This is a genomic window from Millisia brevis NBRC 105863, assembly GCF_001552615.1.
Lineage (GTDB): Bacteria > Actinomycetota > Actinomycetes > Mycobacteriales > Mycobacteriaceae > Millisia > Millisia brevis.
The window spans coordinates 1-55,791 of sequence record NZ_BCRN01000002.1 but is presented as its reverse complement, the minus strand read 5'-3'; the positions used below and the strand labels follow the sequence as shown (position 1 = coordinate 55,791).

Annotated in this window: 58 protein-coding genes and 1 pseudogene (1 of these 59 only partly in view); 34 read left to right on the top strand and 25 right to left on the bottom strand. The window is 68.4% G+C overall.

Translation table 11 applies throughout. The annotated features are described in order from the left end of the window. The 3 genes from MB1_RS03055 to MB1_RS25495 form a co-directional block, all read left to right on the top strand. Window positions 1-441 carry the 3' portion of an SDR family NAD(P)-dependent oxidoreductase gene (locus tag MB1_RS03055; protein ID WP_281189742.1) on the top strand. Its footprint begins 342 nt before the window's first position, so 441 of the gene's 783 nt are visible here — the last part of the coding sequence; its start codon lies beyond the left edge, outside the window; the stop codon is at window positions 439-441. Window positions 442-458: 17 nt separating this feature from the next. Further along, window positions 459-902 carry a tautomerase family protein gene (locus tag MB1_RS03050; protein ID WP_066903593.1) on the top strand — a complete coding sequence of 148 codons (444 nt, stop codon included), beginning with the start codon at window positions 459-461 and terminating at the stop codon, window positions 900-902. 225 nt (window positions 903-1,127) lie between these two features. Then, a complete protein-coding gene (locus MB1_RS25495) occupies window positions 1,128-2,078 on the top strand; it encodes a hypothetical protein (protein ID WP_157083879.1) in 951 nt (316 codons plus the stop codon). Window positions 2,079-2,306: 228 nt separating this feature from the next. Here MB1_RS25495 and MB1_RS03045 read toward each other — a convergent pair whose 3' ends face one another. Both MB1_RS03045 and MB1_RS03040 read right to left on the bottom strand, forming a co-directional pair. Further along, window positions 2,307-3,443, bottom strand: a complete 1,137-nt coding sequence (locus tag MB1_RS03045; protein WP_084350744.1) for an NADH:ubiquinone reductase (Na(+)-transporting) subunit F — start codon at window positions 3,441-3,443, stop codon at window positions 2,307-2,309. Window position 3,444: 1 nt separating this feature from the next. Beyond that, the gene (locus MB1_RS03040; protein ID WP_066904133.1) at window positions 3,445-4,659 is read right to left on the bottom strand and encodes a cytochrome P450; all 1,215 of its coding nucleotides are present in this window, start codon (window positions 4,657-4,659) and stop codon (window positions 3,445-3,447) included. A gap of 130 nt (window positions 4,660-4,789) precedes the next feature. Between MB1_RS03040 and MB1_RS03035 the strand changes: the two genes are divergently transcribed. Then, entirely contained in the window at window positions 4,790-5,812 is a 1,023-nt protein-coding gene (locus MB1_RS03035; RefSeq protein ID WP_066903591.1) for an AraC family transcriptional regulator, read from the top strand. 23 nt (window positions 5,813-5,835) lie between these two features. Here the strand turns inward: MB1_RS03035 and MB1_RS03030 are convergent, their stop codons facing one another. Genes MB1_RS03030 through MB1_RS03020 form a run of 3 tightly spaced genes read right to left on the bottom strand, consistent with a single transcriptional unit; the run spans window position 5,836 to window position 7,717 of the window. Next, window positions 5,836-6,054: a tautomerase family protein gene (locus MB1_RS03030; protein ID WP_066903589.1), complete on the bottom strand. Its 219-nt coding sequence runs from the start codon at window positions 6,052-6,054 to the stop codon at window positions 5,836-5,838. A gap of 5 nt (window positions 6,055-6,059) precedes the next feature. After that, window positions 6,060-6,914, bottom strand: a complete 855-nt coding sequence (locus MB1_RS03025; protein ID WP_084350742.1) for a 2-keto-4-pentenoate hydratase — start codon at window positions 6,912-6,914, stop codon at window positions 6,060-6,062. After that, window positions 6,911-7,717 carry a 2-keto-4-pentenoate hydratase gene (locus MB1_RS03020; protein WP_066903587.1) on the bottom strand — a complete coding sequence of 269 codons (807 nt, stop codon included), beginning with the start codon at window positions 7,715-7,717 and terminating at the stop codon, window positions 6,911-6,913. Before MB1_RS03020 ends, MB1_RS03025 begins: the two co-directional genes overlap by 4 nt. An 89-nt stretch (window positions 7,718-7,806) precedes the next feature. Between MB1_RS03020 and MB1_RS03015 the strand changes: the two genes are divergently transcribed. Next, complete coding sequence (locus tag MB1_RS03015; RefSeq protein WP_084350740.1) at window positions 7,807-8,595, top strand: IclR family transcriptional regulator; 789 nt, start codon at window positions 7,807-7,809, stop codon at window positions 8,593-8,595. A 2-nt stretch (window positions 8,596-8,597) separates the two neighbouring features. Here the strand turns inward: MB1_RS03015 and MB1_RS03010 are convergent, their stop codons facing one another. The 3 genes from MB1_RS03010 to MB1_RS03000 form a co-directional block, all read right to left on the bottom strand. Continuing rightward, on the bottom strand, window positions 8,598-9,404 hold the full coding sequence (locus MB1_RS03010) for an IclR family transcriptional regulator (protein WP_066904127.1): 807 nt from the start codon (window positions 9,402-9,404) through the stop codon (window positions 8,598-8,600). Window positions 9,405-9,537: 133 nt separating this feature from the next. Further along, window positions 9,538-10,020: an NADH-dependent flavin reductase gene (gene nphA, locus MB1_RS03005; protein ID WP_066904126.1), complete on the bottom strand. Its 483-nt coding sequence runs from the start codon at window positions 10,018-10,020 to the stop codon at window positions 9,538-9,540. Window positions 10,021-10,221: 201 nt separating this feature from the next. Then, the gene (locus tag MB1_RS03000; protein ID WP_066903585.1) at window positions 10,222-11,787 is read right to left on the bottom strand and encodes a 4-hydroxyphenylacetate 3-hydroxylase family protein; all 1,566 of its coding nucleotides are present in this window, start codon (window positions 11,785-11,787) and stop codon (window positions 10,222-10,224) included. Between the two features lie 177 nt (window positions 11,788-11,964). Between MB1_RS03000 and MB1_RS02995 the strand changes: the two genes are divergently transcribed. The 3 genes from MB1_RS02995 to MB1_RS02985 all read left to right on the top strand — a co-directional run bounded on the left by MB1_RS02995 (window position 11,965) and on the right by MB1_RS02985 (window position 15,462). Further along, window positions 11,965-13,017 (top strand): AraC family transcriptional regulator, encoded by a 1,053-nt coding sequence (locus MB1_RS02995; RefSeq protein ID WP_066903583.1) that lies wholly within the window; start codon window positions 11,965-11,967, stop codon window positions 13,015-13,017. Between the two features lie 88 nt (window positions 13,018-13,105). After that, complete coding sequence (locus tag MB1_RS02990; RefSeq protein ID WP_066903582.1) at window positions 13,106-14,470, top strand: GDSL-type esterase/lipase family protein; 1,365 nt, start codon at window positions 13,106-13,108, stop codon at window positions 14,468-14,470. A 176-nt stretch (window positions 14,471-14,646) separates the two neighbouring features. Further along, on the top strand, window positions 14,647-15,462 hold the full coding sequence (locus MB1_RS02985) for a hypothetical protein (protein ID WP_066903580.1): 816 nt from the start codon (window positions 14,647-14,649) through the stop codon (window positions 15,460-15,462). A gap of 11 nt (window positions 15,463-15,473) precedes the next feature. On the opposite strand, the gene MB1_RS02980 is transcribed toward MB1_RS02985, so the two are convergent. From MB1_RS02980 to MB1_RS02945, 8 genes are all read right to left on the bottom strand, one after another. Then, window positions 15,474-16,070: a response regulator gene (locus MB1_RS02980; RefSeq protein ID WP_245650006.1), complete on the bottom strand. Its 597-nt coding sequence runs from the start codon at window positions 16,068-16,070 to the stop codon at window positions 15,474-15,476. Window positions 16,071-16,128: 58 nt separating this feature from the next. Continuing rightward, complete coding sequence (locus MB1_RS02975; protein WP_066903578.1) at window positions 16,129-17,295, bottom strand: sensor histidine kinase; 1,167 nt, start codon at window positions 17,293-17,295, stop codon at window positions 16,129-16,131. Between the two features lie 57 nt (window positions 17,296-17,352). Next, window positions 17,353-18,141: an ABC transporter permease gene (locus MB1_RS02970; RefSeq protein ID WP_066903576.1), complete on the bottom strand. Its 789-nt coding sequence runs from the start codon at window positions 18,139-18,141 to the stop codon at window positions 17,353-17,355. Beyond that, window positions 18,138-19,094, bottom strand: coding sequence for an ABC transporter ATP-binding protein (locus tag MB1_RS02965; RefSeq protein WP_084350873.1), 957 nt, complete (start codon window positions 19,092-19,094; stop codon window positions 18,138-18,140). Before MB1_RS02965 ends, MB1_RS02970 begins: the two co-directional genes overlap by 4 nt. A 164-nt stretch (window positions 19,095-19,258) precedes the next feature. Then, entirely contained in the window at window positions 19,259-20,365 is a 1,107-nt protein-coding gene (locus tag MB1_RS02960; protein ID WP_084350737.1) for a quinone-dependent dihydroorotate dehydrogenase, read from the bottom strand. A 3-nt stretch (window positions 20,366-20,368) separates the two neighbouring features. Further along, window positions 20,369-20,638 (bottom strand): DUF5703 family protein, encoded by a 270-nt coding sequence (locus MB1_RS02955; protein ID WP_066903574.1) that lies wholly within the window; start codon window positions 20,636-20,638, stop codon window positions 20,369-20,371. 5 nt (window positions 20,639-20,643) lie between these two features. Continuing rightward, complete coding sequence (locus MB1_RS02950) at window positions 20,644-21,636, bottom strand: YncE family protein (protein ID WP_066903572.1); 993 nt, start codon at window positions 21,634-21,636, stop codon at window positions 20,644-20,646. 136 nt (window positions 21,637-21,772) lie between these two features. Continuing rightward, window positions 21,773-22,708 carry an aldo/keto reductase gene (locus MB1_RS02945; RefSeq protein ID WP_066904118.1) on the bottom strand — a complete coding sequence of 312 codons (936 nt, stop codon included), beginning with the start codon at window positions 22,706-22,708 and terminating at the stop codon, window positions 21,773-21,775. 190 nt (window positions 22,709-22,898) lie between these two features. On the opposite strand from MB1_RS02945, the gene MB1_RS02940 reads away from it, so the two are divergent. From MB1_RS02940 to mshC, 5 genes are all read left to right on the top strand, one after another. Further along, window positions 22,899-23,744 carry an undecaprenyl-diphosphate phosphatase gene (locus MB1_RS02940; protein ID WP_174531930.1) on the top strand — a complete coding sequence of 282 codons (846 nt, stop codon included), beginning with the start codon at window positions 22,899-22,901 and terminating at the stop codon, window positions 23,742-23,744. 92 nt (window positions 23,745-23,836) lie between these two features. Next, window positions 23,837-24,583 (top strand): MSMEG_4193 family putative phosphomutase, encoded by a 747-nt coding sequence (locus MB1_RS02935; protein ID WP_066903570.1) that lies wholly within the window; start codon window positions 23,837-23,839, stop codon window positions 24,581-24,583. Window positions 24,584-24,656: 73 nt separating this feature from the next. Further along, complete coding sequence (locus MB1_RS02930; RefSeq protein WP_066903567.1) at window positions 24,657-25,271, top strand: DUF3090 domain-containing protein; 615 nt, start codon at window positions 24,657-24,659, stop codon at window positions 25,269-25,271. Then, window positions 25,243-26,157 (top strand): SCO1664 family protein, encoded by a 915-nt coding sequence (locus MB1_RS02925; RefSeq protein WP_084350735.1) that lies wholly within the window; start codon window positions 25,243-25,245, stop codon window positions 26,155-26,157. The genes MB1_RS02930 and MB1_RS02925 overlap by 29 nt, the downstream gene beginning before the upstream one ends. A gap of 17 nt (window positions 26,158-26,174) precedes the next feature. Then, entirely contained in the window at window positions 26,175-27,449 is a 1,275-nt protein-coding gene (gene mshC / locus MB1_RS02920) for a cysteine--1-D-myo-inosityl 2-amino-2-deoxy-alpha-D-glucopyranoside ligase (protein ID WP_066904112.1), read from the top strand. A gap of 99 nt (window positions 27,450-27,548) precedes the next feature. On the opposite strand, the gene MB1_RS02915 is transcribed toward mshC, so the two are convergent. Together MB1_RS02915 and MB1_RS26445 are read right to left on the bottom strand one after the other, a co-directional pair. Then, window positions 27,549-28,022 carry a hypothetical protein gene (locus tag MB1_RS02915; RefSeq protein ID WP_066903565.1) on the bottom strand — a complete coding sequence of 158 codons (474 nt, stop codon included), beginning with the start codon at window positions 28,020-28,022 and terminating at the stop codon, window positions 27,549-27,551. A 322-nt stretch (window positions 28,023-28,344) separates the two neighbouring features. Next, window positions 28,345-28,428, bottom strand: a pseudogene (locus tag MB1_RS26445) (organic hydroperoxide resistance protein); the annotation flags it as partial. 179 nt (window positions 28,429-28,607) lie between these two features. Between MB1_RS26445 and MB1_RS02910 the strand changes: the two are divergent. The 7 genes from MB1_RS02910 to MB1_RS02880 all read left to right on the top strand — a co-directional run bounded on the left by MB1_RS02910 (window position 28,608) and on the right by MB1_RS02880 (window position 36,104). Then, window positions 28,608-29,240, top strand: coding sequence for a TnsA-like heteromeric transposase endonuclease subunit (locus MB1_RS02910; RefSeq protein WP_206037694.1), 633 nt, complete (start codon window positions 28,608-28,610; stop codon window positions 29,238-29,240). Continuing rightward, the gene (locus MB1_RS02905; RefSeq protein ID WP_172506154.1) at window positions 29,237-31,291 is read left to right on the top strand and encodes a TnsB C-terminal domain-containing protein; all 2,055 of its coding nucleotides are present in this window, start codon (window positions 29,237-29,239) and stop codon (window positions 31,289-31,291) included. Before MB1_RS02910 ends, MB1_RS02905 begins: the two co-directional genes overlap by 4 nt. Then, window positions 31,288-32,352 (top strand): ATP-binding protein, encoded by a 1,065-nt coding sequence (locus MB1_RS02900; protein WP_059384188.1) that lies wholly within the window; start codon window positions 31,288-31,290, stop codon window positions 32,350-32,352. Before MB1_RS02905 ends, MB1_RS02900 begins: the two co-directional genes overlap by 4 nt. Before the next feature lie 46 nt (window positions 32,353-32,398). Further along, window positions 32,399-33,265, top strand: coding sequence for a TniQ family protein (locus MB1_RS24835; RefSeq protein WP_072738915.1), 867 nt, complete (start codon window positions 32,399-32,401; stop codon window positions 33,263-33,265). Window positions 33,266-33,413: 148 nt separating this feature from the next. After that, entirely contained in the window at window positions 33,414-33,785 is a 372-nt protein-coding gene (locus MB1_RS02890; protein WP_054720048.1) for an ArsR/SmtB family transcription factor, read from the top strand. Further along, window positions 33,782-35,746 (top strand): heavy metal translocating P-type ATPase, encoded by a 1,965-nt coding sequence (locus MB1_RS02885; protein WP_066903561.1) that lies wholly within the window; start codon window positions 33,782-33,784, stop codon window positions 35,744-35,746. The genes MB1_RS02890 and MB1_RS02885 overlap by 4 nt, the downstream gene beginning before the upstream one ends. A gap of 10 nt (window positions 35,747-35,756) precedes the next feature. Then, window positions 35,757-36,104: a DUF3703 domain-containing protein gene (locus MB1_RS02880; protein ID WP_054720545.1), complete on the top strand. Its 348-nt coding sequence runs from the start codon at window positions 35,757-35,759 to the stop codon at window positions 36,102-36,104. 70 nt (window positions 36,105-36,174) lie between these two features. Here MB1_RS02880 and arsA read toward each other — a convergent pair whose 3' ends face one another. The 3 genes from arsA to MB1_RS02865 are packed head-to-tail and all read right to left on the bottom strand — an operon-like array spanning window position 36,175 to window position 38,902. Beyond that, window positions 36,175-37,971, bottom strand: coding sequence for an arsenical pump-driving ATPase (arsA, locus tag MB1_RS02875; RefSeq protein WP_066903559.1), 1,797 nt, complete (start codon window positions 37,969-37,971; stop codon window positions 36,175-36,177). Between the two features lie 57 nt (window positions 37,972-38,028). Next, a complete protein-coding gene (gene arsD, locus MB1_RS02870; RefSeq protein ID WP_064063745.1) occupies window positions 38,029-38,421 on the bottom strand; it encodes an arsenite efflux transporter metallochaperone ArsD in 393 nt (130 codons plus the stop codon). Window positions 38,422-38,479: 58 nt separating this feature from the next. Next, window positions 38,480-38,902 (bottom strand): arsenate-mycothiol transferase ArsC, encoded by a 423-nt coding sequence (locus tag MB1_RS02865; protein WP_066903557.1) that lies wholly within the window; start codon window positions 38,900-38,902, stop codon window positions 38,480-38,482. Between the two features lie 63 nt (window positions 38,903-38,965). On the opposite strand from MB1_RS02865, the gene MB1_RS02860 reads away from it, so the two are divergent. From MB1_RS02860 to MB1_RS02845, 4 genes are read left to right on the top strand one after another with little or no spacing between them, the layout of a single operon-like run. Continuing rightward, window positions 38,966-39,379, top strand: coding sequence for an ArsR/SmtB family transcription factor (locus tag MB1_RS02860; RefSeq protein ID WP_064063743.1), 414 nt, complete (start codon window positions 38,966-38,968; stop codon window positions 39,377-39,379). Between the two features lie 32 nt (window positions 39,380-39,411). Next, window positions 39,412-40,452, top strand: a complete 1,041-nt coding sequence (gene arsB / locus MB1_RS02855; protein ID WP_064063801.1) for an ACR3 family arsenite efflux transporter — start codon at window positions 39,412-39,414, stop codon at window positions 40,450-40,452. A 25-nt stretch (window positions 40,453-40,477) separates the two neighbouring features. After that, window positions 40,478-41,128 carry an arsenate reductase/protein-tyrosine-phosphatase family protein gene (locus MB1_RS02850; protein ID WP_066904110.1) on the top strand — a complete coding sequence of 217 codons (651 nt, stop codon included), beginning with the start codon at window positions 40,478-40,480 and terminating at the stop codon, window positions 41,126-41,128. 27 nt (window positions 41,129-41,155) lie between these two features. Then, window positions 41,156-41,590 (top strand): arsenate reductase ArsC, encoded by a 435-nt coding sequence (locus MB1_RS02845; RefSeq protein WP_066903555.1) that lies wholly within the window; start codon window positions 41,156-41,158, stop codon window positions 41,588-41,590. 132 nt (window positions 41,591-41,722) lie between these two features. On the opposite strand, the gene MB1_RS02840 is transcribed toward MB1_RS02845, so the two are convergent. Next, window positions 41,723-42,880 (bottom strand): sensor histidine kinase, encoded by a 1,158-nt coding sequence (locus tag MB1_RS02840; protein WP_084350733.1) that lies wholly within the window; start codon window positions 42,878-42,880, stop codon window positions 41,723-41,725. Beyond that, complete coding sequence (locus MB1_RS02835; protein ID WP_174531929.1) at window positions 42,877-43,653, bottom strand: winged helix-turn-helix domain-containing protein; 777 nt, start codon at window positions 43,651-43,653, stop codon at window positions 42,877-42,879. The genes MB1_RS02840 and MB1_RS02835 overlap by 4 nt, the downstream gene beginning before the upstream one ends. A gap of 135 nt (window positions 43,654-43,788) precedes the next feature. Between MB1_RS02835 and MB1_RS02830 the strand changes: the two genes are divergently transcribed. The 5 genes from MB1_RS02830 (at window position 43,789) to MB1_RS02810 (ending at window position 49,460) form a co-directional block, all read left to right on the top strand. Continuing rightward, window positions 43,789-44,076 carry an SHOCT domain-containing protein gene (locus tag MB1_RS02830; protein WP_066903553.1) on the top strand — a complete coding sequence of 96 codons (288 nt, stop codon included), beginning with the start codon at window positions 43,789-43,791 and terminating at the stop codon, window positions 44,074-44,076. After that, window positions 44,069-45,586 carry a multicopper oxidase family protein gene (locus MB1_RS02825; protein ID WP_066903551.1) on the top strand — a complete coding sequence of 506 codons (1,518 nt, stop codon included), beginning with the start codon at window positions 44,069-44,071 and terminating at the stop codon, window positions 45,584-45,586. Before MB1_RS02830 ends, MB1_RS02825 begins: the two co-directional genes overlap by 8 nt. Window positions 45,587-45,672: 86 nt before the next feature. Further along, complete coding sequence (locus tag MB1_RS02820) at window positions 45,673-46,320, top strand: DUF305 domain-containing protein (RefSeq protein ID WP_066903549.1); 648 nt, start codon at window positions 45,673-45,675, stop codon at window positions 46,318-46,320. Between the two features lie 52 nt (window positions 46,321-46,372). Next, the gene (locus MB1_RS02815; RefSeq protein WP_084350731.1) at window positions 46,373-48,571 is read left to right on the top strand and encodes a copper-translocating P-type ATPase; all 2,199 of its coding nucleotides are present in this window, start codon (window positions 46,373-46,375) and stop codon (window positions 48,569-48,571) included. Between the two features lie 40 nt (window positions 48,572-48,611). Further along, complete coding sequence (locus tag MB1_RS02810; RefSeq protein ID WP_066903545.1) at window positions 48,612-49,460, top strand: F510_1955 family glycosylhydrolase; 849 nt, start codon at window positions 48,612-48,614, stop codon at window positions 49,458-49,460. A gap of 71 nt (window positions 49,461-49,531) precedes the next feature. Here the strand turns inward: MB1_RS02810 and MB1_RS02805 are convergent, their stop codons facing one another. Together MB1_RS02805 and MB1_RS02800 are read right to left on the bottom strand one after the other, a co-directional pair. Continuing rightward, complete coding sequence (locus MB1_RS02805) at window positions 49,532-49,843, bottom strand: DF family (seleno)protein (RefSeq protein WP_059384779.1); 312 nt, start codon at window positions 49,841-49,843, stop codon at window positions 49,532-49,534. A 17-nt stretch (window positions 49,844-49,860) separates the two neighbouring features. Continuing rightward, complete coding sequence (locus MB1_RS02800; RefSeq protein ID WP_066903543.1) at window positions 49,861-50,748, bottom strand: helix-turn-helix domain-containing GNAT family N-acetyltransferase; 888 nt, start codon at window positions 50,746-50,748, stop codon at window positions 49,861-49,863. Window positions 50,749-50,848: 100 nt separating this feature from the next. Between MB1_RS02800 and MB1_RS02795 the strand changes: the two genes are divergently transcribed. The 5 genes from MB1_RS02795 to MB1_RS02775 all read left to right on the top strand — a co-directional run bounded on the left by MB1_RS02795 (window position 50,849) and on the right by MB1_RS02775 (window position 55,702). Continuing rightward, window positions 50,849-52,195 carry an FAD-dependent oxidoreductase gene (locus tag MB1_RS02795; protein ID WP_066903541.1) on the top strand — a complete coding sequence of 449 codons (1,347 nt, stop codon included), beginning with the start codon at window positions 50,849-50,851 and terminating at the stop codon, window positions 52,193-52,195. 5 nt (window positions 52,196-52,200) lie between these two features. After that, on the top strand, window positions 52,201-53,436 hold the full coding sequence (locus MB1_RS02790; RefSeq protein WP_066903539.1) for an MFS transporter: 1,236 nt from the start codon (window positions 52,201-52,203) through the stop codon (window positions 53,434-53,436). Continuing rightward, window positions 53,433-54,509, top strand: coding sequence for a flavin-containing monooxygenase (locus MB1_RS02785; RefSeq protein WP_059384776.1), 1,077 nt, complete (start codon window positions 53,433-53,435; stop codon window positions 54,507-54,509). Before MB1_RS02790 ends, MB1_RS02785 begins: the two co-directional genes overlap by 4 nt. 170 nt (window positions 54,510-54,679) lie before the next feature. Further along, window positions 54,680-54,919 carry a hypothetical protein gene (locus MB1_RS02780; protein WP_226435577.1) on the top strand — a complete coding sequence of 80 codons (240 nt, stop codon included), beginning with the start codon at window positions 54,680-54,682 and terminating at the stop codon, window positions 54,917-54,919. A gap of 243 nt (window positions 54,920-55,162) precedes the next feature. Beyond that, the gene (locus MB1_RS02775; RefSeq protein WP_066904104.1) at window positions 55,163-55,702 is read left to right on the top strand and encodes a DinB family protein; all 540 of its coding nucleotides are present in this window, start codon (window positions 55,163-55,165) and stop codon (window positions 55,700-55,702) included. Window positions 55,703-55,791 lie beyond the last annotated feature (89 nt).

Here is a 55,791-nt window from a genome sequence, read left to right as displayed (position 1 = left end):
AAGGTGGCCGGGCCGGTTCGGCTGCTGCGCGCGGTGCGGGAGCACCTGGTGGACGGATCGCGGTTCGTCGCGATCGCCGGTTCGCTCGGGCTCGAACCGGGGCCCCTGGACGCCGGGCCGGGCACTGCCAACGCCGCGCTGCTCAATCTGATGCACCAGATCTCCGCGCTGTACGGGCCGAAGGGGGTCGCCGCGATCACGGTGGCGCCCGGTCCGATCGATACCCCGCGGCTGCGGGAGTTCGCCCGGGTGCAGTCCGCGGAGACCGGCACGCCGATCGAGCAGATCTGGAAGGGATTCGTCGACAAGACCAGCCTCGGCCGCCTGCCCACCCTGCCCGAGATCGCCTGGCTGATCGAGACATTGCTCGCCCCGGAGGCGGCGATCCTGCACGGCGGCGTCATCAACGCCGATACCGGCACCCGGCATGCCGTGCACTGACCCGAAAGGACAACCCCGTGCCCGTCGCCCAGTTCCACCTGCCGAGCGCGGCCTTCGACCCGGAGCGGCGGCGTGAACTGCTGGTCCGGGCGAGCGCCGGATACGCCCGCATCCTCGACTCGCCGATCGAACGCGTCCGGGTCCTGTTGGTCGACTACCCGCCCGCGGACATCGCCGTGGGCGGGGTGGTCGGGTCCGAGCCCGGACCGGAGACGGCCGCCCCGTACTTCACCGCCGTCGTGCTCGCCGGTCGGCCCGCACAGCAACGAGCGGAACTGTTGGGGCACTTCACCGATCTGCTGGTCGAGATCCTCGGGGTGGACCGCTCCGGGGTGCGCGGTCGGATCATCGAGGTCGAGCCGGACAACTGGGGGATCGCCGGTACGCCGGCGGCGCGGGTGCGCTCCGAGGAGATTGCCCGCCGCGCCGTGAAAAACGCTCCGGCTCAACTTGGCAGGTAGTCCATCAGCTTTCACCACTCTTCATTGGTGGCTTTGGACCAGGTGTTGCCTCATGAAGGAGCTGCGGTTTCGGTGTGCCGAGGTACTGGTACTTGCCGACGTTCAGCCCTCGTCTGCCGTCCAAGTTCAGGACCGCCCAAGCTCGATACGCGATGATCGCGTGTACGCGGTAGCAACCAAACTCACGCAATCTGCAATGTCGGTGGTGGTCGGTATGGTTCCACCATGAACGAATCGGAGGCGATGTATGCTCTTGCTGCTATTTTTGCTCCTGCGCTGGGCCGCGTGAACGAGCGGGCAGCGAGAGGGTACGCGCTGAAGCCCTGGGCTCTAAAGCCCCATCGACCCGATCCGGGGACCTCAATGGCCCAAGACGATGCGGATGGATATGACGAAAAGATTCCAGAGGGCTTGTCGGGTACCGTGCTATACCCCATCATGAACGCGATTGATGCAATAGCTTCTACAAGCGCGCTGGTTTCGCAAGCCCGTGCAGAGGCTCCATTCAATCATCATCCAGCTGCCTTTCTGTCGCTATGTAGGACGTCGATCGAATGCTCCGCACAAGCGATTTGGGTGATGAGTTCCGAGGATCGAGACGTTCGTAGAAGGAGGGCGGCTGGCTTGGCGAAGGTTGGTGTCGAACATGCGCGAGAATGGCATTCCTTGACACAGAGCGCATACGACAATGGCCTCATGGAGGTACCTGAAGAAGCCAGCGTGCAAAACCGACATCGACTTGACATGCATGAAGAGGAACTGAAGATATTGGAGACGCTTGGGCCAGCGAACGCTAGACAGTACTCGGATCTGGTTCGCAAAGCGGCTAATTGGATCGCGGAGAACCCACCGAGGCATGCGGAAGATGTAGGCCGCGTGCACTTTCAGACCGTTTCCAAACTGGGTTATAGAGTCTGCTCGAGTTTTACTCACGGCCACGCTTGGCCAATCCATCTACTAGGGAATCCCATGGAGTCTTTCGGGATGATGGCTGACTCAGTTAATCTGGCTCTCATCAATACAGAATGCGCTCTGGCGCTCTATGAAGCTCAGGCTACTGATCCGAATCTCGGGCGCGATAGACTTTACCCGCAAACATTACAAGTCACTATCGATGATTGGCGTGGTCGATTTTCGGCCTGCGAAGATAGCGGTACGCCACTATCTGCAACGTAGGTTGGATGTGGTCGCATTTCTGTAGCGGCCGTGCAGGTGCTCGCTGAGAATACTGTCGAGACCTTCTGTCCACCTTACCCGATATGGCCTAGCTATTTGGATCCTCACGCCTTGGGGAAGTTCCAGACCTCCCTGAGATGTCATCGTTTTGGCCGAGCGCCGGCGGCGCGGGCGGGTTCCGAGGAGATCGCCCGCCGCGCCGCCGGTCGGTGACCGCCGCTTTCGGGGCTACCCGGCTGCCTGCGGCGCCGGGGTGAACTCCTCCCGGCGAATCTGCCGTGGAGGCATCCGCCGCCGCTTGAGGGCCTTCTGCGCGGCCGCCACCATCGCCGGCGGCCCGCAGAGGTAGGCGCTCATCCCCTTGCAGGACGAGAAGTCCTCGACCACCACATCGGTCACCATCCCGGTCGCCCCGGACCACTCCTGCTCGCTGAGCGCGGGCCGATAGTGGAAGCGGCCATCGACTCGCTCGAGCTCCCGGAAGACCTCGACATCGTAGAGATCCTCCTCCCGGCGCCCACCGTGGTAGAGGAACACCTCGGGAACCAGGTTGTGGCTGAGGGCATGTCGCGCGATCGACACCAGCGGCGCCAGCCCGGTCCCGCCGCCGATCAGGATCGCCGGCTCGGGCTGGGGATGGACAAGGTGGAACTGGCCGAGCGGGCCGCGCAGCGCCACCCGGTCACCGACGGTCAGGCCGGCGAAGATCCATCCCTCGGTGGCCACGCCGCCCGGGGTTCGTTTCACATGAAACTCGAGCACCCCGGGCCCGTCGGGCGGATTGGCCATCGAATACTGGCGCGCCACCCCGTGGCCGGGGACGATCAGCTCGGCGTACTGACCGGCGTTGAACGCCATCGGCATATCCGGCTCGACCACCAGTCGGCGGATATCGCGGGCGATGTCCTCGAGCGCGATGACCGTGCCGGTGTAGTCCCGCAGGGGATGCCGAGGAACGCCGTCGTCCACGGCGCCCACCGGTTGGATCCGCACATCCTGTGTGGGGGTGGCCCGACAGGCCAACGCCAGGCCACCGCAGCGCTCGTCCGCCGTCAGCGTGTAGTCCGGCGAATCGCGATGGTCGACCGCGCCGCACAGCACCCGCACCTTGCAGGTCCCGCAGGTCCCCTGGGTGCACGAATGCGGGATCCACGCGGCCGCCCGCAGTGCGGCATCCAACATCGACTGGCCCGGTTCGACGGTCAACGAGGTGTCGGTGCCGTCGATGGTGAGGTGAAACCGGGCCCCGTCGGGCGGCTGAAACCCGGTCCGATCGGGCGCCTGGACCCCGACTCCGGCGGGCGGCCGGTCCCCGGGCCCATCGGGCGCCGCGGCCGGGATGGTCTCCGCGGATCGGTCGGACATCTCAGACCTCCCAGGTGGTGTGCAGTTCGGTGGGGCCGCGGAAGCCCCAGCCCCAGAAGCTGACCTCGCGCGAGGTGTCCCGCTCGATATTCGGCAGTACCTCGAGCAGTTCCTCGAGCGCGATGCGCACCACGCTGGTGGCGAAGTACGTTCCCGCGCAGGCGTGCATCCCGCCGCCGAAGGTCAGGTTGGGGATCACGGGGCGGTCGAGATCGAAGGCGGTCGGCGCGTCGTAGGCGTTCTCGTCGCGGTTCGCCGAGCCGTAGGACAGCATCACCGGCGATCCCGCGGGAATCGTGACGCCGCCGACGGTGACCTCCTGCTCGGCTACCTTCACCACCGCCGACCAGATCGGCGCCACCCACCGCATCCCCTCCGCCGCCGCGCGCGGGATCAGCGTCGGATCGTCGATGACCCGCTCGAGCTGATCGGGGCGGCTGAACAGGCCGGCGAGGGTGGTGCCCATCGCGTGGCCCGGCTCCTGCATAGCGCCGAGCAGGAAGACGTACAGGTTCGGGTAGATCTCCTCGCGGCTGCGGGTCTGTCCCTCGGGCATGCCGTCGTGCAGCCAATGGGAGATCGCCGACCGATCGGGATGCTCGATCCACCGGTCGATCTTCGGGTCGACGTGCGCGATGATCTGTGCTTTGGCCTCGTCACCGGGGATGAAGCCGTCCGGATTGGCGAACTCACCGGTGTCGTCGACCGCCGCATTGGTGAACGAGACGCTCAGCTTGTGGAACCAGTCGCGCAGCGTGTCGTGGCTGACATCGTCGAGCCCGAGCAGATCGCCCAGCGCGCGGACGCTGACCGGCTCGCAGTAGGCCGAGATGATCTCGGCCGCCCCGTCGTTCTCGAAGCCGGCGATCAGCTTGCGGGCGAAGGGGCGCACCAGATCGTCGACGTAGCGGTCGACCGCCGAGGGCTGCAGGTGCGGTTCGACCATGCCGCGCAGCTTCCGGTGGGCATCGCCATTGGCGCTCAGCAGCGCGCCGGGGCCGAAGGTGCGCCCGCCGGCGGCGGAGATCACCGCCGGCCAGCCCTCGGCCGCCCGGCTGATCTCGAGACAGAGCTCGCGGGTGGACACGATGTACATGCCCAGCGCGGGAACGAACGCGACCGGGGCCTCGGCGCGCAATCGTTCGTAGAAGGGGTGCGGGTCGCGTTCCAATTCCGCGATCGTGATTCCGCTGATCAATTCGTTGATATCGGACACGGCAGTCTCCCGTCCGGCGTGGATGATTCGCTCATGCGGCGGCACTTTCGAATGGGCTGAATCCGATTCCGAAAGAGTGGCTTACCACGCCTGTGATCTGGAACACTAGAAGGCGGAGGTGATCGGGGCCATGACTGTTGGTGCACCGATGGATGACTCCGAGTGCACAGCCCCCGCGGCAGCCCGAACCGCGAAACCCTCAGTGGCACTAAGCACTCGAGCATTGGAGTCCACGGAGAGCAGGACCGCGTGGGCCGGCGCGCTCGACGCGACCTATTGCGAGATGGATATCGATTGGGCGCAGGAACGCGAGCCGTTCCGCGCCGATATCGTCGCCCGCCAGGTCGGTGACCTGTCGGTCAGCGTGGTGCGTGCAGACCCGCACGCCGTGGTGCGCTCGCCGGCGACGATCAGCTCGGATCCGAGCGATGACTACCTGTTGTGCCTGATCACACGGGGTACGGCGACGATCAGTCAGGGGGAGGGGTCGATCACCGTCGACAAGGGTTCCTTCGGAATCGTCGATACCGCGCGGCCCTTCACGGTGGCCGGCATCACCGAATTCCATCAGGTGGTCGTACGGACACCGCGGGCGCATCTCGACGGTCGATTGTCCGCCGCTATGGTCGATGCCGTTCCCGGACGGCTGATTTCGGCGGACGGCGGGGCCGCGCGCATCGCGTCACGGCTGCTGGTGGATATCGCCGGGCGCGACGATTCCTATTCCGCGGGATCGTCGCTGACGATCGCGGCGGCCGTGGTCGATCTGGTCGTCGCCGCGGTCACCGACCAGGTGACGCCGCTGAGCGCGACCGAACGAGCGCACGTGGCCGACCTGGCGCTCGTGCAGCGTGCGATGCTCGATCGGCTGGCCGACCCGGAATATGCGATCGCGGATGTCGCAGCGCAGCTGGGGATGTCGGTGCGCTATGTGCACAAGTTGTTCGAGTCGACCGGGACGACGCCGCGCGCCTGGCTCTATCAGCGGCGTCTGGATCGGGCGGTCACGATGCTGCTGCAGACTCCGCGCAGCGTCGCGGAAATCGCTGTGCATCTGGGGTTTCGGGACGCGTCCCATTTCAGTCGGGTATTTCGGCGCCGCTTCACGGCGAGTCCGGCGCAGTTTCGCGCGGCGAACACCGGGACCGATTGACCGGCCCCGGTGTTCGTGGAGAATCAGTCGCTCCAGCTCTGCCTCGCCTCGGCGGCCTTCCGCTCCGCGATGGTCACATCGGCTGCCGACCAATGGGTTTCAGGCACCTCACGGACCACCACACGAATGTTCGCGATCGGTGAGCCGAGGGTGCGGTGGGCTGCGAGGGTCAGTTCGTGCAGCAGCTCACGGACTTGTTCCGGGGTGCGGCCCTCGGCGATGGTCGCTTCGATGAACGGCATGGCTCTCAGCCTCCCGAGACGGTGATCGATCCCAACGACGTGAAGTGTACGGCCACCCGTGAGCCGGGTGCCACGGCAATCGCATCGGTCATCCCGCCGGTCAGAACCGTCCATCCCGCCTCCAGACCGTGCCCGCGGGCACCGAGGGTATTGGCGGCGAAGGCGAGCGCCTCGGCGGGGTGGCCGAGCACCGCCGCCCCGGTGGCGCTGTCGACGATGTCGCCGTCGACCTCGAGCAGGCAGGCCTCGAGGGCGAGATCGAGATCCTCCACCCGTCGGCTGATCGGACCGGTGATGTAGACGCCGGAGGAGTTGTTGTCGGCCACCGCATCCGCGAGGGTGAACTTGAATCCGGAATAGCGGCTGTCGATGATCTCGATCGCCCCGTACACCCGATCGACCGCCGCCAGCGCGGACGCCGCGGTGACGCCGGGACCGCGCAATGGGCGCCCGAGGACGAACGCGATCTCCGGCTCCGCGCGCGGATGGATCAGCCGATTGCGGGGGACCGGCAGACCCGCGGGCAGCGCCATCGTGTCGGTCAGCCAGGCGACCGACGGCTCGTCGACGCCCATCTGCTGCTGCTTGGCCCGCGAGGTGAGTCCGAGCTTGACGCCGGTGACCACCTCGCCGCGCGCGCGGCGATCGGCCAGGGCGATGTCCTGCGCCAGGTAGGCCACGTCGAGCGTGAGGTCGGGCCACTCCTTCTGAATCGACGTCCGCGAGGTGCGGGTGCGTTCGGCGGTCAGCAGGATGTCGGCCACCCGGGCGGCCGACCACTGTTGGTTCGACGACTGTTGGTTCGACGACTGTTGGTTGGGCGTCTGCTCGTCGGAGGACGGGGTGGTGATGTCGGTCATTGCTGCTCCTGTCCCAGGACGGCCGTAACGCTGCCGAGCCCGGCGAATTCGGCGACGATCGTATTGCCGGCCACGATCGGATGGGCGCGGGTCATCGAACCGGGCAGCACGACGTGTCCGGGTTCGAGGGTCACCCCGAGTGGGCCGACCGTATTGGCCAGCCACACCAGGGCGTTGAGCGGCGAGCCGAGGACCGCGCCGCCGGCCCCGGTTGCGACCAGGTCCCCGTCGATGTAGAGGTTGCAGCCGCTGCGGCGCAGGTCGACGTCGCCGAGGCGGGTGGGGGTGCTACCGAGCACCACCCCGCCCGAGGAGGCGTTGTCCGCGACGGTGTCGAAGATCCCGATCTTCCAGTCGCGGATGCGGGAGTCGACGATCTCGAGAGCCGGCAGCACGAAGTCGACCGCGGCCGCCGCCTCGGCGACGGTGACGCCCGGGCCGGTGAGCGGCCGACCGAGGACGAAGGCGACCTCCGGCTCGATCCGCGGCTGGATGAAGGTGGCGGCGGGGATCGGCTGATGTTCGAGATGGAACATCGACGCGGTCAGGTGCCCGAAGTCGGGCTGGTCGACACCCATCTGTCGCTGTATCGCCCGCGACGCCAGGCCCACCTTGTGCCCCTTGATCGTGTCGCCGTCCTTCTCCCACGCCTGCACCTGGGCGAGCGCGATGCGGTACGCGGTCGACAGATCGGGGTCGGTAAAGCCGGGAGTGAGCGGGTCGACCGGGGTCCCGGTGCGGTAGGCGGCCAGCAGGGTATCCGCTGCCGCCTGTATGGACTCGGTGATGTGGTCGTCGGTCATGCGATCGCATCGACTTTCTCGAAGGGGAACGGCCGCACACCGCGATCGGCGTTGCGGTCCCTCCCGAGGCTGGTGCACGATGATCCCTCGTGCAAGGAAAACGTGCCGGTGAGCGAAACGAGGGTGAAGGCGTCGGGGGAGCGGAGGTCGGCTCGATCACCCGTGCCGTCCGGATCCTGACCGCCCTGGGCGCTTCCGATATCCCGCTCGGGGTGTCCGAATTGGCCCGCCGGACCGGGATCTCGAAGTCGAGCGCCTACCGGGTCGCCGCCGAGCTGTGCGACAACGGTCTGCTCGAACGCGACGGCACCCGATACGTCCTGGCGCTGCGCCTGTTCGAGCTCGGTCAGCGGGTGCCCCGCCAACGCGATCTGCGGGAGGCCGCCCGACCGTTCATGAGCGATCTGCGGGAGGCCACCGGCCACACCAGCCACCTGGCGGTCCTCGACGGCGAATCGGTGGTCTACCTCGAGGTGGTGCGCAGCCCGAACGCGCCGCCGTTGCCCACCCGCACCGGCAGCCGCTGGCCGGCGCACGCGACCGGCATCGGCAAGGCGATCCTGGCGTACTCGCCGGCCGATGTGGTCGACCGGGTGCTCGTCGCCGGGCTGCCTCGGCTCAGCGAGCGGACCATGACCACGCCGGGTCGGCTGATCGCCGAGCTGGCACGCATCCGCGAACGCGGGATCGCCTACGACCTCGAGGAGTCGATGCCGGGTGTCGCCTGCGCCGCCGGCACCGTCTTCGGTGCCGACGGCCAGGTCGTGGCCGGTCTGTCGGTATCCGGCTGGCACAACCGGATCAATCTGGAACTGTCCGCCGCCGCGGTGCGCACCGCCACCCTCGGGCTGACCCGACGCCTGGCCGACCACCGCTGACCTCAGCCGACCGCGGCGAGCGCCGGGTCGATCGCGGTACACGATCGGGGACACTCGGTGCTCGTGGCGATCGCTTTGGTCACCGCAGCCGCCGCCTCGATCACCGCCCGCCGGAACTCGTGCTGGGCGGCGGTGAAGCGGTTGACCGGCGCGGTGATGCTGACCGCGGCGACCACGACGCCCATCTCGTCGCGGATCGGCGCCGCGACGCATTGAACGTCGGCGACCGTCTCGCCGGCGTCGACGGCGCAGCCGTTGCGCAACGTGGCCCGCAGCTCCCGGCGCAGCACCTCGGGGTCGGTGATCGTGGCCGGGGTCATCCGGCGCAGTGGCTTGCCGGTGATGTTGCGCTCGAGCTCGCGCGGGGTGCAGTGCGCGAGCAGGACCTTGCCGACCGCGCTGGCGTGCGCGTCGAGCTGTGATCCCACCCGCGCACCGGTCACGTTGACGACGTGGTTGCCGATCACCTTGTCGACGTACATGACCCGATAGCGCTCGAGCACCGCCAGATGGGTTGTCTCCCCGAATCGCTCGGAGAGCGCCTGCAGCACCGGCGCGGCGCAGGACTTGACATCGACGGTGTCCTTGAGGGTTTCGTTGAGCTCGACGACCCGCCAGCCGATCCGATAGCGACCCCGCGATTTGCATTGCAGCAGACCGATATCGACCAACGAGGAGAGCAGGGCGTGTGCGCTCGAGCGGGGGACGCCGACCTGCGCGGCGACCTCGGATACGCCCCATTCGGGCTTGCGCACGGTGAACAGGTCGAGGATCGGCCCGAGCTTCTGAACCGTTTGCAGTGCCGCCATGAAACTACCCACCTTCCGCGGAGGATTCCCGCGTGAGAAACCTTCGAGCCGACGCCACTATGTGCCCGTGCTCACAACGATGTCCAGCGATTTGTGCCGCTGATCGGAACGCCCCGGAAATGCTCGAAATCGGTCAGAACCCCCATCCGTCGTCGCGTCCCTGAAGTTCCAGGGCGCGAAAGCTGCCGGTGTAGAAGACCAGGGGACGGCCGTCGTCGTACCAGAGTTGGTCGACCCGGCCGACGTGCAGTGTGTGGTCCCCGGCGGGGTGGGAGTCGATCACCGTGCAGGCGAGGTGGACCAACGCCCCCTCCAACAGCGGGACACCGGTACGCCAGACGAAGCGCACCAGGTCGGGCTGCTGCGTCCCGCCGGCGAAGTGCAGAGACAGCGGCTCCTGATCACCCGCGAGGATCGACACCCCGTAGCGCCCGGTCTCGGCGATCTTGGTGTCCATCCGCGCGCGGGTCGAGATCGAGACCAGCACCAGCGGCGGATCGAGCGAGACGGAGGTGAACGCGTTGGCGGTCATCCCGTGCACGTTGTCCTCGGACTCGCTCTCGGCGGTGGTGACGATCGTGACCCCGCTCGCGAACCGTCCGAGAGCCTTGCGCATCCGCAGGGGAGTGGCGGCCAGATCGGCGGGATCGACGTCAGCGTCCACCGTGATCACCCCGCTCGCCATTCGCACCATTACGACTGTGATCCGGGACACTATGAGAGCCGGCGGCCGACGACCATGACTGTCGGTGCACCATTCGATGACTGTGGACGCACGCCCTCGCGCGGGCGGCCCGCGCGAGCGTCGCTGCGCTGCTCATCGGCGCACGATCGACAGGTCGTCGTTGCCGATCAGGTCCGGCCGGGTCCAGCCGTCGACGTTGTACTCGGACATGCACTGCTCGGCGAAGCCCTTCAACGCGGTGTCCTGGCCGCTGGCCTGGTAGGCGAACAACGTCTGGAAGCGCACCGCTTCGTGGTCGCCGCCGTAGTTGCGCTCGTAGAGCTCGTGCCGTCCGCCGAACTCGGTGCCCACCGCATCCCACAGCAGCTTCAGCAACTGGACGCGGTCGATGGCGGGGATGCCGTTGGAACCGCGCACGTAGGTGTTGAGGTACGGGGCGATATCCGGGTTCTTCCAGTCGTCGGCGTGCGAGTTGAGGTAGATCAATCCGCTGCCGAGGACCTGCTGGATGATCTCCTTGACCCGCGGATAGCCGACGCCCATGAAGGTGCGGTAGGCCAGCCCGTAGTTGAGATTCGGCTGCACCGCGCCGCCCACCCACTCGTCGGGCGTCTTGGCCATCGCGTCGGACAGACCCCAGAACACGTCGCGCCAGTTGAGGATCTCGCCGATCTGCATCTGCACGCCGCGGAAGCCGGCGGAGCCGGTCATCTCGACGCCCTTGAGCACGCAGCCGGCGATGAAGTCGAGCTTGACCGCCAGGCGGGCGCAGCCGTGGAACATGAAGCGGTTCAGGAAGCCCGAGCGCATGACGAAGTTGTTGGTGGTCTCGACGTCGTAGGCGAAGACGTTCTCCCACGGCACGAGGACGCGGTCGAAGACCATGATCGCGTCGTTCTCGTCGAAGCGGCTCGACAGCGGGTAGTCGAAGGGGGTGCCCATCACCGCGGCGTTCATCTCGTACGAGGTGCGGCACAACAGCTTCAGGCCGGGGGACTCCATCGGAACGGTGAAGATCAGCCCGTACTCCTTCTTGCGCAACGGCAATCCGTAGTGCGCGATGAAGTTGGCATTGGTGATCGCCGAGCCGGTCGCGACGACCTTCGCGCCGGAGACGACCAGTCCGGCGTCGGTCTCGTCGACGACATGTACACAGATGTCGGCGGTTTCGTCGGCGGGCTTGTCGCGATCGATCGGCGGATTGACGATCGCGTGGTTGAGGTAGAGCACCCGCTCCTGGGCCTTGCGATACCAATCGAGGGCGTTCTGCCGGTAGTCGCCGTAGAAATCCGCATTGGCGCCCAGGGTTCCGAGGAACGACGCCTTGTAGTCGGGGGAGCGGCCCATCCATCCGTAGACCTCGCGCTGCCACGTGACGATGGCCTCGCGCGCGGCCAGCAGATCATCGGCGCTGTGCGCGGTCTTGAAGAAGGGGTGGGTGAATCCTCCGTTTCCCGTGTCGGTGGCCACGGACAGTACGCCGCGCGCCTCGGGTTCGTGCAGCTTGTCGTACATCCGGGCAACCGAGCGCGCGGAATTCCGGAATGCCGGATGTGTGGTCACATCCGTCACTCGTTCACCGCGGAAGTAGATCTCACGGCCGTCGCGCAGCGATTCGAGATACTCGTCGCCGGTCATCGGGCGCACGTCGTTGGTGGCGGTGTCGGTCTGCCGATCCGTCAATGGTGACGCGGTCATGATGCCTCCTGGAGATGGGTGGGTGGCGGCCGATCGTCTCGGTTCCAATGACTCGAACCTTGTGTGCCGCATAAGAAATCGATGAAGGTACTTCCCCGGGAAGCCGGCTGCGGGTTACCGTGGCCTGTGTTGCGTCCCTGTGACGCACAACACTAGAAGCCGGGAGTGTGGCGCAACATGGCCGAACGCGAACAACTCGATGACTGCGAGCGCATCGCGTCCGACGCGCCCATATCGGCGGCTCCCGGCGCGATGTCCGGTGAGCCCGCGGTTGTCTCGTTGCGGACCGACCAACTCGACCTGAACGAGGGACGTGCCGCCTGGCAGAGCACTCTCGGTCGGCTCTACTGCGAGACCGACATCGCCTGGCCCCACACCAGCGACCGATTCGACGGCGAATGGGGTGGCCGCCCGCTGGGCGACCTGCACATCAGCACGATCCGAGCCGAGCAGCAGACCGTGGTGCGCTCGGCGGCGATGGCCCGATCGGATGCGAGCGCCGATTACCTGCTCTGCCTGATCACCGCGGGCCACGTCGAGGTCGAGCAGGCCGGCCGCGAGACCGTGCTGCGGACGGGCGCGTTTGCCCTGCTCGACCTGAGTCGGCCGTTTGTCTTCCGGTCGCCCACCTGCTTCCGGCAGGTCGTCGCGCACATTCCCCGCGAGATGCTCACCTGTCGGCTCCCGGAGCCGTACCTCGACCATGCGACCGGTCGCTCCTTCGGGCCGGGGCCGGGGGCCTCCGCGATCGCCGGTCGGGTGTTGGTCGATCTCGCCGCGGAGGGAGCCGGGCTGAGCAGTGGGGCCACGACCAGTTTCGCGATGTCGGCGGTCGACATGGTGGCGGCAGGCATCGCGGAGGTCGCCGTGCGGGCCGGGATAGGAACCGGTCATCGTGCGGCGGACCTCGACCGGATCCGCCAGGTGGTCGACGAACTGCTGCACGACCCGGACCTGACCGTCACCGGGATCGCGGCCCGGTGCGGGATGTCGCTGCGCAACGTCCAGAAGTTGTTGGCCGGAGCCGGAACCACTCCGCGAGCCTTGTTGCACCGCATGCGGATCGACCGCGCGAAGCGGTATCTCGTCTCAACGGACCTATCGGTGGCGGATATCGCACAGTCGGTGGGCTTTCGTGATGTCTCGCACTTCAGTCGTACATTTCGGACTCTCGTCGGGACCAGTCCGGGGCGCTTCCGCACCGCGCCGACCTCGACGGACGGGTTCTGATCCGTCCCGGTCGCTTCGCCGGAAGCCGCACGGGCATTGTCACTTTCGTACTCTGGCGCACGGGAGCGGTTTCGGTAGCGTCTCGCGGGTGCGACGACTGCCCGCAATCCTGCTGACCGCCCTCCTCGTCACGCCGGCCGGTATGACCACCGTGCCGACGGCCCATGCCCAGCCGATCACGACCGGTCAACCGGTGGACTCGGTGACCTGCGACCGCCCCGGCTGGGTGCGTGCATGGTCATCGAATATGGGCGGCCCCCAACGTATTGCCCAGGAGGACAACGCCGGCCAGGGGCTGATCTACTTCGAGTCCTATCCGCTGAAGCCGCCCCGCCCGATCGGCAACCAGAGCCTGCGGATGCTGGCCGCTCCCAAGACCTCCGGCGACCGCATCCGGCTGACGTTGAGCAATACCTGGGGGACCACACCGCTGACATTCACCTCGGTCAATGTCGGTGCGCAACTCGCCGGTAGCGACCTGGTCCCCGGCAGTCGGCGGCAGGTCACCTTCGGCGGAGAATCGACCATCACGGTTCCCGCTGGTGCGGAAATCGTCTCGGATCCGGTGGATTTCGCGATCCGCCCCTTCGACAAGGTCGCGATCAGCTTTCACATCCCGGACCCGATCGTCGTGTCGCCGACCCATCACATGGACGCCAACCGCACCTCCTATCTGACACCCTTCGGGAGCGGGGACGCCGCCGATTCCGACTCGGGCGCCGCCTTCACCGAGCAGACGACGTCGAACTACTTTGCGGCAGCGATCGATACCGTCGCCGGCGCCGGCACCGCCGGGCTCGTCGCCTTCGGCGAATCGTTCACCGAACCGATCACCACCACGGTCGACGCGGAGACCCGGACCCCGGACTTCCTGACGCGGCGGCTCGCCGAGGTCCCGGGCGGCGATCGGGTGGTTGTGACGATGGGGACACTGAGCTTCAACTTCGTCACCGACGGTCCGGCGCAGGTCGGCTTCGGTCCGCACGGCGTCGGCTGGGGCGGTATCCCCGGCCGGGACCGGATCGTCGCCGATGCCCTCGACGTGCCGGGGACCCGAGCGGTCCTGCTGCTGCACGGTCTCAACGACCTCGCCTTCGGTACCCCGGCCGACGCTGTGATCGACGCCTATCGGGACATCGTCGCCAAGGCCCGCGACCGCGACATCCGGGTGATCGCCGCGACCCTGACCCCGACCGGCGCCGCCCGCGATATCGCCTTCATGTACGCCCTGCCGGGGACGCAGGCCGAGCGGGAGAAGGTCAACCACTTCATTCGCACCGCGGGCCTGTTCGACATGGTGGTCGACTACGACCTCGCGGTGCGCGACCCGGCCAACCCCTCGGTGTGGGCTCCCGGTACCTCCCCGGACCAGGTTCACCCCGGCGATCTCGGCACCCGCATCCAGGCCGACGCGATCGACCTCGACGAACTCCTGGCCATCGTGCGCTGCTGAGGCGCGGATGGCGACCTTCAGCTTCGTTGTTGCGGGTCACCTCGTTTGTTAGCCTTGCAGGTGGAAAACGTGCCGACAGGATCGGTCGTTGATAGACAGAGTTATCCACAGGCCCGGCCGAGTCGGCCGGGCCTGTGGTCTTCCGTTCGTATGCTCGGCCGGTAACACCGGCCTTCGTGGAGATCCTGCGCCCAGCGCGCCTGCAGCCGTATCGCGACTACTGGGCCGAGATGGCCGGCGGCGCCCCTGCCGATACGGCGTCTCTCGGCGCCCTGTACATCTGGCAGGTCACGATCAGCTCCTCCTGGTACGAGGTGCTGTGCCAGACCGAGGTTCTGGTGCGAAATGTGCTCGACTCGCAACTGCGGGAGTGGAACGGGGCGGCGTGTCGAAAGCCCGACTGGCTGCGCGAACCGGCGGTGCCACTCGAGCGGATTCTCGGCAGCCGAGTTCTGATGGGCCTGAAGCACGATGCGGTGCGCGCACAGCGGAATCGCGCCACTCCGGATCCGGAGGGCGGACCGCATCCGCGTCGGAATCACGTCGTCACCCAAGACGATCTTGTTGCCCAGTTGACCTTCGGCAACCTGGTCAATCTGTTGCCGAGTGATCCGCCGACCGAGAACGGCCGCAGACGACTGCAGTCCGGGTACACCGCTCGCGAGCATCTGTGGCGGGACGCGATGAGCCTCGCCTTTCCGTTCGTCGGGGACATGATGGCGGACTTCGCGTATCGGAGTGCGGAGCATCGCCGACAGCTACCCGCAGAGGTTGCGGCGGGCTACCTGATCAGCGCGGCACTCGATCGACTGCGCAGAGTCCGCAACCGCATCGCGCACCATGAACAGGTGCTGCGGGTCGACCACCGGCGGCGGCATGCGGACGCGTTGTTCGTCCTGCGGAGCATCGATCCGCGGATCGGCGACGAGGTGGCGGAGATGTCCCGAGTTCGGACCGTATGGGACGGTCGGCCGAGACCGCGTCACGTCTAGGCGGCCGGGAATCAGGGCAGCAACCAGCCGGAATCCAGGGCGATGCGGACCGCCTCGGCGCGGGTGCGGGCGGAGGTCTTGCCGATCGCGCTCGACAGGTGATTGCGCACGGTGCCCTCGGAGAGGAAGAGCGCCTTGGCGATATCGGTGACCGTGCCCCCGTCGCGGGCGGCGCGCAGGACGTCGGTCTCCCGATCGGTCAATGGGGACGCGCCGCTGACCATCGAGTCCGCGGCGAGGTTGGGATCGATCACCCGCAGGCCGCGGCTGACGCGGCGTACCGCGTCGGCGAGTTCGCGGGCCGGTGTGTCCTTGACGACAAACCCGTACGCGCCCGCCTCGAGTGCCTTGCGCAGATAGCCGGGCCGACCGAACGTCGTGACCATCAACACCCGGCACTCGGGCAGCCGCTCGTGCAGCAGTCGGGTGGCGCTGATCCCGTCGAGACCCGGCATCTCGACGTCGAGCAACGCGACATCCGGGCGTTCGGCGAGGGCGGCGTCGACCACCTCGTCGCCGCGCCCGACCTGGCCGACCACGCGGATATCCCGTTCGAGTTCCAGCAGGGCGACCAGGGCGCCGCGGACGAGGGCCTGGTCGTCCGCCACCAGCAACCGTATCGGTTCAGAAGATCCTTCGGCGGGCGCTGCGGCGGACTGAATCGGGTCAGTCGAGCGGTTGGTCACCGGGTACCTCCACCTCGATCGCAAAGCCGTTCCCGGTGGGCCCCGGGCCGATCATCATCGTGCCCCCGGCCCGTTCCACCCGCCGACGCAGACCTTCGAGGCCGTGTCCGGAGAAGGGATCACCGGAGGTGGTCGGGGCCTGCGGGCCGAGACCGTCGTCGATGATCGCGACCCGGCGGCGGCCGAGTTCGACCGTGCAGGTGCGAGCCCGCGAATGACGCACCACATTGGTCACCGCCTCGCGGATCGTCCAGGCGAACAGTTCGCGGTGGCGGGAGTCGACCTCGTCGGTGACCCCCGGCAGATCCGGTTCGATACCGGCCGCGGTCAGCGCGGCGCGGGCCTCGGCGATCTCGCCCGGCAGCGAGATACCGCGCACCCCGAGCGCGGTGGCCCGCACATCGGCGAGCGCATCGCGGGAGAGCCGCTCGATCTCGAGGATCTCCGCGCGGGCCCGCTGCGGGTCGTCGTCGAAGGTGCGGTCGGCGACCTGCGCCTTGAGCGAGATCACGGTGAGCGAATGGCCGAGGATGTCGTGCAGGTCGCGGGCGATGCGGGCGCGTTCCTGGTCGAGGCCCTGGTCGAGAGCGGTGCGGCCGAGTTCGCGTTCGACGTCCAGCAGACGATCGGTACGTTGCATCGCCAGGCGCATGGCGAAGGTCGAGGCCGCGGCCAGGACGACGGCGAGGCTCTCGTTGTGGTCCTGCCAGCCGGGCACGGTCAAGGCGGCGAGGGAACTGACCGCCAGCATCAGCGCCGCCACCGCGATGCCGAATCGGATCGGCAGTGTCGCCATGGCCGCGGCGGTGATGAACACCAGGCAGACCAAGGCGTCGGGCCCGGCGAACGGAACGAGGGCGCCGGTGATCACGACCAGGCCGACCAACAGCGGCACCACGCGCCGCGGCCGGAACCGCGGGCGGCCGACCCGCCACCGAATCCGCAGCAGCAGGTACAGATAGGTCGCGACGAAGGTGGCCACCAGGACCAGACCGAGGATTCGACCGGCAGGCTGCGGATAGCGCAGGACCGCGGTCAGCGGATACGCCAGGAAGAGCAGCCAGGCGCCGATCGCCAGGATCCGCCACCTCGGACGGGCTGGCGGATCCCGGCGGTCGGGGTCGACCTCGAGCGTGCGATCGGACACATCAGTCACGGTAGGCGCCGCTCCCGGCAGGCGTCGACGGCCGTTCGAGCGGGTCGCTCACACGCGGCGGGTGTCGCGGCTCATCCGCCACGCGGCGCCCGCGACGAAGATCGCCGCCCACACCACGACGTTCAGCAGCGCGAGCCACAACGACGGCGACGAGTCGATCGGGTAGCGGGCCAGAACCGCCACCCCGTAGGTGGGCATGAAGTGCGCGATCGTCGCGAAGACCGATCCCATGGAGTCGACCGGCACGAATAGGCCGCCCGCGAAGGACAGCAGCGCCATCGCCGGCCCCAGGATCTGCATGACGTTCTCGCTGGGCAGCAGGTAGCCCATGAACAGGCCGAAGGCGGCGAAGACCGAACTGCACAGCCAGCCGATCGCCGCGCAGGCGAGCATGCGGCCGATCGACAGGTCGGCGCCGAAGATCTCTCCGCAGATCATCACCACCGTGACCGCCATCAGACCGATCGCCATGGCGACGGCGATCTTCATCGCCACGTAGGCGGTCGGCCGCAGGGGAGTCAGCCGCAGTTGCCGACTCCAGCCGAGGGCCCGCTCGGTGGCGACCATCGCGCCGCCGCTGGTGGCGGCGAGCAGGGCGCCGTAGACCGCCATCGACACCATCACATAGGAGGTCACGTTGGCGGTGCCGACCGATTGGGTGCGGTACGAGCTGTCGGTGCCGAAGATCAGGAAGAACGCCGCGGGCAGGACCAGGGCGAAGAGCATCACCCGCGGATTGCGCAGGACCCGGCGGATCTCGATGCCGAGGATCGTGCCGGAGAGCCCGCCGAGCGGCGGGGTGCGGCGCCGGACCTGCGGGGCGACGACGGCGGTCATGATCGACTTCCTTCGGAATCGGAGGTGAGGGCGACGAAGGCGTCCTCGAGGTTGTGGGCGGTGATCTCGAGATCGCGGGCATCGGTCCGGGTGAGCAGGTGACGGGCGATACCGTCGCTGTCCGCGCCGTGCAGCAGCACCGTGTCGCCGTGGACCTCCACCGAGTCGACACCCGGCAGGGTGGCGAGCGCGTACCGGTCGGCGCCGGGCAGATTGGCGCGGACCTGTCGGCCGCTGCCGAGCGCCTTGATCTGCGCCGGGGTGCCGTCGGCGATGACCCGACCGTGGCCGATCAGCACGATCCGGTCGGCGATCGCGTCGGCCTCCTCGAGGTAGTGGGTGGCGAACAGGACGGTGCGCCCGCGGTCGGCGTCGGCGCGGATCGCCGCCCAGAAATCGCGGCGTCCCTCGACGTCCATGCCGGTGGTCGGCTCGTCGAGGATCAGCAGGTCCGGATCGGAGAGCAGGGCGAGCGCGAAACGCAGCCGCTGTTGCTGGCCGCCGGAGTAGGAGCCGACCTTGCGGTCGGCGATATCGGTGATGCCGGCGCGCTCGAGGACCACGGCCGGGTCGACGGAGGGGCGGAAGAGGGAGCCGATGTACCGGGCGGTCTCGGCGACGGTCAGGTCCTTGAGCAACCCGCCGGTCTGCATGACCGCGGCGACCCGGCCGAGGCCGACCGCGTGGCGGGCGGAGTCGCCGAAGATGCGCACGGTGCCGGAGGTCGGTTGGGCCAGTCCGAGGATCATGTCGATCGTCGTGGTCTTGCCGGCGCCGTTGGGGCCGAGGAAGGCGACGATCTCGCCGGGCCACAGCACCAGGGACAGGTGGTCGACGGCGGTGACGGCGCCGAAGCGTTGGACGACGTCGGCCAGTTCGACCGCCGGTGTGGTCTCGCGCCCCATCGGCCGGGCGATGCCGCCGATCGCGCGGGACGAGGTTGTCTGAGTCATGGACTCAGCATCGATCGCGGTCCGCTTCACCCGGTCTGCGATCGGTCACGATCGGCGGGTGACAAATGTCAGGGGTCCGGGCGAGGCCCACCCGTCGGGCTGGGCCACCGGTCGGGCGGGGCCACCGGTCGGGCGGTGCGCGGCCCGCCGGGCGGTGCGGTCGGTCAGGCGGTGCGGTCGGCGCGTGCGGTGGTGACGTCGCTGCCCACCGCGGCGGCCAGATCCGCGAAGCCCCCCTGCTTCAGCTTCGCGGCGATCCCCTTGTTGATCCGTCGAATCCAGAACGGGCCGCCGTAGATGAAGCCGGTGTAGCCCTGGACCAGCGTCGCCCCGGCGGTGATGCGCTCCCAGGCCTGTTCGGGCGTTTCGATCCCACCGACCGAAATCAGCACCAGCCGGTCGCCGACGCGGGCGCGCAGCCGGCGCAGCACCTCGACGGAGCGTGCCGCCACCGGCGGGCCCGACAGACCCCCGGCGCCGATGCGTTCGACATCGGCCCGATGGGTGCGCAACCCCTCGCGGCCGATCGTGGTGTTGGTCGCGACGATGCCCGCGAGGTCGAGTTCGACGGCGAGATCGGCGATCGCGTCGACATCCGCATCGCTGAGATCCGGCGCGATCTTGACCAGCACCGGCGCCGACGACATCTCGCGCACGGTGGTCAGCAGCGGCCGCAGCGACTCGATCGCCTGCAGGTCCCGCAGCCCCGGAGTGTTGGGGGAGCTGACGTTGACGACCAGGAAGTCGGCGAGGGGGGAGAGCAACGTGGTGCTCGACAGGTAGTCCGCCGACGCCTGCTCGAGCGGAACCACCTTGGTCTTGCCGATGTTGATGCCGATCGGGATACCACCGCGGCGACGACGCAGATTGTTCGCCGCGTGGCCGGCGCCGTGGTTGTTGAAGCCCATCCGGTTGATCAGCGCCCGGTCGGCGGGCAGCCGGAACAGCCGCGGCATCGGATTGCCGGGCTGACCGTCCGCGGTGACCGTCCCGACCTCGGCGAAACCGAAGCCCAGCGCCCGCCAGGTGTCGACCCCGTCGGCGTTCTTGTCGAAGCCGGCCGCCAGGCCCACCGGATTGGGGAAGTCGACACCGAAGGCGCGCACCCGCAGCGACCGGTCGCGCACCGTCAACACCCGGGCCAGCACGGCGGCCGGGGGGCCGAACCGCCCCGACCCGCGCAGGACCGCGAACACCACCCGGTGGATGCGTTCGGGGTCGATCAGGAACATCACCTTGAGCAGGGCGCCGTAGAGCGCGTCGTAGATCATGATCTACTCGCCCACCGCGGTCGCCGTACCGCCGAGATCACCGTGGCCGGCGGCCTCACCGCGCTTGCGGCGACGGAGCAGGACGCGACGGCTGCCGTCGGTGTAGAGGCGCACCCGGGAGAGCTCCCAGCCGCCGAACTCCGCCTGGATCGCCAACCGCATCGACGCGGTCACCCGCGTCACGTCGGGGGGCAGCCGCAGCGGAATGTACTCGTAATCGTCGGACTGGGTCTCCCAGCCGGCCGGAACCGCTCGTCGACGTTCGAAGACCACGTCCCTCAGCTCCTCGTCGGAATACGTTGCAGACCGCCGCCTACCGCGGACCCGACGAACAGATCACCCGACTGCCGGTCGAAGACCAGCGAGTTCGGCTGCTGCACCGTTCGGAATCTGCGGCTTTCCACCGGAATGCCCTCGGAGATATCCCACTCGACCACTTCGTTGAGGCCGGTCACGGTCACCCATACCAGTCCCGTCCCGCTATCGTAGGCGACCGCGAACGGCCCGTCCGGGACCGGAAAGCGCTGCCGCAGCACCAGGGGGTCGTCGGTGAAGACCAGCAGCTCCCCGTCGCGCACGTCGGTGGAGACGATCGTGCCGTCCGCGGAGCCGACCGCGGTGCCCACACCTTCGCCCGCGCGCAACGCCGGCCCGGCCCGGTTGTCGTCGAGATCGACCGACCGCACCGACGACTGCACCCGGTCGATCACCGAGACCGCCTCCGGGCGCGCGAGGATCCGATCGATACCGCCGAGCCCGGTGATCGTCCGTTCGGCGCTGCCGTCCGCGTTGATCAGGTGCACCGCGCCGTCGTCCGTGCCGATCGCGTAGCCGTCACCCCAGGCGGCCGCTGCGGTCGGGGTCGCGTCGGTGTCGGGATCGATCGTGCTCAGCGCGCCGGACGCCGGGTCGAGGACGTCGACGCCGGCGTCGGTGACGATCAGCACCGTGCCGTTGGGGCCGGCGGAGATCGACCGCGCCGAGTCGGGGGCGTTGACCACCCGGGTCGGGGTGGTCGGGTCGGCGCGGTTGTACACCGCCAGCTGTCGGCGATCGTTCAGCAGCGCCACCAGCTGATCCGAGCCCTCGTCGCCGACCATCTCGACGATCGTGGGTGCCTCGGCGACGGTGCCGTCCGGCAACCGGGTCGGCGCGGGCGAGGTGACCGGATCGGCGGCGACCACACCCAGGTCCCCGGCGACGGTCGTGTCCTGCTCGGTGGTGTCGGTGGTCCCCGACGACCCGCACGCGGTCACGATCGCCAACACCATCGCAATCGGTGCGAGAACGCGTGCTCCCGGTCCTCGCCGCCGTGTGTGCACCCTTCGGCCTCCTTCTTCCCGTACGTCGCTGTTCTTCCGTGCCGGGTCCGTGCCCGGCGCTGCTGCTGTGGTCACCGCGCCGCGGTCACCGGCTGACATCGTCGAGGGCCGCCGTGATCGCCGCCGGCAGGGAGACGTCGTCGGCGGCGAGGATGCCGGTCAGCTGGCCGATATCGCGCGGCCCGACGATGACGCTGCTCACGCCCGGTCGATCGCGCACCCAGGCCAGGGCGACCGCCAGCGGCGATGTCCCCAGCCCGTCGGCGGCGGTGGCGACCGCCTCGACCACGTTCGATCCGAATCGGGTCAGATAGGGCTGCACCGATAGTCCGGCCGTCGGATCGGCGCCCCGCGAATCCGCCGGAATCCCCTTGCGGTACTTGCCGGTCAACACGCCGGCGGCCAACGGGGACACCGCCAACACCCCGACCCGGTGGTGATCGGCCGCGGGCAGCAACTCCGCCTCCGCGCGACGATCGAGCAGCGAGTATCGGGTCTGGGCGGCGACCGGACGCCCGGCGATCGACTCGGCGTGGCCGACCGCGGTCGCCAGCTGCCAGCCGGCGTGATCGCGGATGCCCACGTAGCGGGCCCGGCCGGAGCGCACCGCGATCTCGAGGGCGGAGGCGACCTCCTCGTCCTCGATCGTCGGATCGGGACCCGCGACACTCCACAGATCGACATGATCGGTACCGAGTTCGGCGAGCGTCGCGTCGAGCCCGGACAACAGCGCGGCACGCGAGTTGTCCGCGGCGGCGGCCGGGGCCGGTCGCCATCCGGCCGAGGCGCTGATCACCAACCGGTCGCGGGGGACGACGTCGTCGATCAATTCCGCGAGCGTGCGCTGGGCCCGTCCCTGGCCGTAGTGCGCGGCGGTGTCGACGAGAGTTCCGCCCGCGTCGACGAAGGACGCGAGCTGCGCCGCCGCGATGTCACCGTCGATCACGGTGCCCCAGTCGGCGGTCCCGAGTCCGATCGTCGAGACCCGAAGACCGCTGCCGCCCACCGCTCGTCGGTCCATCCCTGCCGCATCCGTCCCGGTCGGGCCGCACGTCATCGCGACGGCGGCACTCGATGTTGCCCGGATGAAGCGTACGGTGCCGGCACCCGGTACCGTCTGCACGGCCGCCCGCGACCGACCGCATGTCCGAGCGGTCGATAGTGGCCGTCGGCGACATTTCCCTATCTCGAACTCGAAAGCGAGGCGGTTGGTGGACGAATCGATGACCTGGTTGCAGGCGATCGTGTTGGGGGCGACGCAGGGGCTGACCGAGTTCCTGCCGGTGTCGTCCTCCGGGCATCTGCGGATCGTCTCCGAGGTCTTCTTCGGCTCGGACGCGGGCGCCTCCTTCACCGCGGTCACCCAATTGGGGACCGAAGCGGCGGTGCTGCTCTACTTCGCCAGGGATATCGCGCGGATCGTCATGGCCTGGTTCCGCGGCCTGTTCGACCGGCACCAGCGCGACAACCTGGACTACCGCATCGGCTGGTATGTGATCATCGCCACGATCCCGATCGGCTTGCTCGGCTACGTCTTCCGCGACGAGATCCGCACCGGCGCCCGCAACCTGTGGCTGGTCGCCACGATGCTGATCGTCTTCGCCATCGTGATCGCCGCCGCGGAGAAGATCGGCTCCAAGCGTCGCCCGATCGAGAAGCTGACCGCCAAGGACGGCATCCTGATGGGCCTCGGCCAGTGCCTGGCGCTGATCCCGGGGGTGTCCCGCTCCGGCGCGACCTCCTCGGTCGGCCTCTTCCTCGGCCTCAAGCGCGAGGCGGCGGTGCGATTTTCGTTCCTGCTGGCGATCCCGGCGGTCACCGCATCGGGGCTGTTCTCCCTCCCGGACGCCTTCCAACCGTCGGGTGCGGGGTTGCAGGCCTCCGGCGCCCAACTTCTGGTGGCGACCCTGGTGTCGTTCGGATTGGGCTACGCGTCGATCGCCTGGCTGCTGCGGTTCGTCGCCAACCACTCGATGTACTGGTTTGCCGGCTACCGCATCATCGTCGGCGTCGCGGTGATGATTCTGCTGGCGACCGGCACCGTTGCGGCGACCTGACCACACCCGGTGCAAGCTGGGCCGAACAGGTGCCGGGCCTGCGGCCGGCTGGGCCGAACAGGCGCCGGCCTCCGGCCGGCTAGGCTGAACGCATGACGGTGATCCTGCTGCGGCACGGTCGGTCGACCGCCAATACCGGACACGTATTGGCCGGTCGAACGGCCGGTGTCGAGCTGGACGAGCGGGGCCGCGGCCAGGCTCGCGACGTGGTGACTCGGCTGGCCGACGTGCGGATCGACGCGATCGTGCGCTCCCCGCTGGTGCGCTGCGAGCAGACGGTCGGGCCGCTCGCGGCCGAGCGCGGCCTCGAGGTCGGAGTCGACGAACGGCTGATCGAGGTCGACTACGGATCGTGGACCGGCCGCACGATCGGCGAACTGGTGAAGGAACCGCTGTGGCGGGTGGTCCAGGATCATCCGTCCGCAGCGATCTTCCCCGAGGGTGAGGGTCTGGCCGCCGTGCAGGCGCGGGCGGTCGCCGCGGTCCGCGAGATCGACGCACGACTGCGCGAACGGCTCGAACGCGAACCGGTCTGGGTGGCCTGCTCGCACGGGGACGTCATCAAGGCGCTGATCGCCGACGCCCTGGGCACCCACCTCGACTCGTTCCAGCGCATCGTGGCCGATCCCGCCTCGATGTCGGTGCTGCGCTATACCGCGACGCGCCCCTTCGTCCTGGGGATGAACCTGCAGGGTGGCGAGTTGCCGTCGGCGCTGCGGACCCCGGAGAAACCACCGGCGGGAGTCGATATCGCCACATTGCCCGATCCGCCGGAGCACCCGCCGGCGCCGGCGGTGGAGGTCCCGGAAGGTGACGCCGTTCCCGGAGGTGGGAGATAGGCAGCATCGCTCTCGGTCGGCAACTAATCTGACAACAGTCGCCCAATCACAACCCGAGGTTCGGAGGTGCGAGGTGGCCCGCGCCATACATGTCTTCCGCTCACCCGACCGTTTCGTGGCCGGGACGGTAGGTGAACCGGGGGATCGGGAGTTCTATCTGCAGGCGGTGCACCGGGCCCGGGTGATCAGCGTCGTCCTGGAAAAGCAGCAGGTCCAGGTCCTGGCCGACCGCGTCGATCAGCTGCTCGACGAGGTGGCCCGGCGGTTCGGCACCGACGTGCCGCCGCAGAGCCCGGAGGTCGGCGATACCGATCCCTTGGTCGCGCCGATCGACGCGGAATTCCGGGTCGGCACGATGGGCCTCGGGTGGGATGCCGACGCGCAGGCGGTCGTGGTCGAACTGTTGGCGGTCTCCGAAACCGAGGTCGACGAATCGGTCGTCCTCGCCGACGGCGACGAGGGCCCCGACGCCATGCGAGTCTTCCTCACACCGGCTCAGGCCCGCGAATTCGCCACCCGCAGCGAACGTGTGGTCGCCGCCGGCCGGCGCGCCTGCCCGCTGTGCGGGGAACCGCTCGCCCCCGAGGGGCATATGTGCATCCGCTTGAACGGATATCGACGCGATGCGGTCGCCTTCGCGTTCGAATCCGATTCCGACGATGAGCCCGACGACGACGCCGGTGAGTGAGGCGTTCGCGTCCGGTACCCCCGACCCCACGGGCGGCGAGCACATCCCCACCGCGCTGGCGTCCGGTGTGCTGCGCCCGTTGGGACGGCTGAACACCGCGAGCAATGTCACGTTGCTGTGCGAGGTCGACGGTGGTGACGGGCTGCGGGCGGTCTACAAGCCGGTGCGCGGCGAGGCGCCGCTGTGGGATTTCCCCGACGGCACCCTGGCCGGACGCGAAGTCGCCGCCTACCGCATCTCGGAGGCCCTGGGGTGGGGGATCGTGCCGCCGACGATCCTGCGGGACGGGCCGGTCGGGCCGGGGATGGTCCAGCGGTGGATCGACACCGACGACCTCGAGGACCCCGCCGCCCCCGACGACGCCGATGACCCCGCCGACACTGCTGACACCGACGATGCCGGGGGCCCGAAGCTCGACCCGGTCGACCTGTGCCCGGCCGGCGAGATTCCGGCCGGCTGGATTCCAATTCTGGAGGCTGTGGACCAGCACGACCGACCTATCGTTCTGGTACATGCCGACCTGCCGGAACTGCGTCGGATGGCCGTCTTCGACGTGCTGATCAACAACGCGGATCGCAAGGGCGGGCACGTCCTTCGGGATGCGAGCGGCCGGATCTTCGGCATCGATCACGGGGTGACCCTGCACAGCCGAAACAAGCTGCGGACGGTCCTGTGGGGCTGGGCCGGCACCCCGATCGACCCGGAGACCGTCGCGGACATCCGACGGCTGGTGGACCGGATCGACAACGGCCTCGGCGAGGAATTGGACGAGTACCTCACCGAGGCGGAGGTCGCCGCCCTGTGGATGCGGGCCTCGGAACTGGTGGAGACGCCGGTCATGCCGCTGCCACCGAGCTCTCGGCCGATCCCGTGGCCGGCCTTCTGACCGCTACATTGGATTCCATGCGCTCCTGGTCCGAAGTCGAAATCCCCACCGTCGCCCGCTCCGGGGAGTCCGCGACGGTCGACTCGGGGGCGGCACTTCGCTTGTACGACAGTGCCGATCGCGCCGTGCGCCCGGTGGCGGCGGGCCCGGACGCCGGCATGTACGTCTGCGGCATCACCCCGTACGACGCCACCCATCTCGGCCATGCGGCGACCTACGTCACGTTCGACGTGATCAACCGGGTGCTGCGTGACGCGGGCCATCGGGTGACCTACGTGCAGAACGTCACCGATGTGGACGATCCGCTCTTCGAGCGCGCCGAACGCGACGGCGTCGACTGGCGCACCCTCGGCGACCAGCAGACCGACCTGTTCCGGTCGGATATGGAGGCGCTGCGCGTGGTTCCGCCGGCCGAGTACGTCGGGGCGACCGATGCGATCGACGAGGTGGTCGCGGTCATCGAGAAGCTCCTCGCCGGCGGCGCGGCCTATGTGGTGGACGATCCGGCGTATCCGGACGTCTACTACCGGTACGACGCCACCGAGCAGTTCGGCTACGAATCCGGCTTCGACCGGGCGACGATGGACACCCTCTTCGCCGAGCGCGGCGGCGACCCGGACCGGCCGGGCAAGCGCGATCCGCTCGACGCCCTGCTGTGGCGGGCGCACCGCGAGGGCGAGCCGTCCTGGCCCGCCCCCTTCGGCGCCGGCAGGCCGGGCTGGCATATCGAGTGTTCGGCGATGGCGGTCAACCGGCTCGGCTTCGGGTTCGACATCCAGGGTGGTGGCTCGGACCTGATCTTCCCGCATCACGAGTTCTCCGCCGCGCACGCCGAGGCGGCCGAGTCGTCGAGTGACGGTGGACGTTTCGCTCGGCACTATGTGCACGCCGGCATGATCGGCTACCAGGGCACCAAGATGTCCAAGAGCCTGGGCAATCTGGTCCTGGTCTCGCAATTGACCGCCCGCGGTGTCGATCCCGCGGCGATTCGGTTGGCGCTCTACGCCGACCACTACCGGTCCAACCGCGAATGGACCGACACACTTCTCGAGCAGGCGATCGAACGGCTGGCGCTGTGGCGCGCCGCGTTCGCGTTGCCGTCCGCGCAACCGGCCGACGAGGCGATCGAGCGGCTGCGCCGACACCTCGCCGACGATCTCGACACCCCTGCGGCCCTCGACACCGTCGACGCCTGGGCTCGCCACGCCCTGGCGGCCGGCGGACCCGATGCCGAGGCTCCGCGTCGGATGGGCGAGGCGGTCGACGCGCTGCTCGGCGTCCTGCCCGCCTGATCGTTCTTCGCTCATTCGAGCGGGAATTCTCGAACGACAAGGAACCCGCACGGTCGAGGCGACCGTGCGGGTCCGTTGTTCGATCGGACGGGTGCTGCGTCAGCAGCCGGCGCTACCGGTCGGGATGCCGAGGGCACACCAGAACGGCTTCGTCGCACCGGGTTCCGCCGGCGCGGGGGTGGTCCCTCCCGGCGCGGCGCCGGTGGGCAGGGTGATATCGCGCGGCGGAGCGACGACGCGGATATTGCCCCCGGGACCGCCGGGGTCGGTGCAGACCGCCTGCATCGAGAACGTTCCGTTGGTGCGACCCCAGTTGATGGTCACCGCCCCCAGTGGGTTGACGAACACCTTGTCGCTCTCGGCGAAGAACGGTGTCATCTGCTGGATCCAGCACTGCGGTACCGCACCGCTGGAGGTGTTGACCCCGGTGAAGTCGGCCCGGATGTTGTTGCCATCGGCCGTCAGAGTGGCGGTGCCGTTCTGGACGACCGCGCCGGCGGTGGCGGGTGTGGTGAGAAGAAGTGCTGCGCCCAGGGAGGCGGCAGCGGCGGCGGATTTCGCGAGTGATGTCATGGCTGATCCCAGGTGTCGAGCCTCGTACGCCGCGTGACGTCCCGTCGACCCCTCGGGTGCGGTCGACGGTCCGCCACGGGCGTCGGGTCGTCGGGCGACATCGGGTGACCACCCGATGACATCCGCTGCCGTCCCGGCGGCCCGAGATGCGCGATCGGAAGCGCATCCGAGATCAGTGTGCGATCACCGCGGTCGGGTGGCCGGCGTAGCCGAATACGTGCATTTCGGACATACAGCCGCCCCGCTACCTGTCCGGACCCTTCGTTTTCGAACGGGACCGCTCGTCGTCGGCGGGGAGCCGACCCGATCCGGCGTCCGCGGGTCAGTCGTCGGCGACGGTGACCGTGACGTCGATATTGCCGCGGGTGGCGTTCGAGTACGGACATACCTGGTGTAGGTTCTCGGATTCGGTGTCAGTTTCTCAATTTCATGTCAGTCGCCTGTCAGCGGCGTGTCGGTTTCTCAAATTCGTGTCAGTAGCGGGACCCTGAAAAAGTGCCCCGGACCAGCGAGGTTGAGGTCAGGTACGTGCAGGAATCAGGTGATCCTGTCGCGACGACCCTCGCTGCGGCAGATCCCTATCGGATGATCCTGGGCCTGCCGGTACGGAAAGTCCGCAGTCACCCCCATCAGCGCCACTATTCCGGGATGTTCTGGTCGGCCACCAACCGTGGCCACGTCCTCTACGAGAGCCGACTCGAACTGGACCGGTTGTGGCTGGCGGACTACGCACCGGAAGTGGTGCGGATCGCCGCACAGCCGATGTGGCTGTGCGGCCCGGACGGGAAGACCATGCGTCGGCATGCGCCCGATCTGCTGCTCCAACGCACAGACGGCGGATTCACGGTCGTCGACGTCAAACCCGCCGAGTTCGCCCGTCGCGACGCAGTTGCGCAGGTGTTCGCCTGGACCGAACGACTGTGTTCGAGTCGGGGCTGGTCGTATGAAGTGTGGACCGGTGCAAACCCAGTAGTGCTGGCGAACCTCCGAATCCTCGGGGGCGCTCGTCGTAGCGAGTGGATCGACCCCGCGGTGATGAGGGCACTCGACAGCGTCGCAGTGCCCGGGATGACCCTCGACGACCTCGCCGCATCGGTGAACAGGCCCGGCTCGCGAATCGCGGTGCTGGCGAAGCTGTGGTCCGGTCTGTGGTCGGTGGACCTGACGGTGCCGCTGTCCGGACAGTCGCAGGTGTCCGGTGTAAGGAGCACGCCGTGACCAACATCGTCGAACTACGTGCAGGAATCAAGGTCTGGCTCGACGGCTGCTCATGGGAAGTCGTGGCGCTGCAGGGACACGATGTCACCCTCCGGTCCGGAGAGCGGATGCAGCGTGTCGCGGTCACCGAGATCGCGGCACGGGGAACAGCGATCTCACCGCCGGACGACACCGCCTCCGCTGACCCTGCTGCCGTAGTGCTCTCCTCGCTGACCGCAACCCAGATTCAGGAACTGGAAACACGAGCCGAACACGTCCGCGGCATCCTGACCGAGGTTGCGACCTCCGGCGCCGAACTCGAATCGGTGTTGGCCACCAGAGCGGCGGAACTTCACGTCTCTGTGCGCACCCTGTACCGCTGGATCGCCGGATACCGCGCGGCAGGAGTTGCCGGACTCACGGACAGTCGGATCCGTAGCCGCTACGCCACCAGTGTCGATCACCGGTGGGACGCAGCATGTGTGCGGGTGCTCGATAGGTACGTCACCGTCTCGACCCCGACGATCGGCGCGGTCATCGATGCCGTTGCCAAGGACCTGGAAGCAGAATTCGGGCCGGGCATGGTGCCGTTGCCCTCCCTGAGCACGGCATACCGGCGGGTGAAGACATTGTCGAAGGGGCGGCACGCGTTCGGTAGCGCGAAAGGCCGGCGGTCGGTGGCGGACCGGCCCCGCGGTGTCCTCGGCCGACTGCGCGCGACCCGTCCGGGGGAGTACGTGGTGCTCGATACCACCGCGCTGGATGTGTTCGCGATGGAACCGGTCACCATGCGCTGGGTTGGGGTGGAGTTGACCGTGGCGATGGACCTGTTCACCCGCTGCATCCTCGGACTGCGCCTGACACCGCTATCGACGCGGTCCCAGGACGTGGCGAATGTGCTGTACCAGTGCATCACTCCCGCCCGCGACACCGACCCGACTGCGGATCAACTCTGGCCGTATCACGGGGTGCCGCGAAACCTGCTCGTCGGCACCGAGTCCCCGGACGGGATCTCCCAGCGACGCGTCGGGGATCTACCGGCATGTCTGCCCGAGGCGATCGTCGTCGATCACGGCAAGCAGTACCTGTCCTCTCATGTGATCGGAGTCTGCGCCCGACTGGGTATCACCGTTCAGCCGGCGATCCCGCACAAGCCCACCGACAAACCCACCGTCGAACGCTTCTTCCGCACCCTGCGCGAATCACTGCTACAGCACCTGCCCGCCTACAAGGGCCCGGACGTGTACTCACGGGGCAAAGACGTCGAAGACGCCGCGTTCTACTACGCCAGCGAACTCGAGCAGATCATCCGGGAATGGGTGGGCCGGGTCTATCACCACACCCGACATGACGGGCTGTGCGTGCCGGAACTGCCGCGGGTGGGGTTTTCGCCGAGCGAGATGTTCGAGATCGGGGTCGCCAAATCGGGTGGTCTGCTGTTGCCGGCGAATCCGGATCTGGCGTATGAGTTCCTCGATGTGCGTTGGCGTACGATCCAGCACTACGGCGTCGAGGTCGACGGACTGCGTTACGACGGATCCGGGCTCACCTTGTATCGCACCACCCGTTCGCCGTATGGCGGTGTGCACGCCGGCAAGTGGCCGATCTTCGTCGACAATCACGACATCCGGCACGCCTGGTTCCAGGACCCGGACAGCCACCGTTGGCATCAGTTGGTGTGGGAGCACGGCGCTTGCCTGAACCAGCCGTTCAGCAGGGACGCCGCCGACTACGCCAAACGCATCGCCGTGCGCGAGCATCGCCACTTCGATCCCGCCGCCGCGGTACGGGATCTGCTGCTCGCGTGGAGCCGAGACGACGTCGCGACACGCCGCGACCGCGCCCTGGCCCGCCGACTCAGTGCCCACCGCCCGCATCCGGAAACCGAAGGACAGCAGTCCGGTATCGACGACGAACGCGACACTGCGTCCGTGCCGGGCGTCGCCGAGCTGCTCGACGAACTCGCCACCAGTCGAACTCAACGGTTGGAGGTGGTCGACGACGTCGACGTATTCGACCGGTACTACGCGGAGCATCCCGACGAAGACGTGTTCGAGGTGTTCGACGAATGAACCCCTGGGCCACCTGGCTGGCAACGTATGGCACTGTCCGCTACCAGCTCTCCCGCAAACAGGGCTGGCACGCCTTCGTCACCGCCCCACCGCGTGAACCGTTCGAGGTCCTCTCCCGCACCGCGATGTCCCGACTGTCGCAGGAGGAGCTCGAGGACTACAACGAAGCCCGGATGGTGTGGAACGCGAACCTGCCGACGATCAAGACCAGCCAACTCGCCGCCGCCTACGGGATCTGCGATCAGGTGATGGCCTCGGCGTATCGGGACGGCGACAAGCTGCGCGGCTCGGTGGTCATCGACGCCGAACCCGGCCTCGGCAAGACCACCATCGCCACCCGCTATGCCCGCGACGTCCACCGGCGAGTTCTGCGCCGCGACGGACCCCTCACCGTGGAGGGGCATCAACGGTGGCCGGTGGCGTTCATCCCGCTCAGCGCCGGGGTCACCCTCAAAGGCCTCAATCAGCAGATCCTGCGGTTCTACGGCCATCCGGCCGTGGACCGTGCCTCCACCTCGAAACTCGGGGCCTTGGCGGTGGACTGTGTCACCTCCTGCGGTACCCGGTTGATCGTGCTCGACGATCTGCACTTCGTCGACTTCCGGCACCGCAACGGCCTGGAGGTATCGAACCATCTCAAGGGTTTGGCCAACGACATGGCCGCTACCTTCATTTACGTCGGGGTGAATCTGACCGCCAAACGCTTCTTCGACGAAGGCCTGCTCGGCGAGCACACCGTCTACGCCCAGACCAGCCGCCGCGCCACCCGCTGCCCGGTTGCCCCGTTCAGCATCGACACCGACACCGGGATGCGCGGCTGGCTCGCGCTGCTGCGCACCGCCGAAGAACACCTCACCCTCGCCGGCAGCCATGACGGGATGCTGTGCGAGCATGCTCGGCTGCTGCACCGCCGCACCCAGGGGCGGATCGCGTCGTTGACGAATCTGCTCGACCGGATCTCGTATCTCGCGATCGTCACCGGCGTCGAAGCCGTCACTGCTGAGTTGATTACGACCGCGACCGTCGACAATGCCAGCGAATCCGCCGCCCGCACCGGCTGATACCGGCTGGTCCCGCCCTGGCCGGCTCAGTGGTTGGGGAACCACTATGGCCACGATAAGAGTCGACCGGTGGCCGATCACCGTGCAACTACATCCCGCCGAGTATCTGCCGGGCTGGCTGATGCGCGTCGGCTGTCGCTACCAACTGACCCCGATCCAGATTTTGCGCGAGCTCCGTGTGCCGCGGAGCCCGACCGGATATCACCTCGTTCTCGAGCACCTGAGCCTGCACGCTCGGTGGATCGCCGCTCACCTCGGTGTCCCTGCCGGTGACCTGCGCGCCGCCCTGTGGGGCCGGCCGATCGATGCCGCCGCGGCACGGTACCTGGTGCACCACCGCCACATTCGGCCCGACCGGGGAGGATCGCGTTTCTGTGCCCGATGCCTGGCCGAACCCGATCCGTGGTGGCATGCAGGCTGGGCCAATCCGCTGCTGCCGCTCTGTGTACGCCACCAGGTGTATCTGCAGTCGACATGCGAAGGCTGCGGTCAGGTGCCGTGGACAGGAACGGCGTGGATGAGCGCTCTGGCCCCGCCGTGGCAGTGCCCGCAGCGCCATGCTCGCGAACCGCAACGCCCGGGGCGTGTGAGACCGTTCTGCCGATACGACCTGCGTGACGCTGCTGTCCTCGCTGCACCGGCGAAGCTGTGTCATGCCCAGCAGAATCTGATCGAGTTCGCTGCCCTCGCCGACCTTCAGCCGAGCCGACAGTTGCGCTACGGCACCACCGACATGCCCATCACCGAGGTGCTCGACGAGCTGTGCCGTCGATTCGTCGACACGATCGGCTCTCCCGTGCGAGGACCTGGCGACCGGCCTGGACAGTCTGAGCAAGGCGATCCTCCCGCGAGGCAGAACTGGCATGCGACCCGTTGGCCGTTCCAGGCTGGGAGCCAGCCGGCCAGTCTGTGAACGTCCCTTGAGTCGTGACGAGCCGGTCCGAGAATCCGCCAGCCGTCATCATTCGCGACCGTTGTCGGAGTCCGCACTGGCGGAGTAGAACGCGCGTTGTCCCGCTCCCTCCGCTTGATTAATCATGTTTCCTCAATATCATCGTTTTATGACGATGAATGAGCGAGCGACGACCTGCTTCGGTGAAAGTCTCGACTCTGCAGCAGCGTTGTTCCACAGTCTCTCCGACGGCACCCGCCTGGCCATCGTGCGCCGCCTCGCCGCCGGGGAATCCCGAGTAGCGGACCTGGTCGGCGAGCTGGGATTGGCGCAATCGACAGTGTCGGCGCACGTGGCATGCCTGCGGGACTGCGGCCTGGTGCAAGGCCGCCCGCAGGGCCGGCAGGTGTTCTACTCGCTGGCCCGACTGGAACTGCTCGACCTGCTGGCCTCGGCCGAAACCCTCCTGGCCGCCACGGGCAACGCCGTCGCGCTGTGCCCGAACTACGGCACCGACACCGACACGGGAGTGACGGCATGAGCGACGCCTGCGGATGCGGCCCCGACGAACCCCGCGTCGAGGGCGAAGACGACCAGGAGCCCGACAAGTGGTGGCAGGTCACCGAGATCCGGGCGGCCGCCGCCGCGGGTGTCCTGCTGATTGCGGCCCTGATCGTCCGCGTCACCGGTGGGCCCGACGCTCTCGGGACGGGCTTCGAGGCGGTGGCGCTGGTCGTCGCCGGCTACACCTTCGTCCCCTCGACCCTCAAGCGGCTGGCCCGCGGCAAGATCGGGGTCGGGACCCTGATGACGATCGCTGCCGTCGGCGCCGTGCTGCTCGGCGAGGTCGGCGAAGCCGCGATGCTCGCGTTCCTGTTCGCCATCAGTGAGGGTCTCGAAGAGTACGCGGTCACTCGCACCCGACGGGGCCTGCGCGCCCTGCTGAATCTGGTGCCGGACACTGCCACCGTCCTGCGCGGCGGCCGTGAACAGACCGTCGCCCCCGCGGAGTTGGGGCTCGGGGAGATCATGATCGTCAAACCCGGGGAGCGGCTCGCCACCGACGGCACCATCCGCACCGGGCGCACCGCCCTGGACACCTCCGCGATCACCGGGGAATCGGTGCCGGTCGAGGCCGGACTGGGCTCCGAGGTGTTCGCCGGGTCGATCAACGGCACCGGCGTGCTCGAGGTCGAGGTCACCGCCGGCGCGCAGGACAACTCGCTGGCCAAGATCGTGAAAATCGTGGAGGCCGAGCAATCCCGCAAGGGCGAGGCCCAGCGTCTGGCCGACAAGATCGCCAAGCCCCTGGTGCCGGGAGTGATGGTTGCCGCGGCGTTGATCGCCGCGATCGGCAGCGTATTCGGTGATCCGCTGGTGTGGATCGAACGCGCCCTCGTCGTGCTGGTCGCCGCGTCCCCGTGTGCGCTGGCCATCGCGATCCCGGTGACCGTGGTCGCCGCGATCGGCGCCGCCTCCAAGCTCGGCGTCCTGGTCAAGGGCGGGGCCGCCCTCGAAGCGTTGGGCCGTATCCGCACCGTCGCGCTGGACAAGACCGGCACCCTGACCCGCAACCGACCCGAGGTCATCGACGTCGCCACCACCGGCGACGCCACCCGCGCCGACGTCATGAACGTCGCCGCCGCACTCGAGGCCCGCAGCGAACACCCCCTCGCCACAGCGATCCTCGCCGCCGTCGACGACTACACACCAGCCGAGGACGTCGACGCGGTCCCCGGCGCCGGACTGACCGGACACCTCGACGGCACCCCCGCCCGTCTGGGCCGGCCGGGGTGGATCGACCCCGGCCCCCTCGCCGCCGATATCGAGCGGATGCAGCACGCCGGAGCCACCGCGGTGCTCATCGAACGCGGCGGCACCCTGATCGGGGCGATCTCGGTGCGCGACGAACTGCGCCCCGAGGCCCGCGACGTGGTTGCTGGGCTACGCCGCGACGGTTACACCGTGGCGATGCTCACCGGCGACAACGAGCGCACCGCACGCGCGTTGGCCGCCGACGTCGGTATCGACGAGGTGCACGCGGACCTGCGTCCGGAGGACAAGGCCCGCATCGTGCACACCCTCCGCAAGACGCGGCCGACGGCGATGGTCGGCGACGGCGTCAACGACGCCCCCGCCTTGGCGACCGCCGACCTGGGTATCGCGATGGGCGCGATGGGCACCGACGTGGCCATCGAGACCGCCGACGTCGCTTTGATGGGTGAGGACCTGCGGCACCTGCCGCAAGCCCTGCAGCATGCCCGGCGGTCACGGACGATCATGTTGCAGAACGTCGGCCTCTCGCTGGCGATCATCACCGTCCTGATGCCGCTGGCGCTGTTCGGGGTACTCGGCCTGGCGGCGGTTGTCCTGGTTCACGAGGTCGCCGAGATCATCGTGATCGCCAACGGGGTCCGCGCCGGACGCGCTCGCCCCCTGACAATCTCCGGATCGGCGGCACCTGCGTCGAATCCTGGGGTACGAGAATCCTTTTCTTCCTGAAGGGCCTTCCATGAGTCCAATGCCTGCAACTGTCCGAGCCTGGTATGCCGCGGAGATGACCGCCGCTCGACACACTCACACTGCAGCCGAGCGGTGGACCCATCTCGAACGCGCGCACATCCTGTCGCAGCCCTACCCGTGGCCGCACACTCGCAATCACCTCGCCATGCTCGGTCTCGCGGTGCGTCAACGCGACCGTCGCGAAGCCCTTGGGCAGATCATCCGGATCATGGTTGCTGCCCCCGGTTCCGCGCTCGGGGGTTACCCCGAAGGCAACACCGGCCGCGTCGCTGCAGGGTTGATGACCCCCATGCCGATTCCCGCCGATCTGACCGACGTCCTCACTGGCACAGCGTGATCCGAATCGTGGCTTCAGGCATGTCTCACACGAACGACATGAGTGGACGACCCGGCCCGGTGCTGGCGGATCAACGCACCGGTGCCGGATGCCGTTCGGCCAGCTGTCCCAACGCGGTGATTCCGACCGGTTCGCTGACGGCCAGCGGAATCACCGCACACCGATTGGCGAGTTCGTCCCGGACCGTGTCGATCTGCTCGAGTTCGGCAACCGCTCGCTGCCGCAGCAGCGGCGCGGTGGGCGCCGCCGCGGCCAGGGAATTGTTGACCACCCACCCCCACGGCTCGATACCAGCGCGCCGCAGATCATCCTGCAAACCGGCCGCCTCGAGCACCGGGGTGGTCTCGGCAAGAGTGACCAGCACAATCTTGGTCTGCGCCGGGTCCTGCAGCCGCATCAGCGGGGTGGTGAAGCGCCCGCCATCGCCCATCTGCCGGGCGATCTCCCGGTGATACGACCCGGTCGCATCGAGCAACAGCAGGGTATGCCCGGTGGGGGCGGTATCGACGACGACGAACTTGCGGCGTGATTCGTGAATCACCTTCGAAAAGGCCTGGAACACCGCGACCTCCTCGGTGCACGGGGAGAGCAGGTCCTCGGCGAGAGTGGCGCGGCCGGCCTCATCGAGCCCGGCGCCCTTGGTAGCCAGCACCTGGTCTCGGTAGGTCTCGCTCGCCTCATGAGGGTCGATGCGGGACACCTCGAGGTGATCGAGCTCCCCGGCGAGAGTCTCGGTCAGATGCGCGGCGGGGTCGGTGGTGGTCAGATGCACATCGTGGCCACGGCAGGCCAGGGCCACCGCGATCGCGGCGGCAACAGTGGTTTTGCCGACCCCGCCTTTGCCCATGCACATCACCAGTCCGGGCCCGTCGGCCTCGATCGCATCGACCAGATCCGCTAACGGGGCCTCGGCGACCGCGGCAAGCCCCGGATCGGTCCCGGTGGTCATTGCCGTGGTGGTGGTGGTGGTGTCGAACAGGGTGCTCAAAGCGTCGAGGCCGACCATGTTGACCGGCTTGAGTTCCACCAGATCGGTGGGCAGCGCGGCGATCGCGGCGCCGCGACCCGCCAGTGCGGCCTGTTCACGCTGGTACACGGCGGTAGCCAGCGGGTCGGTGTCGTCGGCCGGGTCGGGCAGCACGCCGTTGACGACCACATGCTGTCTCGTCATGCCGATCGCGGCGAGTTCGCTGTGGGTGCGGGCGATCTCGGCCAGAGCGGCGCGGTTCGCGCGTGCCACGAGCACCAGGCGGGTGCGGCCGGGGTCTGACAACGCCTCGACCGCGCCGGCGTACATGGCTTTCTGCTTGTCGAGCCCGGCCAGCGGTCCGAGGCAGGACGCGTCGCCCTTGCCGTGGTCGAGGAATTCGGTCCAGTTACCGGGCAGTTGCAGCAGCCGGATGGTATGGCCGGTGGGGGCGGTGTCGAACAGCACGTGATCGAACCCGGCGACCCGGCCGTCGGGATCGGTAAGCAGCGAGGTGAATTCGTCGAACGAGGCGACTTCGGTGGTGCACGAGCCGGACAGCTGTTCGGTGATCGAGGCGATCTCCGCCTCCGGGAGCAGTCCGCGGACAGGGCCGACGATCCGTTCGCGGTAGGCGGCGGCGGCCTCCTCGGGGTCGATCTCGAGCGCGCAGAGCCCCGGCACCGCGGGGACCTCGGTGATCGTGTTGCCGATGCTCAGACCGAAGACCTGCCCGACATTGGAGGCGGGGTCGGTCGAGACGAGCAGCACCTTCTTTCCGGCCCGGGCCAGGCGCACCGCCGACGCGCACGCGATGGAGGTCTTACCGACCCCACCTTTACCGGTGAAGAACACGAACCGGGGCGGGTCGGTCAGGAACGTGAGGTCGGCGGCAGCCATGAAAACAGGTACTCCTCGTCGGACGGGTATCGGCGGGCGGGATACGGATCTACATGGTCAGCAGCAGGTGGACTCGCCCGGGGTGCAGCAGGAGTCGCTGTCGTCGGCGAGCCCGAGCATCGTCACCCCGGACGGCGGCGCGGGTACCTCGAGGCCGGCCCAGGTGGCGAGCTCGGTGCGGGTCGGGTAGCGCCCGGTAGCGACGGTGACGTCGTCGACGAGCACGAGCGGCAGCCCGTCCGATCCGGCGAGTTCGAGGAATTTCTTGACGGTCTCGTTGTGGGCGAACGCGAGCGGGTCGTTGGCCAGGTTGTGGCGGGTGATGGCGGCGCCCTGCTCGGTCAGCGCGGCCATGTCGGCGGTGAAGGTGACCAGGTTCTGGTCGAGGTCCTCGCCGCACACGCCGGTGTTGCAGCACAGGGCCGGTTCGAAGACTGCGATGGTGCTCATAGGTATCAGGTATTCCTTCAGTGCTCGAGGGCGAACAGAGTTTCCGGGACGAACTCGGTTATCGGGCGTCGGCGTCGGAAAGCAGCCGGGTAGCGAGCTCCTCGACGCGGACGGCGATGTCATCGCGCACCAGGCGCATCCGCTCGATGCCGTCGATGCCGCGCTCGGACGGCTCATCGGTGTCCCAGTTCTCCACGCGTACCCCGGCGGGCGCATCGACGCGGGCTTCGCCGCCGAGGGTGACCACCAGGTCGACTTCGGTGAGGAGCTGCGGGTCGATCGGCTTGGGATACTCACCTGCGATGGGGGCGCCGACCTCGCCGAGGACCTGCATCGACAGTGCGTTCAGCGACGATCCGGGCGTGGTGCCGGCGGAATGGACAGCGATCCGGTCGCCTGTGGTCTTACGCATGAGGGCGGCAGCCATCTGGGATTTGCCGCCGTTCTTGACACACACGAACAGCACCGAAGCAGTGGGCACGAGAGTGGTCCTTCCCGAGGTTCTCGGATTGACTACTGAATTGATGACAGTCAATATAGACGCATGTCGAATCAGCTGTCGAGTGAGACCGAGCCGTGCTGCCCACCGCTCGCACGGGAGCCTCTCACCTCCGATTGGGCCGGCGATCTGGCCCGCATGTTCAAAGCGCTCGGTGATCCGGTGCGGCTGCGCATGCTCAGCATGATCGCCAGCCACCAGGGCGGGGAGAGCTGTGTGTGCGACATCAGCCCCGCCTTCGACCTGTCGCAACCGACCATCTCACATCACCTCAAGGTGCTGCGCGAAGCCGGACTGCTCGACTGTGAGCGCCGCGGCACCTGGGTGTACTACCGGGTGATCCCCGCCGCCCTCGAGCAACTCTCCGCGGTGCTCGCCACCGAATCCGGGGTGTTGCCAGGGTCGGCCTGCACCTGCACCTGCGCCCCGACCGAAGCCCTTCAGGAGATCGTCTCGTGACCACCACCGAACACCGGTCCGTCGCCGGCAAGATGTCGGTCCTCGACCGGTTCCTGGCCGTGTGGATCGGCATCGCCATGGTCGCCGGTCTGCTGCTCGGCCGCCTCATACCTGGGCTCGGCGACGCACTGAGCGTCATCGAGATCGACAACATCTCCCTGCCGATCGCCCTCGGTCTGTTGATCATGATGTACCCGGTGCTCGCGAAGGTGCGCTACGACCGCCTCGACACCGTCACGGGCGATCGCAAGCTGCTGATCTCCTCGCTGATCCTCAACTGGGTGCTCGGCCCGGCATTGATGTTCGCCCTCGCCTGGCTGCTGCTGCCCGACCTGCCCGAGTATCGCACCGGCCTGATCATCGTCGGCCTGGCTCGCTGCATCGCGATGGTCATCATCTGGAACGACCTCGCCTGCGGCGACCGCGAAGCCGCCGCCGTACTGGTTGCGATCAACTCGATGTTCCAGGTGATCATGTTCGCGGTGCTCGGCTGGTTCTACCTGTCGGTCCTGCCCGGCTGGCTCGGTCTCGAACAGACCACCCTCGATGTCTCGCCGTGGCAGATCGCCAAGTCGGTGCTGATCTTCCTCGGTATCCCGCTCGTCGCCGGTTTCTTGACCCGCCATTTCGGCGAGAAGGCCAAGGGCCGCGAGTGGTACGAGGAGACGTTCCTGCCGAAGATCGGTCCGTGGGCGCTCTACGGGCTGCTGTTCACGATCGTGATCCTGTTCGCGCTGCAGGGCGAGCAGATCACCTCGCAGCCGTGGGACGTGGTGCGGATTGCGTTGCCGCTGCTCGCGTACTTCATCCTCATGTGGGGCGGCGGGTTCCTGTTCGGTGCGGCGGTCGGGCTCGGTTACGAGCGCACCACCACGCTCGCGTTCACCGCCGCCGGAAACAACTTCGAGCTCGCCATCGCCGTCGCGATCGGCACCTTCGGGGTCACCTCCGGTCAGGCGTTGGCCGGGGTGGTGGGCCCGCTCATCGAGGTGCCCGTTCTTGTTGCTCTGATCTACGTCTCGCTTGCTCTGCGGAAGCGTTTCACCCGTTCGTCTGCCCCCGCTGTGTCGTAAGGACCGCCCACGTCAGGAGATGTCGATGTCCCAGCACGCTGCTCAGCCGGAACTACTGATGCCTCAGGCGGTGCTGCACCGCAGCGCCGAACATCTCGCCGAGAAGTATGCCGGGGTGTTCTCGGCGCAGACCGTCGAGCGGATGGTGTTCGAGTCGTATGCGGCGCTGCGGCGCACCGCCAAGATCCACACTCACCTGCCCTCGCTGGCCACCCGCTTCGCGGGCGAACGCCTCACGGCTCTGGCGCAGGCCGAGGGCGCCGTGCCGAAGGATGTGCCGGAGGTGCTGTTCGTGTGCGTGCGCAACAGCGGACGCTCGCAGATGGCCGCGGCACTGCTGGCCCATCACGGCGCCGGGCGGGTGCACGTGCGCTCCGCCGGATCGGCTCCTGCGGCGGCGATTCATCCTGTCGTGGTCGAGGCGATGGCCGAGATCGGGCTCGATCTCGGCGGCGAATATCCCAAACCCCTGACCGACGATGTGGTGGCAGCCGCCGATGTGGTGATCACCATGGGGTGCGGTGATGCGTGCGCGGTGTATCCGGGTAAGCGCTACCTCGACTGGTCGTTGATCGATCCGGACGACGAGTCGCTGGGCACGGTGCGCACCATCCGCGACGATATCGACACTCGCGTGCGGGCTTTGCTGGCGGAACTCGACACCGTTTCTGCCTGAATTCGCTTCGAAAGGACGTCTGTTTTCATGACCACTGATTCCTCGACCGACCGCACACCCTCGGTGTTGTTCGTGTGTGTGCACAACGCGGGCCGTTCCCAGATGGCCGCGGGGTTCCTCACTGCGCTGGTCGGCGACCGGGTCGAGGTCCGCTCCGCAGGCTCTGCTCCGGCCGAGCAGGTCAACCCGGCCGCCGTCGAGGCGATGGCCGAGGTGGGTATCGACATTTCCGCGCAGAACCCGAAGATTCTCACCGTCGATGCGGTGCAGGCCTCCGATGTGGTGATCACGATGGGGTGCGGCGACACGTGCCCGGTGTTTCCGGGCACCTCGTATCGGGATTGGGTGCTCGAGGATCCAGCCGGTCGAGGGGTCGAGGCGGTGCGTCCGATCCGCGACGAGATCAAAGCCAAGGTGGAGGCGCTGATCGCCGAGCTCGTTCCCGACGGCGCCCACGCCTGACAGGGGTGGGCGCCGATGACAACAAACATGACGGAGGCGTTCAGTCCCTCGAGTCGAGGGTCCGCGCTCGGAGGTCGTGAGTCCACGGATTGAGATGTGCCGGATACGGCAACACCGAAGCAGGCTCCGAGGTCAGACTGCAATGACGGGCAGTTCGATCGTAAAGCGTGCCCCACGGCCCGGCCCGTCACTGTGTGCTCGGATGCGGCCGTGGTGGGCTTCGACGAGGGTACGGGTGATGGTCAAGCCGATACCGCTGCCGCCGTGGCTGCGGTCGCGGGCGGTATCGGCACGGTAGAAGCGATCGAAGAGATGGTCAAGGTGCTCGGGAGCAATACCCTCACCGGTGTCTGCCACCGTGACCTCCACCCGATCGTTGCCGGCTCGTCTGCTGGTGACGGTGACCGTGCCGCCACAAGCGGTGTGACGCAGGGCATTGTCGAGCAGATTACCCAGGACCTGGCCGAGCCGATCGGGATCGACCGACACGACCATGGAATCGTCGAGACGGCTGTGCAAGTCGACGCCTTTGCTCTCGTACCGTTCGCGCACCGCATCGACCGCGGCGGTGACCAAGACGCCGGTGGTGGTGGGCACCGGCCGGATGCGGGTGAGGTGTTCTTCGGCGCGCGAGACCGCGGTGATGTCCTGGGCGAGACGCCCCAGCCGGTGGGTGGCCTCGCGCAACACGTGTCGAGTGTCGTCGTCGAGAGTGCGGACGCCGTCGTCGAGGGCTTCGAGATAAGAGTCGAGGGTCGCAATCGGGGTGCGCATCTCGTGGCCGAGGTCGGCGAGCATCCGGCGACGGGTACTTTCCGTGGCGCCGAGGCGGCGAGCGAGTTCGTTGACGGTGACGGCGAGTTCGTCGAATTCGCGGCCGAGACCGGGGCTGGGTACGCGGGTGTCGTACCGGCCACCGGCGATCCGGGCGGTCGAGGTGGTCACCGCGGTCAACGAGCGTTGAACACGCCGGGTGACGTACCAGCTCACCGCCAATGCCAGCAGCACCGCGACCGCGACCGCCAGACCCCAGGCAAGGACGATTGCCCAGGCGAACGCCTCTTCGACGTGCGCGGCCTGGCTGGAGTTGTGGTCGATGCCGGCCTGGCCGAGGTGATCGTGGAAGATGCCGGGCGCGAGGGCGGAGGCGACGAGCCACGCACTGGCGGCGCAGCCGATCACCACCACGGTCAGGGCGAGGAAGAGCCGGGTACCGAAACTCGATCCCGCCAGCGCTTGCCGGGGCGATGCGGCTGAATCTCGTCTGCGGTGGGGGCGCCGGGCCGTCATTGTCCGGCGCCCATCTTGTAGCCGACCCCGCGGACGGTGCGCACATAGCGGCCGCGGGTGGCGTCGTCGCCGAGTTTGCGGCGCAGATGACCGATGTGCACGTCGACCAGGTGTTCGTCGCCGGTCCAGCTCGGTCCCCACACCGCCTCGATCAGCTGGGCCCGGGTGAGCACGGTACCGGGATCGCGGGCCAGGGCAGCGAGGACGTCGAATTCGGTGCGAGTCAAGGCCACCGGCCTCCCGGCAACGGTGACGTCCCGGCCGTCGACATCGAGGGCCAGGTCCCCGGCGCGTCGGATCAGATCGGTGGTGGCGGTCTCGGCGGGTCCGGGTGTGGCGGTACTGGCGCGGGGACGGCGCAGCATGGCCTGGATGCGGGCCATCAATTCGCGGGGGCTGAACGGTTTACTCATGTAGTCGTCCGCGCCGACGGACAGCCCGATGAGGGTGTCGATTTCTTCGGTGCGGGCGGTGAGCATCACGACATAGGCGTCGGAGAACGTCCGCAGTTGCCGGCACACCTCGACCCCATCGAGTCCTGGCAAACCGAGATCGAGGACCACGACGTCGGGGTCGACCTGTCGGGCGAGGGCGACGGCGTCGGTGCCGTCGCCGGTGAGCGCGGTCTCGAACCCGTCGCGTTCGAGATACGAGCCGATCAGGTTCGCCAACGGTGCTTCGTCTTCGACGACCATCGCCCGCAACCCGGTCGACGGGCGCGGCGGCGCCGCAGGATCGCTGGTCGCGGTGGGAGTGCGAGCGGAGGAGTCCATGGCGTCCATCTTCACCAGCGGACACCGCTGCCGACGACGCAGTGGGGCTTCTTGAGCAAATCTTCATACGACCTCCACAGGAATCAGGGGGTACACGCGTCAGGCTTGAGACACCAACGGAGAAAGGAGGCGATCATGATGGGCTGGGCAGGAGAGCTGACCTGGACCGGATGGATCGTCATGGCCGTGTGCATGTTCGCGTTCTGGGCGGTGGTGCTCTACCTGGTGGCCATGATGTTCCGCACCGACCGTGCGAACGGGCCCGGCCGCACCCTCGAGGAGTCCGATCCGCTTCAGCTGCTCGAGGCGCGGTTCGCTCGCGGTGACATCGACTCCGATGAATTCGTGGCCCGTCGGCAGGTGCTGATGCACCCCGGCGACACCACGTCGGTCGAGCACCGGCAGGGGCAGGTTCATGGCTGAGCTGGGCCGTCGATCCTTCCTTCTCGGATCAATACTTGCCGGGGCCGGAGTCCTGATGGCGTGTTCCGGGTCGGGCTCACCGACCGGCGCCCCCGTGCAGGCCTCGTCGACTGCGGTGCGCCGTCTCGAACAGCAACGCCGCATCCCGGGTCAGCAGGTGGTCTCGGCGCGGTTGACGCCGCGTCCGGTCCAGGTGGACCTGGGCGGGCGCATCGTCTCGACCTGGGGATACGACGACACTCTGCCCGGTCCGCTGATCCGGGCCCGCGCCGGGGATCTGCTGCGGGTGGAGGTCGCCAACCAGCTGCCGGCGCAGACGAGTGTGCACTGGCACGGGCTGGCGTTGAGCAACGACATGGACGGTGTGCCCGGGCTGACCCAGGATCCCATCGCGGCCGGGGCCCGGTTCGATTACGAGTTCACCGTTCCGGATTCGGGTGCCTACTTCTATCATTCGCATTCCGGGCTGCAGCTCGACCGCGGCCTGTACGGCGCCCTGATCATCGACGACCCGAACGAGCCCGGCGACTACGACCACGACTGGATCGTGGTGCTCGACGACTGGCTCGACGGCACCGGCCGCACCCCCGACGATGTGGCCCGCGACCTCGGCATCGGCGCCACCGGTGAGGGTGGCGACGCCCCGATGGGCGGGATGAACCACGGCGCCATGGGCGGTATGGACGGTATGGATATGGGGGAGGAATCGATGCTCTCCCCGCTGCTCGGCGGCGCCGGGGACGTGAGCTATCCGCTTTTCCTGGTCGGCGGGCGTGTACCGGAAGACCCGATGGTGTTCACCGCGAGACCCGGGCAGCGGGCACGGATCAGGTTCATCAACGCCGGCGCGGACACCGCCTTCCGCGTCGCGCTCGGTGGGCACCGGATGACCGTCACCCACACCGACGGCTTCCCCGTCGTGCCGCAGGATACCGATGCGCTGCTGCTCGGGATGGGTGAGCGTGTCGACGTGCTCGTCACTCTCGGCGATGGCGTATTCCCGTTGTTCGCCCAGGCGGAAGGTAAGACCGGGCACGGGCAGGCCCTGGTGCGTACCGCTGCCGGCGCGCTGCCCGCCCAGTCGAGGCCCGGCGAGCTGGACCGGCAGGTGCTGCTCGGCACCGACCTGGCACCTCGGGAGTATGTGCGCCTGGCCGAGAAGGAGCACGATGTGTATCACAGCGTGGACATGGGCGGGACCATGTCGCCGTACCGGTGGACTCTCAATGGCCGCGCCCATCCCGACATCCCGCCGCTGAACGTCAACGAAGGGCAGCGGGTGCGGATGCGGATGCGGAACATGTCCGACATGTTCCACCCGATGCACCTGCACGGGCACACTTTCGCGCTCACCGACACCGGCCTGCGTAAAGACACCGTCACGATCGGGCCGATGCGCACCGTCGAGATCGAATTCGACACCGACAACCCGGGCCAGTGGGCGCTGCACTGCCACAACGCGTATCACCAGGAAGCGGGAATGATGACCACCGTGTCCTACCTGGCCTAGTGGCCGCACCGGACGGGCCGTTCCCGGTCGGTGCCGGCTCTCACTGTTCCTGTCCTAGTGACCGTTTCGAGAAAGGACCACCTCCCATGAACAACAAGAAGATTCTCGCCGTCGGCGCCACCGCCCTGGCGGTGGTGTTCGCCGCCGCTGCGTGCAGCGATACCGGGACCGACACCACCGTCGCGACCTCGCCGGCCACGACCTCGGCCACCACCACCGCCGCCGACGAGGCCGCGGCACACAACGCCGCCGACGTGATGTTCGCGCAGATGATGCTGCCGCACCACAGTCAGGCGATCGAGATGAGCGACATGTTGCTGGCCAAGCAGGACATTCCCGCGGACGTGACCGCCCTGGCCGAGCAGATCAAGGCCGCTCAGGGCCCGGAGATCGCGCTGCTCGAGTCCTGGCTCGAACAGTGGGGTGAGCCCACCGAGATGCCCGAGACAGGCCACGACATGCCCGGCATGGACATGGACGAGGGCATGGGGGGGATGGAGATGGAGGGGATGATGAGCGAGGAGGACATGCAGGCGCTGTCCGATGCGCAGGGTACCGACGCCGCTCGCCTGTTCCTCGAGCAGATGATCGCCCACCACGAAGGCGCAGTCGACATGGCGCAGACCGAGATCGAGGACGGACAGTTCCCCGACGCCGTGGAGATGGCCCGCACCATCGTCGACACTCAGCAGCAGGAGATCGAGACCATGCGTGAGCTGCTGACCACCCTGTAACCAAGCCCCGCCCGGTTCCTCTCGGCCCGCCCGCCATCCCAGGAGGCTTTCGATGTCGCACCCGCAGCACGGACACCCCCACCCGGACCCGGACCCGGCGCCCGCCCGCCGCGATCACGGCGCCGATGTCCAGGGCCCGCCACTCGCCGAGCATGATGCGCACGTCGGGCACGGCGAGCACCTCGCCCATGTCGGTCACGACACCCACCCTGAGCACGACGCTCATGGCGGTCATGGTGGGCACGATCGGCATGCCGGGCACGGGGCACATGGGGAGATGTTCCGCCGCCGGTTCTGGGCGTCACTGGTGCTGGCGATACCGGTGGTGTTCTTCAGCCACATGGTCGCCGACCTGCTCGGCTACACCATGCCGGACTTCCCCGGCGCCATGTGGATTCCCCCGGTGCTGGGCACGGTGATCTTCGTCTACGGCGGCATGCCGTTCCTCACCGGAGGCTGGGCCGAACTCCGCTCACGCCGGCCCGGGATGATGCTGCTGATCGCCATGGCGATCAGCGTCGCGTTCCTCGCGTCCTGGGTCACCACCTTGGGTCTCGGCGGGTTCAACCTGGACTTCTGGTGGGAACTGGCCCTGCTGATCGTGATCATGCTGCTCGGGCATTGGCTCGAAATGCGTGCCCTCGGCTCCGCCTCCGGCGCCCTCGACGCACTCGCCGCGATGCTGCCGGACACCGCCGAGAAAATCGCCGAGACCGGCACCACCGACGTGCCCTTGTCGGAACTGGCGCTCGGGGATCTGGTGCTGGTGCGCGCCGGAGCCCGGGTGCCCGCCGACGGCACCGTCACCGACGGCCGCGCCGAAGTCGACGAATCGATGATCACCGGCGAATCCAAGACCGTGGTTCGCGAAGTGGGTGACACGGTGGTCGCCGGCACCGTCGCGACCGACAGCGCCCTGCGGGTGCGCATCACCGCGGTCGGCGAGAACACCGCCCTGGCCGGCATCCAGCGGATGGTCGCCGACGCGCAGGCCTCCTCGTCCCGTGCCCAGGCGCTGGCGGACAAGGCCGCGGCGTTCCTGTTTTACTTCGCCACCATCGCCGGCATCCTCACCTTCGCGGTCTGGACGCTGCTCGTCGGTAGCGTCGACGAAGCGGTGGTGCGCACCGTCACCGTGCTCGTCATCGCCTGCCCCCATGCTCTCGGATTGGCGATTCCGCTGGTGATCGCAATTTCCACCGAACGCGCCGCCAAATCGGGGGTGCTGGTCAAGGACCGGCTCTCGCTCGAACGCATGCGCACCGTCGATGTGGTCCTGTTCGACAAGACCGGCACCTTGACCCAGGGCCGGCATCAGGTCACCGGTGTCGCCGCCGCCCACCAGATCACCGACGAGCACCTGCTCGCGCTGGCGGCGGCCGTCGAAGCCGATAGCGAGCACCCCGTCGCCCGGGCCATCGTCACTGCCGCCGACGAGCGGGTGCCGGCCAGCGAGCGGATCGCCGCCACCGACTTCCGGTCGCTGCCCGGCCGCGGGGTGCGCGCCCTCGTCGACGGCACCGAAATCACAGTCGGGGGCCCGGCCATGCTCAGCGATCTGCGGTTGTCGGTGCCCGCCGACGTCACCGCCGTGACCCAGGAGTGGGTGGCGCGCGGAGCGTCGGTGCTGCACCTCGCCGAAGGGGACCGCGTCCTCGGGGCCATCGCGCTCGAAGACGCCGTCCGCGAGGAATCCCGTCAGGCCATCGACGCCCTGCACGCCCGCGGGGTCAAGGTCGCCATGATCACCGGCGACGCCCGGCAGGTCGCCGACGCCGTGGCCGCCGACCTCGGGATCGACGAAGTCTTCGCCGAGGTGCTGCCCGAGCACAAGGACGCCAAGGTCACCGAACTGCACAGCCGCGGCCACAAGGTCGCCATGGTCGGCGACGGCGTCAACGACGCCCCTGCCCTGGCCCGCGCCGATGTCGGTGTCGCGATCGGCGCCGGCACCGATGTGGCCATCGAATCCGCCGGGGTCGTGCTCGCAGCGAACGATCCGCGGGCGGTGCTGTCGATCATCGAACTCTCGCATGCCAGCTATCGAAAGATGTGGCAGAACCTGGTGTGGGCCACCGGCTACAACATCATCGCCGTTCCCTTGGCCGCGGGTGTGCTCGCGTTCGCCGGCGTCGCGATCTCTCCCGCGGTCGCCGCGATTCTCATGTCCGTCTCGACCATCGTCGTGGCGCTCAACGCCCAACTGTTGCGCCGCCTCGACCTCGACCCCACCCGTCTGGCTCACACCTGAGCCGGTCACCCGAGCGATCCGAAACGAGTTCCTGCTTCTCATGTCGAGTTTTCCCCTGCGCCGGTGGGCGCATGTCCTGATGCCTGTTGCTGCTGCGGCGGTGCTTGCCGGTTGCACGACCGGCGAGCAACCCGCAGCATCAGCGGGTTCGACTTCGTCCCCCGTGGCCTCGGAGGTGCCCGGCGTCGCGTTGGAACCGGCCCTCGATCATCTGCACGGTCTGCACCTCGATTCCGGCGGTGTGGTGCTGGCCGGTACCCATACCGGTCTCGTCGAGATCGCCGCGAACGGGCGCACCACCCGCGTCGGTGACTCCGACGACGACTTCATGGGACTGACCGGGACGCCGGGCACCGACCGTCTGTTCGCGTCCGGGCATCCGGGTCCGTCGAGTTCGGCGCCGAATCCGTTGGGGCTGATCGACAGCACCGACGGCGGCCGCACCTGGACGCCGAAATCCTTGACCGGCGAGGTGGATTTTCACGCTCTTGCTACAGACGGTGAGCTGCTGGTGGGTTTCGACGGTGTCACTGGATTGCTGATCTCCACCGACGGTGGCAGCAGTTGGACCGCGGGTGCGCCGGTGGCTGCGGCCGCGCTCGCCGTCACCGATGCCGGGGTGTGGGCGAGCACCGCTGCCGGGCTGCAGCACAGCACCGACGGCGGGCGCACCTTCACGGTGGTGCCGGATGCCCCGCCGCTGGCGTTGCTGTCCGCGGCGCAGGACGGCTCGTTGTGGGGTATCGACACCGACGGCGCGGCGTGGCGCAGCCGTACCGGCCAGAGTTGGGAGCAGCATGCGGTGCTCGGGCCGGTCGAGGCAGTGCTGGCCGTCGACTTCGACACCGCCTACGCCGCGACCGCCCAGATGCTCTATCCGCTGAACTGACCCCGGAGGAGCATGCTCACTCCGCGACGGTGAACCCTCGAGTCGACTCGAAGGTCAAGCCGATGCCAGGTCTACCGGTGTTCGGCCTGCCGCAACACGGTGATCAGATCGGCGGTGCTCGGGGCACCCTCGAGCCCGTCGGCGGTGCGGTAGACGCGGCAGGTCAATCCGACGCCCTCGGTGGGGCCGAACGGATCGGTCCCGTCGATGCGGATGGTCGGGGATCCGGGGAAGGCGACGCGCTCGGCGGCCTCCGGGGTCTCGATACGGCGCAGCCGGATCGGGGTACCGGCGTTGCCGGTCGCTGCCAGCGCCTCGGCGAGGCGGTCTCGGGCCTTCTCCCAGTTCGGGCAGCCGTCGAAGTACAGCAGTTCGATGTCCATCTCCACCCGAGTCACTCTCACTGGTTCTCGGTGGCGGGAACGGCCTCGGAGCGGCGTTCGAGCAGCACGGTGTCGCGCCAGATGCCGTCGAGCCGGCCGATGCGCTCGCGCACACCCACGGTGCGGAAACCCGCCGAATGGTGCAGCGCCAGGCTGGCCCGGTTCTCCGGGAAAATCGAGGTCTGCAGCGTCCACAATCCGCCCTGATCGGCGGCGATGACCTGGGTGCGCAGCAGGGCCTTGCCGACGCCGCGCCCGCGCATGCCGTCGCCGACATACACCGAATTTTCGGCCACCCCCCGATAGCACTCGCGGTTCGATACCGGGCTCAAGGCTGCCCAGCCGACGACCTGTGCGTCGATCTCGGCGACCCAGCGATGCTCGGGCAACCACTGGCTGTCGAGGTGGTCGCGGCTGGGGACTTCGGTGGTGAACGTCGCGGCGCCGGTGGCGATGCCGTCGGCGTAGATGCGGCGCACCGCCTCCCAGTCACCGCCCGCAAGTGGGCGCACGGCCACATCGGCCGGGACATCCTCGGGGCAGCACGGGCGGGCGGTGAGCACCCCCATGACCGCGTCGGCAGCACTGGGCAGGTCGCTGCAGCAGCTCGGGTTGACCCGCACCACGGTGCTGGTGCCCTGTTTGCCGGTGATGACGAAGCCGACGTCGGCGAGTTTGCGGACGTGATGGGAGATGGTGGGCTGGCCGATCCCGAGCCTGTCGGCGAGCTCGCCGACGGTGATGCCGGACGGATGGGCGGCGACGTGGTGCAGCAGCCGCACCCGCGTGGGTTCGGCCAGGCAGGCGAACCATCCGGCGTAGGTGGCCGCATCCTGCGGGCTCAGGGCGTCGAAGTCCACCTCCGCGCCGGGGGTCACCGTGATCGGTAAGCCGAGTGCTGTCATACCCCCACTGTATCGATCAGCATCGATGGTTGCATACATCGACGACCATCGATACTCTGACAGCAGCTTAGATCGATACCCATCGATGAAAGGATCTGTCATGAGCGAGTTGCCCATCGTCGTCGTCGGAGCCGGACCGATCGGCCTGGCCGCCGCCGCCCACCTGCGCGAACGCGGCCTCGAACCGCTGGTACTCGAACGCGGCGACGTCGTCGGAGCCGCCATCACGCAATGGCACAGCGTCCGCACCTTCTCCCGCTGGGCCGAACTGATCGACCCCGCCGCCCGCCGCCTCCTCGACACCACCGGCTGGAAGGCCCCCGACGACGACGCCTACCCCACCGGCCAAGACTGGACCGGGCAGTACCTGACCCCACTGGCGGATGCCCTCGGCGACGCAGTCCGCCTCGACCACGAGGTCGTCGGCATCGCCCGCCGCGGCCGCGACCGCATCGTCGACGCCGGCCGCGACACCGAACCCCTGTCGGTGCACCTCCGCCACCGCGACGGCACCGAAACCCGCCTGCTCGCCCGCGCCGTCCTCGACGCCTCCGGCACCTGGGCCACCCCCAACCCGCTCGGCGGCGAAGGCCTGCCCGCCCTCGGTGAACGCGCCGCAGCCGAGAAGATCACCTACCGCGTCCCCGACCTGGACGACGACGCGGTGCGCACCCGCTACGCCGGACGGCACACCGTCATCGCCGGCAGCGGCCACTCGGCACTCAACGCAATCGTGGCGCTGGCAGAGCTCACCCGCACCGACCCCGGCACCCGCCTGACCTGGGCGGTGCGCCGCGGCGAGGTCGGCGCCGCGTTCGGCGGCGGCCAGGACGACCAGCTGCCCGCCCGCGGCGCCCTGGGACTGCGCGCCAAGAAGGCCGTCGACGACGGGCTGCTCACCGTGGTCACCGGGTTCCGCACCGCCGCCGTCGAACCCGCCACCGACGGTCAGGTCGTCATGGTGTCCGATACCGGCGCCCGCCTCGAGGCGGTCGACGAGGTCATCGCCTCGACCGGCTTCCGGCCGGACCTGTCGTGGCTCTCGGAAATCCGTCTCGACCTCGACCCGGTGCTGCAGGCCCCGACCGCACTCGCCCCGCTGATCGACCCGAACGTGCACTCCTGTGGCACCGTCTACCCGCACGGGGCCGCCGAGCTCACCCACCCCGAACCCGGCTTCTATGTGGTCGGGATGAAGAGCTACGGGCGGGCCCCGACGTTCCTGGCGATGACCGGCTACGAGCAGGTCCGCAGCATCGCCGCCGCCCTGGCCGGCGACCACGATGCCGCCGCCCGCGTCGAGCTGACCCTGCCCGAGACCGGGGTGTGCGGCGGCGCCGGAGTGTTCGACGACCCCGCCGCCGACACCGCCACCGAGGCCGCGGCCGGTGGGTGCTGCGGTGCGCCCGAGCCGCAGTTGGTCACCCTCTCCCGCACCGGCGGATAACGCCGGTGACCGACACGTCGACCCGCCCGCAGCCCGGCGCTCTCACCGGCGCCGGGCTGCGGCGGGTGCTGGCGGTGCTGTGCCTGACCGAGATCACCAGCTGGGGCATCCTGTACTACGCGTTCCCGGTCCTGTCGGTCTCGATCTCCGCCGATACCGGCTGGTCGCCCACGTCGATCACCGCGGCGTTCTCGCTCGGTCAGCTCGCCACCGCGCTCGCGGGTATCCCGGTCGGGCGCATCCTCGACCGGGTCGGACCGCGCACGATCATGACCGCCGGCTCGGTCCTCGCCGTCCCCGCGCTGGTCCTGATCGCGCTCGCCCCCACGCTGCCGGTGTTCTACGCCGGGTGGCTGCTGGCCGGCACCGCGATGGGCGCGGTGCTCTACCCACCGGCGTTCGCCGCGCTGACCCGCTGGTACGGCGACCGCTCCGTGCACGCCCTGATGATCCTGACCCTCGCCGCGGGCCTGGCCAGCACCATCTTCGCCCCGTTGACCTCCGCAGTGGATCAGCAGTCGGACTGGCGCACCACCTACCTGATCCTCGCGGCGATCCTCGCCGCGATCACCATCCCCGGACACTGGTGGGGACTATGCGGATCCTGGCCCGCCGCGACCCCACCGGCGAACGGCGCGGCCCTGGGGCACCGGGAGATCGCCCGCAGCCCCGCGTTCCTCGCACTGGTGGGCGCGTTGGCTCTCGGTGCGTTCACCGCCTTCGCCGGGGTCTTCAATCTGGTGCCGTTGCTGCTCGAACAGGGCTTCTCCCCGTCGGTGGCGGCGGTGACGCTCGGGCTCGGCGGCGCCGGACAGGTCCTCGGCCGCCTCGGCTATCTGACCCTGGTCGCCCGTACCAGCGTCCGCAGCCGCATCGTGGTGATCCTGGCCGGCACCGCGGCAACCACCGCGCTGCTCGGGGCGGTGACCACGGCCGCGGCGTTGATCGGCGCGGCGATCGGCGCGGGACTGGTGCGCGGATTGTTCACCTTGATCCAGGCCACCGCCATCACCGACCGGTGGGGCTCGACCCACTACGGGCGCCTCGGCGGGCTGATGTCCGCCCCGATCGTCCTGGTCATGGCGTTGGCGCCGTGGGCGGGAACCGCCCTGGCCGGCGCGACCGGCAGCTACGCCACCGCCTACCTCGTGCTCGCGGTCGTCGCCGCGCTCGCCGCACTCCTGGCGATCGCGTCCGTGCCGCGGCTGACCCCCACCGACACTGTCGAAGGAACACCATGACCGACTATGACGCTCTCGTCGTCGGCGGTGGCCAGTCCGGCCTCGCCGCCGCCTACGCTCTGTCTGCTCGCGGCCTGCGCACCGGGCTGCTCGAAGCCGGCGACGAGCCGGTCGGGGCCTGGCCGCACTACTACGACAGCCTGACCCTGTTCTCCCCGGCGAAATACAGTGCCCTGCCCGGCCTGGCGTTTCCGGGCGCCCCGGACCGCTATCCGCGGCGCGACGAGGTGATCGAGTATCTGCGCCGCTACGCCGCCGGACTCGACGTCGACATTGTGACCGGCTCCCGCGTCGAGACCGTCACCTGCGAGCGGGGCGTCTACACCGCCCACACCGCTGTCGGCGGCAGTGTCACCGCGCCGATTCTGATCGCGGCCACCGGCTATCTCGGGTCCCCGAATATCCCACCGCTGCCGGGGCTGGACACGTTCGGCGGCACGGTGCTGCACACCGGCGACTACCGCGACCCCGCTGCACTCACGGGCCAGAACGTGGTGGTGGTCGGTGCCGGTAACTCGGCGGTGCAGATCGCCACCGAACTCGCCGAGGTCGCTACTGTGACTCTGGCCAGCCGCCGACCGCCGAAGTTCCTGCCGCAGCGGATCTTCGGCCGTGATGTGCACTTCTGGCTCACGGTCACCGGAGTCGACCGCGCCCCCTTGGGGCCGTGGCTGCCTGCGTCGCCGACCCAGCAGGTCCTCGATACCGGCCGCTACCGGCGTGCCCTGGCCAGCGGCAACCCGCAGCCGCGGCCGCTGTTCACCGGCCTCGACGACCGCCGGGTGTTCTGGCCCGACGGCGCCGCCACCACCGCCGACACCGTGCTGTTGGGTACCGGTTATCGCCCGCACCTGCCCTATCTGACCGGTCTCGGCGCTCTCGACGAGACGGGCCGGCCCCGGCACCGGCAGGGTCTCTCCACCACTCATCTGGGGCTGGGGTATGTCGGTCTCGAATGGCAGCGCAGCCTGTCGTCGGCGTCGTTGCGCGGGGTCGGCCGCGACGCCGGCCGGGTCGCCGATCGTGTGGTCGCCGCCGCCCGGTCCCGCCGCGCACTGCCTATCCGTCCCTGACCGGCGCTGCGTCCATAGATGTTCACGGAAACGGTGACACCATGGACGGCACACCGCCCGTCCCCTCGGGGGCGGGTTTACCTATCTCTCGTGCGATCCGTCGCCGATTCGAGACGGTGGGCGGCATGTCTGCCGCCGCATGCCCGCATCCGCGTTTACCATCTGTCTCAATGAGAACCCGCGTCGTCGAACGGGTTCCGGCCGACACGACCGCGGGAGCGGCGCTGATGGACATGGACGAACAGTTGCACCAGCTGGCGTGGCAACTCCAGCACAACGGACACGACTGGAGTGAAGTCGCCGCCGAGCTCGGCTGCGACGAAACCGTCGCCCGGGCCATGGCCGACCGATACCTCGCCGACTCCGAGACTCGAGCACAGAAGGACCAATTCTCGCTGTTCGATCTCTGAGCGGCGCACGTCATCCCGCGCTGCTGCTGTTACGCCAGCCGTCCGGCGGTCACGACACGGCGATCCGCGCCGCGCCACTGCGGCAGGTACGTCCGACGTGGCATCCGAGGGTCGACGGGGGCGCTATATCGATTCGCGACATGAGACTGAATTCGGCCGGCAGTTGTGGAGGCCGCCCGGGAGGGGGAAGTCTGGTATCGACGGCCATCGAGTGCCGTCGGCTCCCTGGACAGGTGGTGGATCATGGGCCATTCCGAGCGGGTGGACAGGGTCGCTATCGCCGGCGAGCTCGAACGCACCCGTGTGCATCTGCACCGGCTCCTCGCCGACGCTTCCGACACCTCGTTGCGGAGTCGATCGGCGGGGACGCGGTGGACCAACGAGCAACTGTTGTTCCACATGGTCTTCGGGTACATGGTGGTGGCGGCGCTGCTGCCCTTGGTGCGGATGGTCAGCCGGCTGCCCGCCGGAGTGGAGCGTCGATTCGCCCAGGTCCTCGATGCCGGTACGCGGCCTTTTGACGTGGTGAATTACTACGGTTCATGCGCTGCAGCCCTGGTGTTTGACCGGAACCGGATGGGCACGAAAGCCGACCGGGTCATCGGTGCGCTGAGCCGCCGACTGCAACGCGAATCGGAGCAGGCGTTGGGACGGGGAATGTTCTTCCCGGTGCGCTGGGACCCGTTCTTCACCGATTACATGACCATTGGTGAGCTGTACCGATATCCCGTCAGACATTTCGATTTCCACGAACGACAGCTCACTCTCGATCGTCCGCATTGAGTCAGAACTCAGGCTTCGAGGCAGCAGACTCTTCGATTCGGTTCTCGCGGCTTGGGCACAGGACCGAAACATCGTCCGGGATGCCTGAG

Bases quoted from the DNA above. Each gene is read 5' to 3' on its own strand.
- MB1_RS25495 (WP_157083879.1), top strand. From the start codon at position 1,128: ATGAACGAATCGGAGGCGATGTATGCTCTTGCTGCTATTTTTGCTCCT.
- MB1_RS03045 (WP_084350744.1), bottom strand. From the start codon at position 3,443: ATGTCCGACCGATCCGCGGAGACCATCCCGGCCGCGGCGCCCGATGGG.
- MB1_RS03035 (WP_066903591.1), top strand. From the start codon at position 4,790: ATGACTGTTGGTGCACCGATGGATGACTCCGAGTGCACAGCCCCCGCG.
- MB1_RS03030 (WP_066903589.1), bottom strand. From the start codon at position 6,054: ATGCCGTTCATCGAAGCGACCATCGCCGAGGGCCGCACCCCGGAACAA.
- MB1_RS03025 (WP_084350742.1), bottom strand. From the start codon at position 6,914: ATGACCGACATCACCACCCCGTCCTCCGACGAGCAGACGCCCAACCAA.
- MB1_RS03020 (WP_066903587.1), bottom strand. From the start codon at position 7,717: ATGACCGACGACCACATCACCGAGTCCATACAGGCGGCAGCGGATACC.
- MB1_RS03010 (WP_066904127.1), bottom strand. From the start codon at position 9,404: ATGGCGGCACTGCAAACGGTTCAGAAGCTCGGGCCGATCCTCGACCTG.
- nphA (WP_066904126.1), bottom strand. From the start codon at position 10,020: ATGCGCAAGGCTCTCGGACGGTTCGCGAGCGGGGTCACGATCGTCACC.
- MB1_RS03000 (WP_066903585.1), bottom strand. From the start codon at position 11,787: ATGACCGCGTCACCATTGACGGATCGGCAGACCGACACCGCCACCAAC.
- MB1_RS02995 (WP_066903583.1), top strand. From the start codon at position 11,965: ATGGCCGAACGCGAACAACTCGATGACTGCGAGCGCATCGCGTCCGAC.
- MB1_RS02970 (WP_066903576.1), bottom strand. From the start codon at position 18,141: ATGACCGCCGTCGTCGCCCCGCAGGTCCGGCGCCGCACCCCGCCGCTC.
- MB1_RS02965 (WP_084350873.1), bottom strand. From the start codon at position 19,094: ATGACTCAGACAACCTCGTCCCGCGCGATCGGCGGCATCGCCCGGCCG.
- MB1_RS02960 (WP_084350737.1), bottom strand. From the start codon at position 20,365: ATGATCTACGACGCGCTCTACGGCGCCCTGCTCAAGGTGATGTTCCTG.
- MB1_RS02950 (WP_066903572.1), bottom strand. From the start codon at position 21,636: ATGGTGTTGGCGATCGTGACCGCGTGCGGGTCGTCGGGGACCACCGAC.
- MB1_RS02945 (WP_066904118.1), bottom strand. From the start codon at position 22,708: ATGGACCGACGAGCGGTGGGCGGCAGCGGTCTTCGGGTCTCGACGATC.
- MB1_RS02935 (WP_066903570.1), top strand. From the start codon at position 23,837: ATGACGGTGATCCTGCTGCGGCACGGTCGGTCGACCGCCAATACCGGA.
- MB1_RS02925 (WP_084350735.1), top strand. From the start codon at position 25,243: ATGAGCCCGACGACGACGCCGGTGAGTGAGGCGTTCGCGTCCGGTACC.
- mshC (WP_066904112.1), top strand. From the start codon at position 26,175: ATGCGCTCCTGGTCCGAAGTCGAAATCCCCACCGTCGCCCGCTCCGGG.
- MB1_RS02915 (WP_066903565.1), bottom strand. From the start codon at position 28,022: ATGACATCACTCGCGAAATCCGCCGCCGCTGCCGCCTCCCTGGGCGCA.
- MB1_RS02910 (WP_206037694.1), top strand. From the start codon at position 28,608: ATGATCCTGGGCCTGCCGGTACGGAAAGTCCGCAGTCACCCCCATCAG.
- MB1_RS02900 (WP_059384188.1), top strand. From the start codon at position 31,288: ATGAACCCCTGGGCCACCTGGCTGGCAACGTATGGCACTGTCCGCTAC.
- MB1_RS24835 (WP_072738915.1), top strand. From the start codon at position 32,399: ATGGCCACGATAAGAGTCGACCGGTGGCCGATCACCGTGCAACTACAT.
- MB1_RS02890 (WP_054720048.1), top strand. From the start codon at position 33,414: ATGACGATGAATGAGCGAGCGACGACCTGCTTCGGTGAAAGTCTCGAC.
- MB1_RS02885 (WP_066903561.1), top strand. From the start codon at position 33,782: ATGAGCGACGCCTGCGGATGCGGCCCCGACGAACCCCGCGTCGAGGGC.
- MB1_RS02880 (WP_054720545.1), top strand. From the start codon at position 35,757: ATGAGTCCAATGCCTGCAACTGTCCGAGCCTGGTATGCCGCGGAGATG.
- arsA (WP_066903559.1), bottom strand. From the start codon at position 37,971: ATGGCTGCCGCCGACCTCACGTTCCTGACCGACCCGCCCCGGTTCGTG.
- arsD (WP_064063745.1), bottom strand. From the start codon at position 38,421: ATGAGCACCATCGCAGTCTTCGAACCGGCCCTGTGCTGCAACACCGGC.
- MB1_RS02860 (WP_064063743.1), top strand. From the start codon at position 38,966: ATGTCGAATCAGCTGTCGAGTGAGACCGAGCCGTGCTGCCCACCGCTC.
- arsB (WP_064063801.1), top strand. From the start codon at position 39,412: ATGTCGGTCCTCGACCGGTTCCTGGCCGTGTGGATCGGCATCGCCATG.
- MB1_RS02850 (WP_066904110.1), top strand. From the start codon at position 40,478: ATGTCCCAGCACGCTGCTCAGCCGGAACTACTGATGCCTCAGGCGGTG.
- MB1_RS02845 (WP_066903555.1), top strand. From the start codon at position 41,156: ATGACCACTGATTCCTCGACCGACCGCACACCCTCGGTGTTGTTCGTG.
- MB1_RS02840 (WP_084350733.1), bottom strand. From the start codon at position 42,880: ATGACGGCCCGGCGCCCCCACCGCAGACGAGATTCAGCCGCATCGCCC.
- MB1_RS02835 (WP_174531929.1), bottom strand. From the start codon at position 43,653: ATGGACTCCTCCGCTCGCACTCCCACCGCGACCAGCGATCCTGCGGCG.
- MB1_RS02830 (WP_066903553.1), top strand. From the start codon at position 43,789: ATGATGGGCTGGGCAGGAGAGCTGACCTGGACCGGATGGATCGTCATG.
- MB1_RS02825 (WP_066903551.1), top strand. From the start codon at position 44,069: ATGGCTGAGCTGGGCCGTCGATCCTTCCTTCTCGGATCAATACTTGCC.
- MB1_RS02820 (WP_066903549.1), top strand. From the start codon at position 45,673: ATGAACAACAAGAAGATTCTCGCCGTCGGCGCCACCGCCCTGGCGGTG.
- MB1_RS02815 (WP_084350731.1), top strand. From the start codon at position 46,373: ATGTCGCACCCGCAGCACGGACACCCCCACCCGGACCCGGACCCGGCG.
- MB1_RS02810 (WP_066903545.1), top strand. From the start codon at position 48,612: ATGTCGAGTTTTCCCCTGCGCCGGTGGGCGCATGTCCTGATGCCTGTT.
- MB1_RS02805 (WP_059384779.1), bottom strand. From the start codon at position 49,843: ATGGACATCGAACTGCTGTACTTCGACGGCTGCCCGAACTGGGAGAAG.
- MB1_RS02800 (WP_066903543.1), bottom strand. From the start codon at position 50,748: ATGACAGCACTCGGCTTACCGATCACGGTGACCCCCGGCGCGGAGGTG.
- MB1_RS02795 (WP_066903541.1), top strand. From the start codon at position 50,849: ATGAGCGAGTTGCCCATCGTCGTCGTCGGAGCCGGACCGATCGGCCTG.
- MB1_RS02785 (WP_059384776.1), top strand. From the start codon at position 53,433: ATGACCGACTATGACGCTCTCGTCGTCGGCGGTGGCCAGTCCGGCCTC.
- MB1_RS02780 (WP_226435577.1), top strand. From the start codon at position 54,680: ATGAGAACCCGCGTCGTCGAACGGGTTCCGGCCGACACGACCGCGGGA.
- MB1_RS02775 (WP_066904104.1), top strand. From the start codon at position 55,163: ATGGGCCATTCCGAGCGGGTGGACAGGGTCGCTATCGCCGGCGAGCTC.